54 protein-coding genes and 1 tRNA gene (1 of these 55 only partly in view) are annotated in these 56,553 nt (G+C 57.4%); 25 read left to right on the top strand and 30 right to left on the bottom strand.

Features of this window, described 5'->3' with window-relative positions; translation table 11 throughout:
* Both clpB and ACR0D6_RS21485 read right to left on the bottom strand, forming a co-directional pair.
* Positions 1-388: the 5' portion of an ATP-dependent chaperone ClpB gene (gene clpB, locus ACR0D6_RS21490; RefSeq protein WP_480767040.1), read on the bottom strand. The gene continues 2,231 nt to the left of window position 1, outside the view; 388 of the gene's 2,619 nt are visible here — the first part of the coding sequence; its start codon is at positions 386-388; its stop codon lies beyond the left edge, outside the window.
* Between the two features lie 127 nt (positions 389-515).
* Entirely contained in the window at positions 516-836 is a 321-nt protein-coding gene (locus ACR0D6_RS21485; RefSeq protein WP_480767039.1) for a hypothetical protein, read from the bottom strand.
* Between the two features lie 144 nt (positions 837-980).
* Here ACR0D6_RS21485 and pyrF point away from each other — a divergent pair, with 144 nt between their 5' ends.
* Positions 981-1,700 carry an orotidine-5'-phosphate decarboxylase gene (pyrF, locus tag ACR0D6_RS21480; RefSeq protein ID WP_170657070.1) on the top strand — a complete coding sequence of 240 codons (720 nt, stop codon included), beginning with the start codon at positions 981-983 and terminating at the stop codon, positions 1,698-1,700.
* Between the two features lie 398 nt (positions 1,701-2,098).
* Positions 2,099-3,352: a DNA polymerase IV gene (locus tag ACR0D6_RS21475; protein ID WP_480767038.1), complete on the top strand. Its 1,254-nt coding sequence runs from the start codon at positions 2,099-2,101 to the stop codon at positions 3,350-3,352.
* 40 nt (positions 3,353-3,392) lie between these two features.
* Here the strand turns inward: ACR0D6_RS21475 and ACR0D6_RS21470 are convergent, their stop codons facing one another.
* Positions 3,393-4,253 carry an N-formylglutamate amidohydrolase gene (locus ACR0D6_RS21470; protein WP_480767037.1) on the bottom strand — a complete coding sequence of 287 codons (861 nt, stop codon included), beginning with the start codon at positions 4,251-4,253 and terminating at the stop codon, positions 3,393-3,395.
* A gap of 148 nt (positions 4,254-4,401) precedes the next feature.
* On the opposite strand from ACR0D6_RS21470, the gene ACR0D6_RS21465 reads away from it, so the two are divergent.
* Together ACR0D6_RS21465 and ykgO are read left to right on the top strand one after the other, a co-directional pair.
* Positions 4,402-4,476, top strand: a tRNA-Val gene (locus ACR0D6_RS21465).
* Positions 4,477-4,554: 78 nt separating this feature from the next.
* Entirely contained in the window at positions 4,555-4,680 is a 126-nt protein-coding gene (gene ykgO / locus ACR0D6_RS21460; protein WP_005648635.1) for a type B 50S ribosomal protein L36, read from the top strand.
* A gap of 84 nt (positions 4,681-4,764) precedes the next feature.
* Here ykgO and ACR0D6_RS21455 read toward each other — a convergent pair whose 3' ends face one another.
* Entirely contained in the window at positions 4,765-5,298 is a 534-nt protein-coding gene (locus ACR0D6_RS21455; protein ID WP_480767036.1) for an extensin-like domain-containing protein, read from the bottom strand.
* Between the two features lie 438 nt (positions 5,299-5,736).
* On the opposite strand from ACR0D6_RS21455, the gene ACR0D6_RS21450 reads away from it, so the two are divergent.
* From ACR0D6_RS21450 to ACR0D6_RS21430, 5 genes are all read left to right on the top strand, one after another.
* Positions 5,737-7,338, top strand: coding sequence for an arylsulfatase (locus ACR0D6_RS21450; RefSeq protein WP_480767035.1), 1,602 nt, complete (start codon positions 5,737-5,739; stop codon positions 7,336-7,338).
* Positions 7,339-7,456: 118 nt separating this feature from the next.
* A complete protein-coding gene (locus ACR0D6_RS21445) occupies positions 7,457-8,473 on the top strand; it encodes a Fe(3+) ABC transporter substrate-binding protein (RefSeq protein ID WP_170657057.1) in 1,017 nt (338 codons plus the stop codon).
* A gap of 120 nt (positions 8,474-8,593) precedes the next feature.
* Positions 8,594-9,148 (top strand): helix-turn-helix domain-containing protein, encoded by a 555-nt coding sequence (locus tag ACR0D6_RS21440; protein ID WP_480767034.1) that lies wholly within the window; start codon positions 8,594-8,596, stop codon positions 9,146-9,148.
* Between the two features lie 44 nt (positions 9,149-9,192).
* Entirely contained in the window at positions 9,193-9,663 is a 471-nt protein-coding gene (locus ACR0D6_RS21435) for an N-acetyltransferase family protein (protein WP_480767033.1), read from the top strand.
* The gene (locus ACR0D6_RS21430) at positions 9,660-10,103 is read left to right on the top strand and encodes a DMT family transporter (RefSeq protein ID WP_480767032.1); all 444 of its coding nucleotides are present in this window, start codon (positions 9,660-9,662) and stop codon (positions 10,101-10,103) included. The genes ACR0D6_RS21435 and ACR0D6_RS21430 overlap by 4 nt, the downstream gene beginning before the upstream one ends.
* Here the strand turns inward: ACR0D6_RS21430 and ACR0D6_RS21425 are convergent.
* The 12 genes from ACR0D6_RS21425 to ACR0D6_RS21370 all read right to left on the bottom strand — a co-directional run bounded on the left by ACR0D6_RS21425 (position 10,100) and on the right by ACR0D6_RS21370 (position 24,037).
* Positions 10,100-11,767 (bottom strand): ABC transporter permease, encoded by a 1,668-nt coding sequence (locus ACR0D6_RS21425; RefSeq protein WP_480767031.1) that lies wholly within the window; start codon positions 11,765-11,767, stop codon positions 10,100-10,102. The genes ACR0D6_RS21430 and ACR0D6_RS21425 overlap by 4 nt on opposite strands.
* 128 nt (positions 11,768-11,895) lie before the next feature.
* Positions 11,896-13,113: an acyl-CoA synthetase family protein gene (locus ACR0D6_RS21420; protein WP_170657043.1), complete on the bottom strand. Its 1,218-nt coding sequence runs from the start codon at positions 13,111-13,113 to the stop codon at positions 11,896-11,898.
* Between the two features lie 19 nt (positions 13,114-13,132).
* A complete protein-coding gene (locus ACR0D6_RS21415) occupies positions 13,133-13,966 on the bottom strand; it encodes an ABC transporter ATP-binding protein (protein ID WP_480732354.1) in 834 nt (277 codons plus the stop codon).
* A gap of 116 nt (positions 13,967-14,082) precedes the next feature.
* The gene (locus tag ACR0D6_RS21410; protein ID WP_170657037.1) at positions 14,083-15,366 is read right to left on the bottom strand and encodes an ABC transporter substrate-binding protein; all 1,284 of its coding nucleotides are present in this window, start codon (positions 15,364-15,366) and stop codon (positions 14,083-14,085) included.
* Positions 15,367-15,440: 74 nt separating this feature from the next.
* Positions 15,441-16,517, bottom strand: a complete 1,077-nt coding sequence (locus ACR0D6_RS21405) for a branched-chain amino acid ABC transporter permease (RefSeq protein WP_170657034.1) — start codon at positions 16,515-16,517, stop codon at positions 15,441-15,443.
* Positions 16,518-16,520: 3 nt separating this feature from the next.
* Complete coding sequence (locus ACR0D6_RS21400) at positions 16,521-16,778, bottom strand: hypothetical protein (RefSeq protein ID WP_480767030.1); 258 nt, start codon at positions 16,776-16,778, stop codon at positions 16,521-16,523.
* A 3-nt stretch (positions 16,779-16,781) separates the two neighbouring features.
* Positions 16,782-17,768 (bottom strand): branched-chain amino acid ABC transporter permease, encoded by a 987-nt coding sequence (locus tag ACR0D6_RS21395; protein ID WP_480767029.1) that lies wholly within the window; start codon positions 17,766-17,768, stop codon positions 16,782-16,784.
* 29 nt (positions 17,769-17,797) lie between these two features.
* Complete coding sequence (locus ACR0D6_RS21390; protein WP_170657026.1) at positions 17,798-18,616, bottom strand: ABC transporter ATP-binding protein; 819 nt, start codon at positions 18,614-18,616, stop codon at positions 17,798-17,800.
* Between the two features lie 77 nt (positions 18,617-18,693).
* Positions 18,694-20,637 carry an AMP-binding protein gene (locus tag ACR0D6_RS21385; protein ID WP_480767046.1) on the bottom strand — a complete coding sequence of 648 codons (1,944 nt, stop codon included), beginning with the start codon at positions 20,635-20,637 and terminating at the stop codon, positions 18,694-18,696.
* Positions 20,638-20,996: 359 nt separating this feature from the next.
* The gene (locus ACR0D6_RS21380; protein ID WP_480767028.1) at positions 20,997-22,508 is read right to left on the bottom strand and encodes a tripartite tricarboxylate transporter permease; all 1,512 of its coding nucleotides are present in this window, start codon (positions 22,506-22,508) and stop codon (positions 20,997-20,999) included.
* A gap of 1 nt (position 22,509) precedes the next feature.
* On the bottom strand, positions 22,510-22,992 hold the full coding sequence (locus ACR0D6_RS21375; protein ID WP_170657020.1) for a tripartite tricarboxylate transporter TctB family protein: 483 nt from the start codon (positions 22,990-22,992) through the stop codon (positions 22,510-22,512).
* Positions 22,993-23,053: 61 nt separating this feature from the next.
* Entirely contained in the window at positions 23,054-24,037 is a 984-nt protein-coding gene (locus ACR0D6_RS21370; RefSeq protein ID WP_480767027.1) for a Bug family tripartite tricarboxylate transporter substrate binding protein, read from the bottom strand.
* 108 nt (positions 24,038-24,145) lie between these two features.
* Here ACR0D6_RS21370 and ACR0D6_RS21365 point away from each other — a divergent pair, with 108 nt between their 5' ends.
* Genes ACR0D6_RS21365 through ACR0D6_RS21355 form a run of 3 tightly spaced genes read left to right on the top strand, consistent with a single transcriptional unit; the run spans position 24,146 to position 27,157 of the window.
* On the top strand, positions 24,146-24,814 hold the full coding sequence (locus ACR0D6_RS21365) for a response regulator transcription factor (protein WP_170657015.1): 669 nt from the start codon (positions 24,146-24,148) through the stop codon (positions 24,812-24,814).
* On the top strand, positions 24,807-26,171 hold the full coding sequence (locus ACR0D6_RS21360) for a sensor histidine kinase (protein ID WP_480767026.1): 1,365 nt from the start codon (positions 24,807-24,809) through the stop codon (positions 26,169-26,171). Before ACR0D6_RS21365 ends, ACR0D6_RS21360 begins: the two co-directional genes overlap by 8 nt.
* On the top strand, positions 26,150-27,157 hold the full coding sequence (locus tag ACR0D6_RS21355; RefSeq protein WP_480767025.1) for an ABC transporter substrate-binding protein: 1,008 nt from the start codon (positions 26,150-26,152) through the stop codon (positions 27,155-27,157). The genes ACR0D6_RS21360 and ACR0D6_RS21355 overlap by 22 nt, the downstream gene beginning before the upstream one ends.
* Before the next feature lie 251 nt (positions 27,158-27,408).
* On the opposite strand, the gene betI is transcribed toward ACR0D6_RS21355, so the two are convergent.
* A complete protein-coding gene (gene betI, locus ACR0D6_RS21350; protein WP_480767024.1) occupies positions 27,409-28,056 on the bottom strand; it encodes a transcriptional regulator BetI in 648 nt (215 codons plus the stop codon).
* Between the two features lie 113 nt (positions 28,057-28,169).
* On the opposite strand from betI, the gene choX reads away from it, so the two are divergent.
* Genes choX through choV form a run of 4 tightly spaced genes read left to right on the top strand, consistent with a single transcriptional unit; the run spans position 28,170 to position 31,916 of the window.
* Positions 28,170-29,096, top strand: a complete 927-nt coding sequence (choX, locus tag ACR0D6_RS21345; protein ID WP_480767023.1) for a choline ABC transporter substrate-binding protein — start codon at positions 28,170-28,172, stop codon at positions 29,094-29,096.
* Positions 29,097-29,113: 17 nt separating this feature from the next.
* Positions 29,114-30,025, top strand: a complete 912-nt coding sequence (locus ACR0D6_RS21340) for an alpha/beta fold hydrolase (protein ID WP_480767022.1) — start codon at positions 29,114-29,116, stop codon at positions 30,023-30,025.
* 1 nt (position 30,026) lies between these two features.
* Positions 30,027-30,860, top strand: coding sequence for a choline ABC transporter permease subunit (gene choW / locus ACR0D6_RS21335; RefSeq protein ID WP_480732330.1), 834 nt, complete (start codon positions 30,027-30,029; stop codon positions 30,858-30,860).
* A 3-nt stretch (positions 30,861-30,863) separates the two neighbouring features.
* Positions 30,864-31,916, top strand: coding sequence for a choline ABC transporter ATP-binding protein (gene choV, locus ACR0D6_RS21330; RefSeq protein ID WP_480767021.1), 1,053 nt, complete (start codon positions 30,864-30,866; stop codon positions 31,914-31,916).
* A 221-nt stretch (positions 31,917-32,137) separates the two neighbouring features.
* Here the strand turns inward: choV and ACR0D6_RS21325 are convergent, their stop codons facing one another.
* The 4 genes from ACR0D6_RS21325 to ACR0D6_RS21310 are packed head-to-tail and all read right to left on the bottom strand — an operon-like array spanning position 32,138 to position 37,467.
* Positions 32,138-33,241 carry a dimethylsulfoniopropionate demethylase gene (locus ACR0D6_RS21325; protein ID WP_480767020.1) on the bottom strand — a complete coding sequence of 368 codons (1,104 nt, stop codon included), beginning with the start codon at positions 33,239-33,241 and terminating at the stop codon, positions 32,138-32,140.
* A gap of 1 nt (position 33,242) precedes the next feature.
* Positions 33,243-34,856 carry an AMP-binding protein gene (locus tag ACR0D6_RS21320; RefSeq protein ID WP_480767019.1) on the bottom strand — a complete coding sequence of 538 codons (1,614 nt, stop codon included), beginning with the start codon at positions 34,854-34,856 and terminating at the stop codon, positions 33,243-33,245.
* Between the two features lie 16 nt (positions 34,857-34,872).
* Entirely contained in the window at positions 34,873-35,682 is an 810-nt protein-coding gene (gene dmdD, locus ACR0D6_RS21315; RefSeq protein WP_155147812.1) for a methylthioacryloyl-CoA hydratase, read from the bottom strand.
* Between the two features lie 21 nt (positions 35,683-35,703).
* Positions 35,704-37,467: an acyl-CoA dehydrogenase family protein gene (locus tag ACR0D6_RS21310; RefSeq protein WP_480767018.1), complete on the bottom strand. Its 1,764-nt coding sequence runs from the start codon at positions 37,465-37,467 to the stop codon at positions 35,704-35,706.
* A 112-nt stretch (positions 37,468-37,579) separates the two neighbouring features.
* Between ACR0D6_RS21310 and ACR0D6_RS21305 the strand changes: the two genes are divergently transcribed.
* Together ACR0D6_RS21305 and ACR0D6_RS21300 are read left to right on the top strand one after the other, a co-directional pair.
* Complete coding sequence (locus ACR0D6_RS21305) at positions 37,580-38,593, top strand: AraC family transcriptional regulator (protein ID WP_480767017.1); 1,014 nt, start codon at positions 37,580-37,582, stop codon at positions 38,591-38,593.
* A gap of 199 nt (positions 38,594-38,792) precedes the next feature.
* Positions 38,793-39,203 (top strand): PaaI family thioesterase, encoded by a 411-nt coding sequence (locus ACR0D6_RS21300; RefSeq protein ID WP_170656979.1) that lies wholly within the window; start codon positions 38,793-38,795, stop codon positions 39,201-39,203.
* 51 nt (positions 39,204-39,254) lie between these two features.
* Here ACR0D6_RS21300 and ACR0D6_RS21295 read toward each other — a convergent pair whose 3' ends face one another.
* Complete coding sequence (locus ACR0D6_RS21295; protein WP_480767016.1) at positions 39,255-40,649, bottom strand: pyridoxal phosphate-dependent decarboxylase family protein; 1,395 nt, start codon at positions 40,647-40,649, stop codon at positions 39,255-39,257.
* Between the two features lie 374 nt (positions 40,650-41,023).
* On the opposite strand from ACR0D6_RS21295, the gene ACR0D6_RS21290 reads away from it, so the two are divergent.
* Together ACR0D6_RS21290 and ACR0D6_RS21285 are read left to right on the top strand one after the other, a co-directional pair.
* Complete coding sequence (locus ACR0D6_RS21290; RefSeq protein ID WP_480767015.1) at positions 41,024-41,776, top strand: DeoR/GlpR family DNA-binding transcription regulator; 753 nt, start codon at positions 41,024-41,026, stop codon at positions 41,774-41,776.
* A complete protein-coding gene (locus ACR0D6_RS21285) occupies positions 41,773-42,954 on the top strand; it encodes an MFS transporter (protein ID WP_480767014.1) in 1,182 nt (393 codons plus the stop codon). The genes ACR0D6_RS21290 and ACR0D6_RS21285 overlap by 4 nt, the downstream gene beginning before the upstream one ends.
* Positions 42,955-42,987: 33 nt before the next feature.
* On the opposite strand, the gene ACR0D6_RS21280 is transcribed toward ACR0D6_RS21285, so the two are convergent.
* Complete coding sequence (locus tag ACR0D6_RS21280; protein ID WP_480767013.1) at positions 42,988-44,322, bottom strand: tetratricopeptide repeat protein; 1,335 nt, start codon at positions 44,320-44,322, stop codon at positions 42,988-42,990.
* 78 nt (positions 44,323-44,400) lie between these two features.
* Between ACR0D6_RS21280 and ACR0D6_RS21275 the strand changes: the two genes are divergently transcribed.
* The 5 genes from ACR0D6_RS21275 (at position 44,401) to ACR0D6_RS21255 (ending at position 49,920) form a co-directional block, all read left to right on the top strand.
* Positions 44,401-44,655, top strand: coding sequence for a hypothetical protein (locus tag ACR0D6_RS21275; RefSeq protein WP_480767012.1), 255 nt, complete (start codon positions 44,401-44,403; stop codon positions 44,653-44,655).
* Positions 44,656-44,665: 10 nt separating this feature from the next.
* Positions 44,666-46,138 carry a guanitoxin biosynthesis MBL fold metallo-hydrolase GntH gene (gntH, locus tag ACR0D6_RS21270; protein ID WP_480767011.1) on the top strand — a complete coding sequence of 491 codons (1,473 nt, stop codon included), beginning with the start codon at positions 44,666-44,668 and terminating at the stop codon, positions 46,136-46,138.
* The gene (locus ACR0D6_RS21265) at positions 46,101-47,123 is read left to right on the top strand and encodes a CobW family GTP-binding protein (protein ID WP_480767010.1); all 1,023 of its coding nucleotides are present in this window, start codon (positions 46,101-46,103) and stop codon (positions 47,121-47,123) included. The genes gntH and ACR0D6_RS21265 overlap by 38 nt, the downstream gene beginning before the upstream one ends.
* Before the next feature lie 230 nt (positions 47,124-47,353).
* A complete protein-coding gene (locus tag ACR0D6_RS21260) occupies positions 47,354-49,219 on the top strand; it encodes a PAS-domain containing protein (RefSeq protein ID WP_480767045.1) in 1,866 nt (621 codons plus the stop codon).
* Complete coding sequence (locus ACR0D6_RS21255; protein ID WP_170656953.1) at positions 49,219-49,920, top strand: response regulator transcription factor; 702 nt, start codon at positions 49,219-49,221, stop codon at positions 49,918-49,920. Before ACR0D6_RS21260 ends, ACR0D6_RS21255 begins: the two co-directional genes overlap by 1 nt.
* Here ACR0D6_RS21255 and ACR0D6_RS21250 read toward each other — a convergent pair.
* The 7 genes from ACR0D6_RS21250 to ACR0D6_RS21220 all read right to left on the bottom strand — a co-directional run bounded on the left by ACR0D6_RS21250 (position 49,861) and on the right by ACR0D6_RS21220 (position 56,310).
* Positions 49,861-51,522: a saccharopine dehydrogenase family protein gene (locus ACR0D6_RS21250; protein ID WP_480767009.1), complete on the bottom strand. Its 1,662-nt coding sequence runs from the start codon at positions 51,520-51,522 to the stop codon at positions 49,861-49,863. The two genes, ACR0D6_RS21255 and ACR0D6_RS21250, sit on opposite strands and share 60 nt — an antisense overlap.
* The gene (locus ACR0D6_RS21245) at positions 51,519-51,968 is read right to left on the bottom strand and encodes a thiol-disulfide oxidoreductase DCC family protein (RefSeq protein WP_480767008.1); all 450 of its coding nucleotides are present in this window, start codon (positions 51,966-51,968) and stop codon (positions 51,519-51,521) included. Before ACR0D6_RS21245 ends, ACR0D6_RS21250 begins: the two co-directional genes overlap by 4 nt.
* A gap of 149 nt (positions 51,969-52,117) precedes the next feature.
* Entirely contained in the window at positions 52,118-52,633 is a 516-nt protein-coding gene (locus tag ACR0D6_RS21240; RefSeq protein WP_480767007.1) for a DUF3299 domain-containing protein, read from the bottom strand.
* The gene (locus ACR0D6_RS21235; protein WP_480767006.1) at positions 52,633-53,715 is read right to left on the bottom strand and encodes a hypothetical protein; all 1,083 of its coding nucleotides are present in this window, start codon (positions 53,713-53,715) and stop codon (positions 52,633-52,635) included. Before ACR0D6_RS21235 ends, ACR0D6_RS21240 begins: the two co-directional genes overlap by 1 nt.
* A gap of 35 nt (positions 53,716-53,750) precedes the next feature.
* Complete coding sequence (locus ACR0D6_RS21230) at positions 53,751-55,004, bottom strand: ABC transporter permease (RefSeq protein WP_480767005.1); 1,254 nt, start codon at positions 55,002-55,004, stop codon at positions 53,751-53,753.
* On the bottom strand, positions 55,001-55,732 hold the full coding sequence (locus tag ACR0D6_RS21225) for an ABC transporter ATP-binding protein (RefSeq protein ID WP_480767004.1): 732 nt from the start codon (positions 55,730-55,732) through the stop codon (positions 55,001-55,003). Before ACR0D6_RS21225 ends, ACR0D6_RS21230 begins: the two co-directional genes overlap by 4 nt.
* Positions 55,729-56,310 (bottom strand): DUF2796 domain-containing protein, encoded by a 582-nt coding sequence (locus tag ACR0D6_RS21220; protein WP_480767003.1) that lies wholly within the window; start codon positions 56,308-56,310, stop codon positions 55,729-55,731. The genes ACR0D6_RS21225 and ACR0D6_RS21220 overlap by 4 nt, the downstream gene beginning before the upstream one ends.
* Positions 56,311-56,553 lie beyond the last annotated feature (243 nt).

The following is a 56,553-nucleotide window of genomic DNA, read 5'->3' as shown; positions in this document are numbered from 1 at the left end:
CCCCAGCTTCCAGCGCCTCTTTTGCTTTGGATTTCACCATGCACAGCGCCATCAGGACGCGTTCGACCGGCACAAAGCTGTCGCCCGCCTTGGTGGCAATCTTTTCGGCCTCGTCCAGAACCTTGGCGGTCTGGCCGTCCATGTAGATCTGGCTTGCGTCACCGCTGACTTTTGGGATCTTCCCCATCGAAGCGTCCAATGCCTCGACCACGCGACCGGGCGCCCCACCCGCGCGTGTAATCAGGTTGCTTGCCAGCCCCTGATCGTCATCCATCAATGCTTTCAGAATATGTGTGGGCTCCAGCCTCTGGTGCCCCTCGCGCATCGCAATTGTCTGCGCAGCCTGCACGAATCCCCGTGCCCGCTCGGTGAACTTGTTCAAGTCCATGTTGTTCTCCTTTTCCAAGCGCCCTGAATGTGATGCGCCCGCTTGGCGGCACGCTTCGGTCTGGGCCTCGCATTCAATTTGGGAAATATCTTCGCCGCTTCAAGAGGCTAGACCGCAATATCCGGGACTATCCGCGAGGTATCGAATAGACGGTGTAGCCCCCGGTCTCGGCCATTTGTTGCGCTTCGTACATGTCCACCAACGATTGCGCCGCATCGCTGCCCGTCGGGCAGGAAACAAGATCGGCGGTGTGGTCCAGAAATTCGACCGTAAATGCAGTTTCGCCTGTCAGCTGGCACCAGTCATCTTCTGATCTGTATCCACCCACAAGGCGCAGATCGTCATTTGTAGGGGCGGGGGCTGCGGCGGGTTGCGCAGCCTCACTTTGTGGCACGTCATCACATGCGGCCAAATTCAGGATCACACCAAGCACAATCAGTTTTTTCATTTTCTGTCCCTGATAATTTAAATTTTCATTCTGAATTGGCGGCACCATAGCACAGAGTGGAATCTGCTGTGCGAACCATCGCGCATGGACAGAAGCACCTGAACCCGCTAGGACGCAGACGTTTGCCAAAAAGGAGCTTGCCCCATGTCCGATGATCGCCTGATCGTAGCCCTCGATGTCCCCAACGCCCTGCAGGGGCTGGCCATGGCCGAGCGACTGGGCGACAGCGTCTCGTTCTACAAGATCGGACTTGGCATGCTGACCGGCGGTGGGCTGGCGCTGGCCAATGAGTTGAAGCAGGATCATGGCAAGCGCATTTTTCTGGACATGAAACTGTTCGACATCGGCAACACGGTCGAGAACGCGGTGCGCGGACTGGCGCAGTTCGACCTGGATTTCCTGACCGTGCATGGCGACCCGCATGTTGTTCGCGCCGCCAAGGAAGGGGCTTCAGGCAAAGACCTGAAGATTCTTGCCGTGACCATCCTGACCTCGCTGAATCGCGACGACCTGGATGCCAGCCTGTTGAAAGAGGGCGACGTGCAGGACCTGGTCGTTGAACGCGCGGCCAAGGCGCTGGAAGCCGGAGCAGACGGCGTCATCGCCAGCCCGCAAGAAGCCGCGCTGATCCGTGCCCTGCCTCAGGCCGAAGGGCGCTTGATCGTAACCCCCGGCGTACGCCCCGCTGGCGCCGATCTGGGTGATCAGAAACGTGTTGCGACACCGGCAAATGCTATCGCGGACGGTGTCGACCATATCGTTGTTGGCCGCCCGGTTTATCAGGCAGCGGACCCACGATTGGCCGCTGAAGCAATCCTGGCAGAGATGGCATCGCCCCAGGCATTAGCACCAAATCGAAGTTAAACCCCGAATTCATACGAGGTAGATTTTTCGATGCGCGTTTCGAACTGTATCGAATGTAATGGCAAAAATCGGGTACAGTTCGCCCCTCAACCAGTTAACTTGCCATCACTTTCCGACCCTGCCGCGCCAAATTGCCTCTGTGCCCGAAAATACACATGAAAAAAGCGAGTTTCGCCGCTGGCCTCTTCGACCTATCGCGACGGCGATTTTTGAGAGATTCTAAAGACGAGACACTCCCCGACGGACCATTTCTTCCTGAGGTTCGTCACCTCCCCCCGCCCAATTGCGGGGGGTCTTCTTGAAAACCCTCTCAATCATCTGATGCACTGTCGGGCTTTGAATGGCCGCTGGAGTGCTGTAAATTCGCCCGGACCCGAAACCGCGCGTGAAAGAATTGGATGCCCGGTCTTTGCCGTGATTGCCTGCATCGCTTTGAAGATCAAAACCGATGCCCGAAATGCAACAGCCCACGGGTCAGGTTGCATCCGGAATTGTTCGATCTGACCATCGCACATATGGATTGCGATGCGTTTTATGCATCTGTTGAAAAGCGCGACAATCCGGAACTGGCCGATAAACCGGTCATCATTGGCGGCGGCAAACGAGGGGTCGTCTCGACGGCCTGTTATGTCGCGCGCATCCGTGGCGTGCGGTCAGCCATGCCCATGTTCAAGGCGCTGCAGCTATGCCCTGACGCGGTGGTCATCAAACCCCGCATGTCCATCTATGCTGATGTCTCCAGACAAATACGGGCAATGATGGACGAGTTGACACCGTCGGTTGAACCTTTGTCACTGGACGAGGCCTTCATGGATCTGTCGGGCACCGAACGCCTGCACGGTGCGCCACCTGCGGTCATGCTGGCGCGGCTGACCAAACGGATGAAAGATGAATTGGGACTGACCGGATCGATCGGCCTGTCCCACAACAAGTTTCTGGCCAAGGTCGCTTCGGATCTGGACAAGCCGCGCGGTTTCTCAGTGATCGGCAAGGCTGAAACGGCGGAATTTCTGCATGACAAGCCCGTGCGCCTGATCTGGGGCATAGGCCCGGCAGCGCAAGAGTCGCTGGACCGGGTGGGCATCCGGACATTCACGGATTTGCTGCGCTGGGATCAGGAGGCGCTGACCGCGCGCTTTGGCTCGATGGGCTACCGTCTGTGGCATCTGGCCCGCGGGCTGGACAAGCGCCGCGTCTCGGCGGATGAGCCGATGAAATCCATCAGCAACGAAACGACATTCTTCGAAGATACTGCCAGTCCAGATATATTGGACGGCCATTTGTGGCGCATGTCAGAGAAAGTCGCGGACCGGGCCAAGGCCAGGGATCTGGCCGGGCGGGTCGTGACGCTCAAGGTCAAGAAATCCAATCACAAGGTCCTGACACGGCGTGTATCGCTGCGTGATCCGACCCAAATCGCAGATCGGATTTACCGCACTGCGAGTGGTTTGTTCGAACAGGTCAGGGATGAGGGGCCCTTCCGATTGCTGGGATGCGGGATATCGGATCTCTGCAGCGCAGATCAGGCAGATATTTCAGGCGACCTGCTGGATCCGGGTGCCGAGCGGCGTTCCAAAGCAGAACGGGCTACGGATGAAATCCGAAAACGCTTTGGCACGGACGCTATCGTAAAAGGTCGGGCACTCAGATAGCCCGCCCAATCGATGCCCGAGAGATGTGAGTTGATCAGGTTTACTCGGCGGCCAGCCGGGTTTCGTCACGACCGATATTGACGATTTCGGCTATCACGTCCCGCACAAGCTTTTGGAAGGCTCTGAAATTGGCGTTCGGAACAATTTTTTGTTCGTCAATGTAAAGCGATCGGTCGATTTCAATCTGCACCGCATGCTGATTGCGCCCCGGACGGCCATAGGTCTGTGTGACATAGGCCCCCGCAAATGGCGCGTTTCGCACAACATTCAAACCCGCAGACGCAAAGGCCGCTTCGATCCGATCAACGATCTCTCCGGACGCCGCAGCGCCGAATCGATCACCCAGCACGATTTCCGGTCTGCCGGTTTGCCCGCGCCCCAACCCGGCGACGGCCTCGTGTGGCATCGAATGACAATCGATCAGAATCGCCCGACCAAACAATTGACGCGATTCGTCCAACAAGGTCCTCAACCGCGTATGGTAGGGATGCCAGAATGTATCCAGCCGGTAACGCGCCTCGGCCATCGACAATTTGCCACGATAGATCGCACGCCCATTCGCGACAACGCGGGGAATCACCCCCAACCCTGACGCGACCCGAGGATTATGCCCCTGGCGACGCGCACCTTCGATCAGGGCGGGGTCCAGTTCGTCAGAATTGCGATTCAGATCCAGATAGGCCCGTGGCATCGACGCCTTAAGCAGGGGCGCACCAAATTCTGACGCAACGTCGAACAGCTGATCCACATAAGCATCTTCCGAAGACCGAATCGTATGACGGCTCAGAACCGAGCGTTCCAGCAGCTCTGCGGGGTAGGCCCGGCTACTGTGAGGCGACGAAAAAACCACGCAGGACGTGCGATTTGCGGGTATATCCAGATGATACGCTGCGTTCTGCATGATCTCTCCTTGTTCGAAAGAATCATAGACTGGAAATTTGTTCTTCCAAACCCCTTGATCCCCCCAACGACTCCTTTTATAGAGCCCGCTACCGGCGCGGAGTTCCGCGCCCCATTTCATTATGGGGCTGGGCACGCAAAGGTTTCATGGGCGGTTAGCTCAGCGGTAGAGCACTTCGTTGACATCGAAGGGGTCACAAGTTCGATCCTTGTACCGCCCACCATGAATTCACGCCTCTGGACATCCAGAGGACCCGCTTAACCCAGGCGCTGGCCCGCGCCGCAGGAATTGGAGACAGGCCATGAAGGTCAAGAACTCGCTCCGCTCGCTGAAGAACCGGCACCGCGACTGCCGGGTCGTGCGTCGCAAAGGCCGCGTTTATGTGATCAACAAGACGCAGCGCAAGTTCAAAGCTCGCCAGGGCTAAGAACTGCACATACCGATTTGAAAGAACCGCGCCCGAGGCGCGGTTTTTTTTGTTTGGGTCATTGAACGAGTTGATACAGCACGGCTAGCGGCAGAGAGATCCATTGCGCCGGCGTGCCGTATCAAAATGGAAATGCCCTTTGTGATATCTGTCCGCATCGGGGCCAAGAACCGTGCCAAAAAGACCGCAGGCACCGCTGTGCAACTCACGCATGAGTTTTCCCGAGCTTTCGGCATTCCACCCTTCGCCAACGGTAATCAATGTGCCATCCTTCAGCACGAAGGTAGAAATATCGATCGCCCGCCCTCTTGCATGCTCGGACAGGCGCGCGCGGGGCTGATTGTTCTTTGTCTTGCAAGAATAATGACCAACCAGACGCATCCCTTTCAAACCGCCCCCCAGATCGGCAAAAGCCGGTTTGGCCGTAGTTTCAATCCAGGTTTTAAGTGTAATCGCCGTCTCGCAATCCATCAGCGCCAACTGGCTTAGCGCGATATCGGAAATTCTATAGACGCGAACCGGGTTTGCGATCCCGCAACCGCGATATTTACCCGCCATCGGCTTAAGCTTTTCGCCCAATATCGTCCAGTCGTGGCATACCGCACCACGCTTGCGCATTCGCTCGCGCCCTTGGGCAATTTTTCGAAATTTGCAGGGCCGCAATTCCGGCCTGGGTGAAATGACCACTCCGTTTTCGCGTGATGCAGCTGCCTCCTGCGGGCCGGTGTGGTCCCCGACGATCGGTTCATAAGCAATAAGTTCGGAAGGTTGAGCGCGCGGTCTATCCGAACAATCCTGCGCAGCGTTCGCCATACCGGCGCATAGCAAAAATATGGCGATCAGTACCCGCATCAGATCAACTTATTACCCTCAAAGTCTGGCACACCTACACCCCGGCTGACCTCGAAACCTGCACCAAGTGTGCTTCGGGTATGAGTTAAATATCAATGCGCAAGAAAGATTTTTCTTAGCGCTGCACATGAAAAACTTTGCTTCAAGCCCAAGAATCGCTGAGCATTCAATGGTGTCTGATAACCGGATAAGGGCAGCACGACCATGAAACCGAATGTCATTCTTATTCTTGCCGATGACATGGGATTCGCCGATCTCGGCTGCACGGGTTCGGAGATTCGCACCCCAAACATTGACGCTTTGGCGCGGGGCGGCGTTCTTATGACGGCGATGTACAATTGCGCGCGTTGTTGTCCGACACGCGCGTCACTGCTCACCGGGCTCTACCCTCACAACGCCGGGATCGGACATATGGGTGCGGACTTGGGAACCCCTGCCTATCAGGGTTTTTTGCGCAACGACGCAGCAACAATCGCCGAACATCTGCGCGCTGAAGGATATCGCACCTGCATGTCCGGCAAGTGGCATGTAGGCGGGGATTTCATGGCGCGAGAAGTGGACAGCTGGCGAGTCGGCGATGTCGATCATCCGACCCCGCGGCAACGCGGTTTTGACCGGTTCTACGGTATCGTCGACGGCGTCACCCACTTCTTCTCACCGCATTTCATGTTGGAGGACGACAGCCGCGTCGAAACCTTCCCGGACGATTTTTACTTTACCGATGCCATCACGGCAAAAGCGATCGGCATGATTGAGGAATCGGTCACATTGGGTCAGCCCTTTTTCCTGTACCTCGCCCACACCGCCCCACATTGGCCGCTGCACGCCCATCCCGAGGATATAGCCCGATACGAAGGCATCTATGACAAGGGATGGGACAAAACCCGGACGGCCCGACATGAAGAAATGAACGCAATGGGGCTGTTTCAGACGAATTGGGAAATCAGCCCGCGCGATCCTGACGTTAAGCCTTGGGAAGATGAGGCGAACCGGGATTGGGAATCCCGCAAGATGGCAACCTATGCCGCGATGGTTGATCACATGGATCAGTCGATCGGAACCCTGATCTCGGCCCTTAAACGTCTGGATCAGTTCGAGGACACTTTGATTCTGTTTCTCAGCGACAATGGCGGCTGCGCCGAGTTCATGGCCGAGGATGGATGGGCAAAGTTCTTTCCGAATGTCACCAACGATGGCCGTCCGATCACAATGGGAAACCGGTCCGATGTCATGCCCGGCGATGCACTGACCTACCAAAGCTATGACAAACCGTGGGCCAATGTCTCGAACGCACCGTTTCGGTTGTTCAAACACTATGTGCATGAAGGTGGAATTTCGACACCCCTGGTTGCGCACTGGCCCGGCGGATTTGGAGCGCAACCCCCACGGCACACTCCCTGCCATGTGGTCGATATTCTGCCGACCATTCTTGAGGTCACGGGCACCACGTACCTCAACGAGGTGGGCGGGCACGAAATACAACCCTGTCAGGGCGAGAGCTTTCTGGACCTCCTCTGCGGCAAAGACTGGTGTCGCGAACAACCCATCTATTTCGAACACGAAGGAAATTCTGCCATTCGCCTTGGTCAGTTCAAACTGGTTCGCCTGCATGGGCAAGATTGGGAGCTTTACGACATCGAAGCAGACCGTACCGAGTTGCGGGATTTGATAAGTGGGGATCAGATTCGCGCCGACAGTCTGATCCGACAGTATCAGGACTGGGCCGACAAAACCGGCGTTCTGGATTGGGACATCGCCCTACCCCGCCTTTTGGCCGCGTGGGAAATGGACAATGCAGAGGGGTAACCTGCGACCGCATGACCTAGTATTTCAGTCGGAATCTCTTGCATCCAGCGCTGAAACATATAATTGAGAAAATCAGTAGGGTAATTGCCGGCCCTGAATCCAAACGCTGGGACATGCTATGCTGAAATCCACCACCTGCATCGCCGCTGCGCTGACCGCAGTCATCGCCACTTCTGCGGTCGCCGAAGGCGAACTGAACCTGTATTCGTCGCGCCACTACGACACAGACGAGCGTCTGTATGGCGAGTTCGAAGAAGCGACCGGAATCAAGATCAATCGCATCGAAGGCAAGGCCGACGAACTGATCGCCCGGATGGAGGCAGAGGGGGCCAACTCACCTGCGGACATTCTGCTGACGGTTGACACATCACGTCTGGCCCGCGCCAAAAACGCCGGTATCCTGCAGCCGGTTGATAGCCCCATACTCGAAGAGCGAATCCCCTCAAACCTGCAGGATAGCGACAACAACTGGTTCGGTTTCTCGCAGCGCGGCCGCATCATCTTCTTCGACAAGGAAAACGTCCCGAACCCGCCAGCGACCTATCTGGATCTAGCCAAACCCGAATATAAGGGCCTGATCTGTATCCGGTCGTCGACTAACACCTACAACCAGACCCTGCTGGCGTCGATTGTCACGCATGAAGGCGCCGAGGCGGCCAAAACCTGGGCTGAAGGCGTGGTTGCAAACATGGCACGTGACCCACAAGGCGGTGATACGGACCAGTTGCGCGGTATCGTTTCGGGCGAATGTGATATCGCCGTTTCGAATACGTACTACTTCGCCCGTTCGATCCGGAAGGACGTCAAAGGCCTGTCGGCTGATCGAGAAATGATCGGATGGGTCTTTCCCAACCAGGACGGCACAGGTGCACATATGAACCTGTCTGGCGCCGGTGTAGCGGCGCATGCGCCCAACAAAGACAACGCCGTGAAGTTCCTTGAATATCTGGCAAGCGATCAGGCACAGGTGTACTTCTCGGCCGGTAATGACGAATACCCGGCAGTCGATGGTGTCGCACTGGCAGAGTCTGTTGCCACGCTGGGTGAGTTCAAGTCTGACGAAGTGAACCTCTCGGAAGTCGCGAAAAACATTCCCGAAGCTCAGAAGATCTTTAACGAGGTCGGCTGGAAGTAAACCGCACAAAAATCGGGCAGTCGGGGTGCAAGGGTCTCTCTTGCGCCCCTTTTTTCTTTTCAAATCTCATTTATTTCATCATAAATTCCCGCATCAGAGAAATTGTTCCGGAAATGATCGATGCTGGATGAGCTATCACTTCGCCTTGCAGACCGCCTGAAAGAGCTGCGACAGTCACGCGGCTGGTCTCTGGACCAACTGGCCGCGCAAAGCGGCCTAAGTCGCGCCACGCTCTCGCGTCTGGAAAAGGCCGAGGTCAGCCCAAGCGCCGAAAGCCTTGGGCGGTTATGTGCTGCTCACGACCTTCCGGTATCGCGCCTTCTGATGATGGTCGAAGAATCCTTCACGCCAAAAGTCCCCTTTGAGCGTCAGCCGGAATGGCAGGACCCCGAAACCGGCTACACCCGCCGATCCGTGTCTCCGCCTGCCCCTGGCCTCAGTGGTGAGGTCCTTGAATGCCATTTGCCGCCGGGGGCCGTCATTTCCTACGACATGCCGCCAAAACAGGGGCAGGAACATCATCTGGTTCTGCTGGACGGGGCGTTGACGCTGACGGTAGATGAGACACCGCATCACCTCAGCGCCGGGGACTGCCTGCGTTATCATCTGTCCGGACCTACCCGTTTTGAAACGGGGCAGGCGCGCGGCGCGCGTTACATTTTGGTGCTGATTTGATTACCCGGCTGTCAGCGTCCCAATTCCCTGATGCGATAGGCGATTTGACCGACATACTGCACGCCTGCGTCCACGACGGGGCCAGCATCGGCTTTGTGTTGCCGTTCTCAGGCGAGCAAGCCCGCGCATACTGGCAGGAACGCGTCTTTCCCGTGCTGCAATCCGGCGGGCTTGAGGTGTTCATCGCGCGGCAGGACGGTCATATCCTTGGCACCGTACAACTGGTTAGCGCACAGATGCCGAACCAGCAGCATCGCGCGGATGTTGCCAAGCTGTTGGTACACCCAAAGGCCCGGCGTCGCGGGCTGGGTGTTGCGCTGATGCGGGCATTGGAGGCACGGGCCCAATCGCTCGGCAAGACGCTGCTGGTTCTGGATACACGCAGTTCCGACCCGTCGCGGATTCTCTACCAGAACATCGGCTTTGAAACAGCGGGTGAAATCCCGGACTATTGCCGTAGCCCGGCTGAAGAACAGCTTGAACCCACAACTTACATGTACAAGGCGCTGACATGATTGCCGCACTTGTCCTCGCGGTGGTTGTGGGCGGGGCGCTTATCGCCGCGCAGGGGCCAATCTATGCTCGGATGGCGACGCAGCTTGGTGGACCGGTTCAGGCCGCCGCGCTGGCATTCACCGTGGGGGCGCTGGCGCTGTTCGGGCTTCTTTGGGCGATGGGTGGCACCCTGCCCCGCAGATCGGATGTGATCGCCCTTCCGATCTGGATGTGGTCTGCGGCATTGATCGGGGTTTTTGTCGTTCTGACTTCGGTCCTTGCGGTGCCCCGTTTGGGGGTCGCGTCCTACATGGTCTGCGTGATTGTCGGGCAACTGGCGGCCAGCTATGCCTATGACCGTTTCGGTGCTTTTGGCCTGACCCAGCGCGAGTTTTCGGCAGGAAATCTGATCGGACTTGGCCTTGTCGCGGTGGGCGCTGTTTTGACCGTCTGGCGTTAACGGGTTTTCCCGACCTGACGACAGATCAGAATGACAGGCAGCAAACCAACGGCGAGGATGACCAAAGAGGGTACCGCCGCACCTTCCAACCTCTCGTCCGATGCCAGCCGATAGGCCTGAACTGCCAATGTGTCAAAGTTGAACGGCCGCATGATCAGGGTCGCGGGCAGCTCTTTCATGACATCGACAAAAACGATCAGCAGCGCCGTCAGCAGCGAAGGTGTCAGGATCGGCAGATGCACGCGCCGCAATGTGCCCAGCGGAGACTGCCCCAGTGAACGGGCGGCTGCATCCATGTTGGCGTGAACCGTGCTCTGACCGCCCTCATATGCGCTGAGTGCAGCGGCCAGAAAGCGCACCATATAAGCGGCGACCAGCAACCAGATCGAACCCGTGACCAGCAACCCTGTCGAGACATCGAACGTTTCGCGCATCCACGCGTCCAGGGCATTGTCAAAGCTGGCAAATGGCACGATCAAACCAACCGCTATCACGCCACCGGGCACGGCATAACCCAACCGGGCGATATAGGCCGCTGTTGCCGAACCCCTGCCCGGCTTGAGACGCTGAAAGAACCCAACGCAGATTGCCGCGCATACGGTGACGACGGCAGCGGTTCCCGCAAGCATCAGCGAGTTCCTGACAAACCCGACATACCGGCTGGATAACAGGTTCTGTTCCGAGTCGAGGCCCATCTGAACAAGGATCACCACAGGCAGAATGAACCCGAAAAACACCGGGATGATACACAAGGTAAATGCCGCGACCGCCCGCCAGCCGCTGAGCTGTTCGGCGGGCAATGTCGTATGGCGTTTGCCCGACTGATAGTACTTTGCCTTGCCCCTTTGAATCCGCTCCATCACAGCCATGACAAGCGCGAAACCCAACAGGCAAAGGGCCAGCTGCGCCGCCGCCGCCCGGTCTGCCATTGAAAACCAGCTAGTATAGATGCCAGTCGCAAAGGTCTGGACGCCGAAATAGGCGACGGTCCCGAAATCGGCGATGGTCTCCATGACCGCCAGCAGGACACCTCCGGCGATTGCCGGGCGCGCCATGGGCAGCGAAACACGCCAGAACGCCGCCCAGGGGTTGCTGCCCAACGCACGCGCCGCCAAAAAAGCGGTGGCGCTTTGCTGCAAAAACGCGGCGCGGGCCAGCAGATAGACATAGGGATAAAGAACGAGGATCAGCATCACGGCCGCCCCCTCGGTCGACCTGATTTCGGGGAACCAATAGTCGCGCGGACCCCAGCCCGTCACCTGCCGCAATGTAGTCTGGACGATACCCGGATGATCCAGAATGAACGTGTAGGCATAGGCAAGGACATAGGCCGGAAAGGCCAGCGGCAGCACCAATGCAACCTCCAGCAACCGCACGCCGGGAAAACGCGTCATGGTTACCAGCCACGCGGCGCCCACGCCGAGTGCGAACGTTCCTGCCGACACCAGCACAACAAGAATGGCCGTCGTCACCGCATAACCGGGCAGGACGGTTTCCATGAGGTGCGATATTGTTTCCGTACCGCCCGTCACCGCAGCCAATACGACGGCAACCATCGGCAGCAGACAGGCGCAGGCCACAAGGGTGGCCACTGCGCCCAGCACCCGGGTTCCCAGCGCGCTGTGTCGGCGCGAGCCGTGTTGTGCGTATTCGATCTGAGCCATTGTTCCGGTCAAGGACAGGTTACGGTTTCACCACCTTTAATCGACCAAATGACTCGGAAACGCCAGAGCACAATTGTACGATTTGTACAGGCCTACCGGTGCCAATCTTCCGGTTTGTACGTCACCGTTCAGTCATAGACCCGCTGATCCTCGATCACCAGACCGTCCTTAGGCAGCGATCCCGGGGCTACAACTTCGATCGCACCTTTCAGCTTCAGTACCTCGGCCACCGATTTCGCATAGGCTGCATCATCACCGCCAGAGCTTTCGATCTGAACGGTCATGGTGTCCATTTCACCCTGCCGCGCCGCGATGACCCGGGCCTTTACGATCTCGACATGTTTGTCCACCAGCGCCGCGACCTGTTCGGGACGCACGAACATACCCTTGATCTTGGTCGTCTGGTCGGCCCGTCCCATCCAGCCCTTGATCCGCAAATTGGTGCGGCCGCAGGGCGACTGGCCGGGCATGACAGCAGACAGATCACCGGTGGCAAAGCGGATAAGCGGGTAATCGGGATTAAGGGAGGTCACCACGACTTCGCCCACCTCGCCCGGCGCCACCGGTGTGCCGGTGCCGGGGGTGACGATTTCGACGATCACATGCTCGTCGACGATCATCCCCTCCATGGCAGAGCTTTCATAGGCAATATTGCCCAGATCGGCAGTGGCATAGGATTGCAGACAGCTGATACCGCGATCCGCGTATTCCTGACGCAGACTGGGGAACAGCGCCCCACCGCCAACCGCAGCTTTGGAGAATTTCAGGGCCACGCCCATTTCGTCAGCCTTGTCGAGGATCACCTTCAGGTAATCCGGTGTTCCGGCATAGGCCGTGCAGCCAACGTCATGCGCTGCGCTGACCTGCAATTCCGTCTGGCCTGTCCCTGCTGGCAGAACCGCCGCACCGACGGCCCGCGCACCGTTTTCAAAGATCATGCCCGCAGGCGTCAGGTGATAGCCAAAACAGTTCTGCACGATATCGCCCTGACCGATCCCGGCTGCGTGCAGAAAACGGCCCATGCGCCACCAGTCACGATCCACCCCGCCGGGTTCATAGATCGGCCCCGGCGACTGAAAGATATGAGCAAACCCATGTGCAGGTTTGACCGTGAAACCGCCAAACGGCGGATGTTCGGCCTGTGCCCGGCTGAGTTCCGACTTGCGCAACACCGGCAACGCGGCCAGATCCTGTGCAGAGGTGACCGACCCGGCATCCACGTCGGCCAGCAGCTTTTCAAAGGCCGGTGCAGTTTTGGCCCGCGCAATCTGTTCCGGCAGAGCCCGCGCCTGATCAGCGGCACGTTCATCCCCCGAGCGCGTTTCCAGAGTGTCAAAATAGGTCATACTCAGATCCTCCATCCGCTTACAGCCACCTCTTGCGGCGGCGGTAGGAACGCACGTCGCGGAAGCTCTTGCGACCTTCATCGGACATTCCGAGATAGAATTCCTTTACATCCGGGTTCTCGCGCAGTTCCGCAGCAGGGCCGTCCATCACCACGCGGCCCGATTCCAGAATGTAGCCGTAATGGGCAAAGCGCAGCGCGACGTTGGTGTTCTGCTCGGCCAGCAGGAAGGATACGCCTTCCTTTTCGTTGAGGTCCTTTACGATCCCGAAGATCTCTTCCACCAACTGCGGTGCAAGACCCATCGAGGGCTCGTCCAGCAGAATGGTTTCCGGGCGCGACATCAATGCGCGGCCCATCGCGACCATTTGCTGTTCACCACCCGAGGTATAGCCGGCCTGACTGCGGCGGCGTTCCTTGAGGCGGGGGAAATAACTGTAAACAAGATCGAGATCCTGCTGGATATTCGATTTGCCGTCCTTGCGGGTATAGGCCCCGGTCAGCAGGTTTTCCTCGACCGTCAGGTGTTCGAAGCAGTGGCGGCCTTCCATCACCTGGATGACGCCCTTTTGCACCAAATCGGCGGGGTCGCTTTCGTGGACGCCCTGACCGCGATACTTGATCGAGCCCTTGGTGACTTCGCCCCGTTCCGAATGCAGCAGGTTCGACACCGCCTTGAGCGTCGTCGTCTTGCCCGCGCCGTTGCCACCCAGCAGAGCGGTGATGCCGCCCTTGGGCACGGTGAGGCTGACGCCCTTGAGAACGAGGATCACGTGATTGTAGATCACCTCGATATTGTTGACCTCAAGCAGGGTTTCGGCCTGCACTTCGGTATTTGTCGCCGCATCCAGCATCAGCGCGTGTCCTCATGCCTGTCCCGTTTTTCGGGACTTGTCCGGTTCGGAACGGCGGCAGGCCGCCGCTCCGGGTTTGATCAGCGCCCCGGTAATAGAACCGGGGCGGCTGCGTTTTAGCTGCAACCCTGTTCGATGTTGTTTTCGGACGCGTAGGCGCCCGAATCTTCGTCGATCAGCGCGCCGATCACTTCGCCATCGGTCGGCTTAAACTCGGAAATCAGCGACCAGGTCTTGTTCGCCGCATCCCACTGGGTCACACCAACCAGAGCGTCACCGCCGTGGTTTTCGCAGCTGACCGAGAAGGTCGGGCCGAAATTGGGAAGACCCAGTTCCGTCATTTTCGCTTCGGTCATTTCCAGTGCTTCCATACCGTCGCGCATCATCGCAGGCGTGATGTCAGCAGTGCCGTGGATTTCCTGTGCTTTCTTGGCGGCTTCCGCTGCCAGCATCGCTGCATAGAGGCCACGGTTGTACAGCACCGTGCCGACCTGATCGCCCGCGCCTGCCGCCTTGCCGGCGTCCAGAACGTGTGTTTTCAGATCGTCAAAGACGGGAAAGTCCGTGCCTACGTTGTGGAAGGTCAGCGCCTTATAGCCATTGGCCGCTTCGCCCGCGGGCAGCACGTCGTTTTCAGAACCGGACCACCAGATGCCGATAAAGTTTTCCATCGGGAAGCGGATGTTGGCAGCTTCCTGAACCGCAACCTGGTTCATGACGCCCCAGCCCCACATCAGGACATAATCCGGACGGTCGCGGCGGATCTGCAGCCATTGCGACTTCTGTTCCTGACCTGGGTGATCGACCGGCAGCGCGACCAGCTCGAACCCGTGCTTTTTGGACAGCTCCTCAAGCGTGCGGATCGGTTCCTTGCCATAGGCCGAGTTGTGATAGACCAGTGCGATCTTCTTGCCGTTCAGATCACCGCCGTTTTCGTCCAGCAGATAGTTGATCGCGCCCGAGGCGCCATCCCAGTAGTTGGCGGGATAGTTGAACGTGTGGCTGAAGATCTTGCCGTTCTTGGCCGATGTACGGCCATATCCCATCGTGTGCATCGGGATGTTGTCGGCGGTGGTCTTTGGGATCAGCTGATAGGTGATACCGGTCGACAGCGGCTGATAGACCAGTGCGCCTTCGCCCTTGGTCGATTCATAGCATTCCACACCTTTTTCGGTGTTATAGCCGGTTTCACATTCGATGACCTTGGCCGGAACGCCGCCGATGCCGCCATCCCGCTCGTTCAGCAGGGTGAAATAGTCGGCGTATCCATCCGCAAATGGAATACCACCGGCAGCATAAGGTCCGGTCCGGTAGCTGAGCGATGGGAACACGAGGTCGGCCATTGCCGGGCCTGCGGCCATCAGGGCGCTCAGCGCCACGGTTGCCAGTTTAATTTTCATCGGGTTTCTCCTCCCTTGATTAGTCCGATGCAGTGGTGGGCTTTTCGCCCGTCTTGATTTCGGTCCGCCCCCGATCAGTGGGGGAAGGGCCACAGACGCAGTTTCTCTTTGGCCAGACGCCACAGCTGCGCCAGCCCGTGCGGTTCGAGGATCAGGAACATGATGATCAGCGCGCCCACGATCACCAGCTGCAGATGCGCCACGATATCGGTGGGCCATCCCAGCATGTCGGCGCCCACAACCTTCAGCACCACCGGCAGCAGCACCAGGAATGCAGCCCCCGCGAACGACCCGAAGATCGATCCCAGACCGCCGATGATTACCATGAACAACACCAGGAACGATTTCTGGATACCAAAGACCTCTCCGACTTCAACCGCGCCCAGATAGATGGCAAAGAACAGCGCACCCGAGATGCCGACAAAGAAGGAACTGACAGCAAAGGCGGTCAGCTTGGCCTTGAGCGGGTTTACCCCGATGATCTCGGCCGCGATGTCCATGTCGCGGATCGCCATCCATGTCCGGCCCGTCGTGCCGCGCGTCAGGTTGCGCGCGATGATAGCGCTGATGGTCAGGAAAATCAGGCAGAACAGATAGGTCGCCCAGGCCGGAGCATTCGGGCCGGTGATGATGATGCCGAACACGTCGCGTTCCGGCGCGTTGATCTGACCAGAGGCGGAATAGTTGTAGAACCACGGCACCCGGTTGAACAGCCAGACAAGGAAGAACTGCGCGGCCAACGTTGCCACCGCCAGATAGAACCCCTTGATCCGCAAGGACGGCAACCCGAAAAGCACCCCGACAAGGGCGGTAATGCCACCTGCCAGAATGACGTGAATGAACATGCTGACGTCTGGAAAGGCGGTCATCAGCTTGTAGCAGGCATAGGCGCCCACAGCCATGAACCCGCCGGTGCCCAGCGAAACCTGCCCGCAATAGCCCACAAGGATGTTCAGACCAATTGCCGCGATGGCATAGATCAGAAACGGCAGCAGCAGCGCATTTGCCCAATAGTCGTTGATGATGAAGGGGATGATGCCGAACGCCACCGCCAGCACGACATAATACCGGTACCGGTCGAACCTGATCGGAAAGGTCTGGCTGTCATCCCTGTAGGAGACTTTGAAATCTCCGGCCTCACGATAGAACATGACTTACTTTCCCCATTCTTCCTGTGCCCGGTTCCGGGCTGCGGCATCCAGTTGTCCGGACGATTTTGCGTAACCGCTGGCTTCGGTTGCGCGTACCAGTTTCATGTAGGCCACGATGCCGGTCACAAGCCCGGCAAAGGCCAGTATTGCGGCAACCACCAGCTGACGATCAGTCAGACCCTCGGCGGTCACGGCGATGTAGCCGAAGGCCCAGAACCCTGCCCATGCAATCACGTTTATGATGGCAATCAGCTTGGGCACGCCCTACACCCTCTCGATGATTTTTTCGCCGAACAGACCCTGCGGCCGGAACACCAGAAAGATCAGCGCCAGCACATAGGCAAACCAGTTCTCGGTCGCGCCGCCCACCAGCGGGCCGATGGCGAATTCAAACAGTTTCTCACCCACACCGATGATCAGACCGCCGACGATGGCGCCCGGGATCGAGGTGAACCCGCCTAGCATCAGCACCGGCAGCGCCTTGAGCGCGATCAGCGACAGCGAAAACTGCACGCCCGACTTGGTGCCCCACATGATGCCCGCAACCAGCGCTACGAAACCGGCGACCGACCAGACCATGATCCAGATGAAGTTCAGCGAAATACCCACCGACAGTGCCGCCTGATGGTCATCGGCAACCGCGCGCATGGCCCGGCCCTGCTTGGTGTACTGGCTGAACGCCACCAATGCCGCCACCAGCAGTGCCGCAATGATGGTTGCCACAAGATCCAGATTGTCGATGAAGAAGCCGTAGCCGAAGATATTGAAGGTCTTTTCGTCAATCCACAGGTTGATCCCCTGCGGCAGACCCACATCCAGCGTCTTGATTTCGGACCCCCACATCAGGTCGGCCACGCCTTCAAGGAAATAGGCCAGACCGATGGTGGCCATGAACAGGATGATCGGCTCTTGCCCGACAAGGTGGCGCATGACAAAGCGCTGCACCGCCCAGGCCAGCAGAACCATCACGCCCATCGTCAGCAGGATCGCCACCAGCGCCGGGATATGCCAGCCGAAGTGGGTGACGTGCCCGCCAAAGATCGCGTTGATCAGATGGGAGAACGGCACCTGACCGTTCATGATCCCCACCAGCGTCATCGCCGCGAACAGGGCCATGACCCCCTGGGCATAGTTGAAAATACCGGACGCCTTGTAGATCAGCACAAAGCCAAGGGCCACCAGCGCATAGAGAACCCCGGCCATCAGGCCGTTCAGGATGACCTCCATCCCAAAAATCAACTGATCAGGCATGTTTGCCTCTCCTCATGTCTGTCAGGTGGTCAGTCATGCGACACACCCAGATAGGCGTCGATGACTTCCTGATTGTTGCGCACCTCGTCCGGGGTGCCGTCGCCGATCTTGCGCCCGTAATCCATCACGACCACGCGGTCGGACAGGTCCATCACCACGCCCATGTCGTGTTCGATCAGCGCGATGGTGGTGCCGAATTCGTCGTTCACGTCGAGGACAAATCGGGACATGTCCTCTTTCTCTTCCACGTTCATGCCGGCCATCGGCTCGTCCAGCAGCAGCAGCTTGGGTTCCGCTGCCAGCGCACGCGCCAGTTCCACGCGCTTTTTCAACCCGTAAGGCAAGCGCGATACCGGCGTCTTGCGGATGTGCTGGATTTCCAGAAAGTCGATGATCTTTTCGACGGCTTCGCGGTTTTCGGTCTCTTCCGCCTCGGCCTTGCCCATCCACAACGCCTGTTGCAGCACGTTGGTCTTCATATAGTTCAGGCGACCGGTCATGACGTTGTCCAGAACGCTCATGCCTTCGAAGAGGGCGATGTTCTGGAACGTCCGGGCGATGCCCTGCCGCGCCACCTCGAAGGGGCGCATCGGCGGGCGTTTGGCGCCGTGGAACCAGACCTCACCCTCCTGCGGGACATAGAACCCCGAGATCACGTTCAGCATCGAGGACTTGCCCGCGCCGTTCGGGCCGATGATGGCGCGAATTTCGCCTTCGCGAATGTCGAACGAGATATCCTTGATCGCCACCACGCCACCAAAGCGCAGGGTGATGTTTTTCATTTCCATCACCACGCCGCCGATCTTGCGGCCGTCTTCGGTGACATATCCTTCGGATGCATCCAGCATCGGTTACTCCCTAAACTGCGCGAAACGGGACGGTGGGCGGGGCGACGACCAGGGGTCGAGCGCCGTATCGCCGACCCTCATTCCGCCGCCACCTTGTGCTGTTCCACCGGAACAACCGGCGCATCGACGATATCCAGCGTGGCGCTGATCGAGCCCTTGCGGCCATCCTCATAAGTGACCTCGGTTGTGGTCGAGATGGTGTTCGATCCGTCGTAAAGCGCCGCAATGATGTCCGCGTATTTATCCTCGACAAATCCCCGGCGCACCTTGCGGGTGCGGGTGATTTCCCCGTCATCGGCATCCAGTTCCTTGTGCAGCACCACAAACCGATGGACCTGACAGCCAGACAGCATCGTGTCTGCCGCAACCGAGCGGTTCACCTCCTCGACATGGCTTTTGATGGTTTCGAGCACACGCGGATGCCCGGCCAGTTCTTGATACGAGGCATAGGCAATGTTGTTGCGCTCGGCCCAGTTGCCGACCGCCGTCAGGTCGATGTTGATGAAGGCGACGCAACGATCCTTGCCATTGCCGAACAGCACAACTTCGAGGACGTCGGGATAGAACTTCAGCTTGTTCTCGACATATTTCGGCGCGAACATCGACCCGTCGGCCATTTTGCCCACGTCCTTGGCGCGGTCGATGATCCGCAGATGTCCGCTGCTTTCCTCGATAAAGCCCGCATCGCCGGTCGCGACCCAACCTTCGGGGTCTTTGGTCGATGCCGTCGATTCAGGGTTGTTATAATATTCGACGAACACGCCGGGCGAGCGATAGTGGATTTCGCCCTTGTCATCGATCTTGATTTCCACATCCGGCGACGGAACGCCCACCGTGTCGGCGCGTACCTCGCCATCGGGCTGAGCGGTGATAAAGACCGTCGCTTCGGTCTGGCCGTAGAGTTGCTTCAGGTTGATCCCCAACGACCGGTAGAAATCGAAAATCTCCGGCCCGATCGCCTCACCTGCGGTATAACCCACGCGAAATCGGCTGTACCCCAGCGTGTCCTTCAGCGGTCCATAGACCAGCAGGTTGCCCAGCGCGTATTTCAGGCGGTCGCCAAAACCCACGTTCTTGCCGTCCAAAATCTGGCCGCCGACCTTCTTGGCATGGGCCATGAAGTGATGGAACATGTTGCGCTTTAGCTTGCCCGCATCTTCCATGCGGATCATCACGTTTGTCAGCTGCGTTTCAAATACGCGCGGCGGGGCGAAGAAATAGGTCGGCCCGATCTCGCGCAGGTCGGTCATCATCGTGTCGGCGCTTTCGGGGCAGTTCACGCAGAACCCGCACCAATAGGCCTGACCGATGGAAAAGATGAAATCGCCCACCCATGCCATCGGCAGGTAGGACAAGATATCCTCGTTCCGGGTCAGATGATCGAATTTGGCCGAATTCTTTGCGCTTTCGATGACGTTGCGGTTCGACAGAACCACGCCCTTGGGCTTGCCCGTTGTTCCGCTGGTATAGAGCATCACGCAGGTGTCGTCATAGGTGATGTCGGCGATGCGCTTGTCCAGTTCCGCATCGAACCGCTGATGACCGGCGTTGCCTTCGGCCATGATGTCATCAAGCGCGTTCATCTGGCTGTGGTCGTATTTCCGCATCCCCCGCTTGTCGGTATAGAGGATGTGCTTGACCTGATGCGCGTTCTCCTGAATCTCGATGACCTTGTCGACCTGTTCCTGATCGCCGCAGACGACGTATTTCGCCCCGCAGTGTTCCAGAACATAGGCCATTTCTTCGGCGACCGAGTCCTGATAGAGCGGCACCGGAACCGCGCCCACCATTTGCGCCGCGACCATCGACCAGTAATGCGCCGGGCGGTTGCGCCCGATAACTGCTACATGGTCGCCCTTTTCAACGCCCAGTTCCAGAAACCCCAGTGCAAGCGCGCGGACTTCGCTGGCGGTTTCAGCCCAGCTCCAGCATTGCCAGATGCCGAATTCCTTTTCCCGATAGGCCGGGGCATCCCCGAACTGAGCCGCGTTGCGATGAAGCAGCGCCGGAAGGGACTGCATCCCTTCGGCGCCCGACTGCGTCTGAGCCAATGTCTTTCTCCTCCCCATCCCGGCCGGTTACTGGCCGGAAACGATCGCGTATGCGATTCCGTCCCGATTAGGGACAGGCCAAACGTTGAGCGTCAACTTTTTCCTGATGTTTTCCCAAATGTTACGAATTGTAACAGCGTCGATGAATCACCGGTTTAAATGGTGAAAGCCACACGAACCGGACCCAACCGTCATAGTTGGGATAGGATCAACGTAAACGTTCGGCATCAGACAGTGTCCCAAGCCGAACATTCCTTTTGCGATGAAAATTGAACCAGAGCTGACGACGGTACGACGACATTAGCCGCTTTCAACGCGGCCCAAAGCGCTTAATCGCCCTCGGCAACACCTTCCGCCCGGGCCTTCGCGCGCCTTGAGCGATAACTCGGCAGCACGACCAGAATTGCAGCGATCACCAGAAGCGCCAGCGTCATCGGCCGCTCCCAAATGAACGCAACGCCATCATAGAGTTGCATGGAACGCGCAAAATTGTCCTCCATCATGCCGCCCAGGATGAAGCCGATCAACAGCGGAGCAAGCGGGTAGTCAGCGAACTTCAACGCAGTGGCACAGATTCCGAAGCCAACCAACAACAACAGTTCGGTCGCGTTGTTCTGCCCGATATACGCCCCCATCAAAGTGAAAAACAGAATGAACGGGATCAGGTAATTGCGCGGTACCGCAAGAACCTTGGCGATGTAGGGGATCAACGGAAGATTAAGGATCAGAAGTATGAGGTTGCCGATGAACATCGACATGATGACGGCCCAGAAAATCTGCGGCTCGTCGACCATCAAACGCGGCCCCGGCGTAACGTTCAGGGCGATGAGCGCACCAAGCAGGATGGCCGTGGTACCCGAACCGGGAATGCCGAGCGTCAGAAGCGGGACGAAGGAACCGGTACAGGCAGCGTTGTTGGCGGTTTCGGGTGCCGCAAGACCCTTGATCGAGCCTTTGCCGAATTCATCCTGTTCGTGTTTCGGCGCGATATTGCGTTCCACAGCATAGCCAAGGAAGCTGGCGATCGTGGCACCGGCACCAGGCAGTACCCCAATAAAGAAACCCTGCAGAGATTGCCGTCCGATCACAGGCGCGATGGCCTTCGCTTCCGGACCTGTGATGCGGAGGTCTTTGATCTCACCATCGTCACCTTGAAGGTCTTTCGGTTTCAGAACCAGAAACAGGGCTTCCGGTAAAGCAAACATTGCCATAGCGAGCGTGATAAAACCAAATCCGGACTGCAAATCCATGATGCCCATGGTGAAACGGGGAAGGTTGAACAGCGCGCCTTCACCTACGGTCGCCATGATCAGTCCAAGGATGGTCATGATCATCGCCTTGGCGACCTGACCGGTGCCCGCAAAGGCTGCAATGGCGGAAAGCCCCACCACCATCAGGGCGAAGTACTCGGCTGAGTGAAACAGAAGCGCAACAGAAGAAAGCGCGGGTGCAAATATCATGAGGAGCAATGCGCCAATCGTGCCACCTGCAAAGCTTGCTATGGCAGCGATCGTCAGTGCCTTACCCGCCTTGCCTTGTCGCGCCATCGGGTAGCCGTCAAAACTGGAGGCGACGGTGCCAGCGACGCCCGGCGCGTTCAACAGGATCGACGAAGTCGATCCACCAAAAATCGCGCCATAGTAGACACCTGCCAACAGAATGAGAGCCGCCGAGGGATCGCCCATAGAAATGGCAACGGGGATCATGATGGCGATGATCGACATTGGCCCCAAGCCCGGAAGCATTCCGATAAAGGTGCCGATGAGGCAGCCTGCGATAACCATCAGCAGATTTTGCAGGGACATGGCCGTTGTGAGGCCGATCCACAATCCTTCAAGCATGTCAGCCTCCGAAAAAGCCCGGCAGAGGGCGCATGTAGATTCCAAGGACTTCCTGAACCAGATACCAAACACAAAGCGCAGCAATCAGGGCGACAGGCAGCATGATATGCCATTTACGCTCGCCCAGAATGAATGAGCCAAGGATCAGAAACGCCGATGTCGCGGTGAGGAACCCCAATGGGCGCAGGCACAGCGCATAGACAACCATCAGACCCAGAAGCAAAAGTGCCTGCCCGAGATGGTATTCCGTCAGGCGGCGGTAATCGATGTCCGCCTCTTTCGGTTCGCCTTTCTCAAATCCCAGAAGGATGACAAGGGTGGCGAGTATTCCGAGAACCGACAGCACTTTTGGAAATGTGCTGGGCCAGATGGGATTGCGTTTCATGAAGGGGGCAAGGCTACCATCCATCGTGAACCAAGCCGTATAGCCATAGGTGAGGCAAACGCCGAGCAATACCAAAGCAATCCAACGGTCCAAAGCCATTTTGTACCCCTTCCTGAAGTAGATGGGTCAGAACGGAAGCCCGCTCTGACCGGAGCGCTTATCAGAGGAAGCCGAGCTTCTTCATCAAGTCGCCGATGGCCTTTTCCTGCGCTTCGAGGAAGATCAGGAAATCATCACCTGAATTGTGAATGTTGACCCAGCCGTTGCGGGCACGTACCGCTTCCCACTCGGGAGTGTCATACATTTTGGCGATGGCATCCTGGTACATGACCAGCTTGTCATCCGGCAGTCCGGGCGCCGCAAAGAACCCGCGCCAATTGACAAATGTGGTGTCGATACCTTGCTCTTTCATCGTCATCGCGTCAGGAGCGGCATCGACGCGCGCGTCGGAGGTTACGCCGATGATTTTCACTTCACCCGCTTCGGCCAGATCGACAGCTTCCGAGAAACCGGTCGACAGGGCAGCGATTTCACCCGACAGCAAGGCGGCCATTGCCTTGCCGCCCGCATCATAGGGGATGTATTTCAATGCCAGCGCATCCTTGCCAGCCGCTTCCATCACCATGGCAGCAACCAGATGGTCCATGCCTCCCGGCACCGAGCCGCCGCCGATGGCGGTCGTGCGTGGGTCCGCGTCATATGCAGCAATCAGATCAGCCATCGAGTTAATCGGGCTGTCCTTGCCTACGACTATTGCCGCGTAGTCGCCTATTGTGCCCGAGACCAACGTCAGGTCGCGGAAGTTATGCGGGAATACACCCGTCAGTGACCGGATCACGATGGGGGTCGAGTTGACCATCAACGTGCCATGGTTGCTGTCAGCATTTTCGATTAGGTAACCGATGGCCTTACCGCCGCCGCCACCTGACATGTTCTCGTAAGACGCCGTTCCGACGAGCCCGGATTCGGTCAGAGCCTCGCCCGTGCCCCGGGCGGTGCCATCCCAGCCACCACCCGCGCCACCGGGGATCAAGAAGTGGATGCTGTCAAGAACCTGGCTGTCATCAGCCACAACGGGCCCTGACATACCAAAGGCGGCAGCAGCCGCAATAAAAGCCCGACGGCCCAGTTTGAATTTCAACATTTCGTCCTCCCATTTGACAATTGTCCGCGTGGCGGTTCAGTTGATGAGGAAGAAATCACAACAACCTGACACTAACCTGTCACACAGAGAAATTCGTCCGGAGAGGCGATGAAGTTCCTTCTGATTGAAGACAACCAGGATCTCGCCAATGCTATCGCGTCGCGGATGCGACTGGATGGTCATGTCATTGATCACGCAGATAAATTGGAAGACGCTTCGGCTTTTGTTGCGACCGGAGAATACGATCTTATCCTGTTGGATATCATGCTTCCGGATGGCGACGGTCGCACGTTTCTGCAAAAGCATCGTGCCAGTGATTTCGATACGCCAGTGATTGTTCTGACCGCCCGCAGTCAGATTTCAGATCGAATCGGTTCGCTCGATCTTGGCGCAGATGACTATGTCACCAAGCCCTTCGACCACGCCGAACTGGAGGCACGCTGCCGGGCCGTATTGCGCCGAAGATCCGGCAATGCGAAGACAACAATAGAGGTCGGTGGCATTGTGTTCGACCCGGTTGCAGGCCACCTGACTGTCGGGGGTGAGGCCGTCACCTTACGCAACCGCGAACTGCGTCTTCTGGAATTGTTCCTTAATGCTCCGGGGCGAATCTTTTCGAAGCACAAACTGGCCGACCGATTGTTTTCCTTTGACGAAGATGTTTCGGAGAACGCGATAGAGGTTTACATCGGGCGTCTGCGCAAACATCTGAAACCCTCGGATCTGAGGATCACCACATTACGCGGGCTGGGCTATCGGTTGGATCAAGATGAATAGCCCTATTGTTTCCGGATCGCTCAGAAACCGGTTGATGCTGACGCTGATCGGGGGGGCGGCAGTTCTTGCGTTGCTTTTGTTCTTCGCCGTTCGAAACTTTGCCGTACAGGTCGCCCAACAGGGACAGGACAACATCCTCGACGCATCGCTAACATCGATGCTTGATGCAGCCGCCATCCGCGATGGCGTGGTTGAACTTGATCTACCTTATTCCGCGTTTTCGATGCTGAGCACGCCAGCGGATGACCGCGTTTTCTATGCCATCCTGCAGGACGGAAAATTCCTGTCGGGCTACGAGGATTTGACGTTTTCCGAAAGCTCCTCGGATAAAAGTCCGACCTTCCAGTCCAGCCAGATACGCGGGGCGGATGTTCGAAAAATCAGCGCAAGTCGCACCTTGATCGGTGCGGACAAGCGGACGGAAATCCAGATCATTCTCGCTCAAACGCAGGACGCCCTGTCTGATACACTTAACCAGATATCGCGCAACGCTGCTCTGTTGGGCGTGGGATTTTTTGCCCTCGCCGCAGCGCTTTCGTACTGGGCCACCTCGGCAACTATTGGTCAATTGGGCAGGCTTACAAACTCAGTTACACGTCGAGGGCCACAGGACCTGAGCCCTTTCGGGCAACCGGTCCCCCAGGAAATGGCGCCATTGGTAACGTCTCTAAACTCTCTGATGGGACGTCTTGATCATTCCTTGCGCCAATCGGAAGACTTCATTGCCGAGGCGGCGCATCGCGTTCGCACACCGCTTGCGACCGTTCGGTCTTATGCTGAAGCGACGTTACAGCGCGTCGACAAGGAGGAAAACCGCGAAGCCATGCGGTCCATGGTAAAAGCCATCGATGAAAGCTCTCGCGCCGCGGGTCAGCTTCTGGATCATGCGATGATCACGTTCCGGGCAGATCATCTGGTGCGGGAAAATATCGACCTTCTTGAGTTGGTACGCGATCTGGTTGTGCGAATGATGCCGATCGCAGAAATGAAAGATCTTTCGATCTCGTTGCAGGGAGACCCGGACGTTCCTTATTCAGGGGATCCCATCCTGATCCAGAATGCCGTACGGAACCTGATCGACAACGCGATGAAATACGGACCCGCTGAAAGCTCCATCGAGATCATGGTTTCCGCAAAGCCAAGGCCTCAGATAGCTGTCTGCGATAATGGTCCCGGCTTTCCATCGCACGAGATCGAAACCTTGACCACGCGGTTCCAACGTGGGGAAAATTCGAAGGACACAATTGGATCCGGCCTGGGATTGACCATCGCGCAGGATGTTGCCACGGCCCATGGTGGCAGGCTTGATCTTTCGAACCGACCGGAGGGTGGCGCATGCGTAACCTTGTTGCTTTAGTCCTGATTTTCTTGTGCCATGCAGGTTGGGCGCAGGAGTGGGAAGATCGGCAAGTTTTCAACGAAGCTGGGGCAACGACCTCGCTGCGCATAATCTCGAGTACGGACACAGAACTGTTTGCACCGCTGATCGAGACATTTGTTGCCGCAAATCAGGATGTCGCCATCAAGTATCTGGTGACCGGAACAGCGGATATCGACAGACGCATCAGAAAGACACCCGAGGCGTTCGACATCGCGATCTCCAGCGCCATGGATTTGCAGTTGAAACTCGCAAATGACGGGTTTGCCCTGGCATTGGAAGGCGTCTCTCATCCGTCATGGGCGGAATGGCGGCAAAGCCTGTTCGCCTTCACCTCCGAGCCCGCTGGCATTGTCATCAACCGAGCCGCTTTCGTCGGGATGCCGATCCCGCAGTCTCGGCAAGAGCTGATCGAGGCGCTGCGCGCCCGACCGGAGGTGTTTCGAAACCGGGTCGGTACCTACGACGTGCGCGAATCGGGGCTAGGCTATCTTTTTGCGACACAGGACGCGCGGGCTTCTGAGACTTTCTGGAGACTCATGGAAGTGATGGGCAGCCTTAATGTGCGCCTTTATTGCTGCTCGGGCGAGATGATCGACGATCTCACCGATGGGACAATTGCCGTCGCGTACAATGTTCTAGGCAGTTATGCCGAAGCTCGCGCCGAACACCAGAATACACTTGAGATCGTGTTACCTTCCGATTTTCCAACGACGATGATGCGGACAGCATTTGTCGTAAGGACCACCCGGGAACCGGAAGCCGCCGAAAGTTTCATCCGACATCTGGTCGCGTATCAATCTAATCCAAGCGATAGCAGACCATCGTTGCCGCCGCTCCAGGGAAGGGGGCAAGGTAGTGAACGTGCAACCATTGCATTGGAACCAGCTCTGATGACGTTTCTTGATACGCTGAAGCGAAACAAATTCCTTACCGAATGGGAAAACGCGCTTATCCAGAATTAGGGCGGCATTGCGCGTTGGGAATTTCGATTTCAGTCATTGTGTGATCCTGCAGCGTCACACAAGATCGGCTCTGAGCGGAAATCGGATGCTTTGCGGCATCAGAAGGCAAGTGGGTCTGAAAAAACTCAGAGCGACCCAAAGCTGCCGCTCGCAATACCTATGCAATGCTGCACCGCAGGTCGCCAAAGTGGACGACAATAGGCGGGTCTACATCTGCTTAATACAGTGGTTGTTAAACCGATTTTTATTGTTCACATTTTTGCAGTGACTGCAGCGGCGATAGTCCTCATCTTCTCTTTTGCCGCCCGCCTATTTTCATCATCCGAAAAGCTCTGTTCAATGACAGTTTCGATCTGATTCATTGCTTCGTCTCGGTTGAGCCCTCCAATTTGCAAACCGCAGCGCATCCATAGCCCGTCAATCAACAGACTAACCGTATGTGCGCTGATTTGAGCCTTTGCCACATCGGCTCCTGTCTCCTTTAGCGCCGAAAAGAGGTTGCTGTGCAGGCGGTGATAAATCGCGTTTTGCAGGCGTTGGAATTGAGGGTTGTGCGGAACCTCAGCGCACATGGCGATCCATCCATGGGCAACTTCAGGTCTGAATGTGGTCGGAGAGAAGTTCGCCTCGACAATGGCATAGAAGCGTTCCCAGGGCGTTGAGGCCAAAGACAGGAAGGCAACCGCCTCTTTGCGCAGCGTGGCATTGGCACGGCGCATGGCGGTTTCGATCAGGGCCTGTTTGTTCGAAAAATAGTGCAGCACGCTGGCCTTGGAGGCGCCGGTATGCTCGGCGACACGCTGCAATGTCGTCCCTTGCATACCGTGTAAGGACAGCACCTCGAACGCGGCGGCGGCAAATTCTTCGCGGCGAATTTCCGCAATGCTCTTTCGTCCCATCAGGCCCTCTTTTTGACCGCAGGATAGATTTTGTTGACTCTACGGTCAATTTAAACATACGGTCCGTTTATTGACCCTAGGGTCAGTATTTAGACCATCGGGAGGATTTACGAATGAAAACGGCACTCCGCAGCGCAACCATGGCCTCCGTACTGGCCGTTTGCGCCCATCAAGCCGCCGCCAATTGTGACACCGTGCGTATGGCCGAGCCGGGCTGGACCGATCTGGCCCTGACAACCGGTGTCGCGAGTACTGTTCTGGAGGGGTTGGGATATACCCCGGAAAGCGATGTTCTGGGCATTCCGGTCATCTATGAATCGATGGTCGGCAACGATCTGGATATATTCCTGGGCTACTGGGACCCGGCGATGGAAACCTATTATCAGGCCTATCGCAATACCGGCGACATCGAGACGGTGCACCAGAATCTGGAAGGCGCGAAATTCACCTTTGCGGTGCCGAAATATGTCTACGAAGCGGGCGTGACCGATTTTTCGCATCTGGTGGAAAACGCCGACAAGTTCGACAGCCAGATGTATGGGATCGAGCCGGGGTCGAACGACATCATGCTGGACATCATCGCCAAGGACGCCTTTGGTCTTGGTGGCTGGAAAGTCGTGGAAAGTTCCGAGCAGGGAATGCTGTCGCAGGTAAAGAAGAACCAGCGCAAAGAAGACTGGATCGTCTTCCTGGCCTGGGCGCCGCACCCGATGAATACTCAATTCGATCTCGAATACCTGACCGGCGGTGACGATTTCTATGGCCCAAACTTTGGTGGCGCGACGGTGCACACACAGGTGCGCAAGGGCTATTTGGACGAATGCCCGAATATCGGCAGGCTGATTACCCAGATGACCTTTGACATTCCGATGGAAAGCGAAGGCATGGGTTACATCCTCGAAGAAGGTCTGGATCCCAACGAGGCAGGGGCCAAGCTGTTAAAAGCTCATCCGGAGTATCTGGACACTTGGCTTGATGGCGTAACCACCAAGGACGGTGGGAACGGTCTGGACGCCGTGCGTGCGCATCTGGGTCTGTGATGACGATGGGGCGAAAGATGCCGGTGACAAAAACCATCGCCGGAAAGTGCCCCATCCATATTGAGATACACGGCCACATGTTCGCGCCGTGCATCGTCATGATCTTGGGGCTTGGAATGCGTGTCGCGGAATGGCCCCGAGAGCTTCTGGACCGGCTGTCGCGTGATTTCCATCTCATCTGTATCGAGAACCGCGACATGGGCCAATCGGGCCGATGTGGGCCGGATGTCGATGAAGCAGCTGTCGAGGCATTGTTTGATCCGGACACAAAAACTGTTCCTTACACGCTCTTCGATATGCGCGATGATGTTCTGCGCTGTATCGACGATTTGGGAATCGACCGGTTTGCCGTGGTTGGCTTCTCCATGGGCGGTATGATCGCTCAAGTGGTTGCTGCAAAAACTGGCGACCGGGTAAGTGGGCTAGTGCAGATTTGCTGCAGCGCGGGTGAGGCAAGAATTCCGACCCAAGACAAATCCTGGGATCGGTTTCTGCGTACCGTGAAACCCTTTGACACCGAACAGGAACTCGCAGACTGGCTGGCCGAGGACCTGATCTGGTGGTCAGCTCCGACACCCTTGTCTCAATCCGATGCCCGCACGGCGGCATTGGGCATGGTCACCGGTGGGTTCTCTTCTGGCGGCTACGCCCGGCAACTTCTGGCGTTGAATGGCTCTGGCAACCGGCAAGAAGAACTGAGCAAAATCAAAGCCCCGGCGCTGGTGATCGGAGCCGCGCAGGATCGTTGTATCGATCCGGACAGCTCGCGGCGTGCACATGCATTGATCACCGGGTCCGAGCTTTTCTTGTGCGAAGGGATGGGTCACGCGCTGGACCCAAAGGCGATGCAGAAGCTGGAAGGTTGGTTGAGGGCAACGCTCCTCCCGCAACTTGAGGTCACCGTGAAACATGCAGAAGGGAGGACCTGATATGGAATGGCTTGAATCCTACAAAATTCCGATCGGCCAGTGGGCAAAGGTGTTTGTCGACTGGCTGACCGACAACTTTTTCTGGCTCTTTGATGGTCTTTCGGCAGTGCTGGAGGCTATCATTCTGGCCCTTCTGTGGCTGCTTCAGGCGCCGAATGCCTTTGTCGTCATAGCGGTCATCACAGTGCTGTCCTGGGTTGTGCGCAAATCGGTCGGATTTACAGTATTCACTGCGCTTGGCCTGCTGTTGATCGTCAATCAGGGCTATTGGGTAGAAACCACCGAGACGCTGGCGCTGGTCCTTGCCGCGGCCGTTGTCTGCATGGGTGTTGGTGTACCGCTAGGCATAGCCGCTGCACGCAAGCCGTGGCTGTATCGGGTGATGGAGCCCATTCTGGACTTGATGCAGACAATCCCGACGTTCGTCTATTTGATCCCTGCTCTCATTCTGTTTGGCCTCGGTATGGTGCCTGGCTTGATCGCCACGGTGATCTTCGCAATCCCGGCACCAATCAGGTTGACCCATCTCGGCATCACCTCAACCCCCACCGCGCTGATTGAGGCGGGCAAAGCCTTTGGCTCGACCCCGCTGCAACTGATGTGGAAGATTGAACTGCCCTATGCGCTGCCGCAGATTATGGCCGGTTTGACCCAGACCATCATGCTGTCGCTGTCCATGGTGGTGATCGCGGCCCTTGTCGGCGCGGACGGCTTAGGTGTTCCGACGCTTCGGGCGCTGAACTCGGTGAACATTGCCAAAGGCTTTGAAGTCGGCATCGCCATCGTTCTGGTCGCTATCATCTTCGACCGGATGTTCAAAAGAAGGAGCGCGTAACTGATGACAGACACAATGGTACGTTTTGACAATGTGAACATCGTCTTCGGCAACGATCCCAAGACAGCACTACCGATGATGGATCGGGGGATGTCCCGCGCCGAGATTCAGGAAAAGACTGGGCAGGTTCTGGGCGTTCATGACTGCTCGATTGACATCAAGAACGGCGAGATATTGGTGCTGATGGGCTTGTCCGGGTCCGGCAAGTCCACCCTGCTGCGCGCCGTAAACGGGCTGAACCCAGTTGTGCGCGGCAAAGTCGAAGTTAATACCGGCAATGGACTGGTTGACGTGGTTCAGGCCAATGCGCGTGACCTGCGCGCCATCCGCCGAGACCGTATCGCCATGGTGTTCCAACAATTCGGCCTTTTGCCCTGGCGCACCGTAATCGACAATGTGGCCTATGGGCTGGAGGTGGCCGGAGTCGACAAGGAAGAACGCTATCGGCGTGCCCGCGAGCAGCTGGACCTGGTGCATCTTGACGACTGGGCCGACCGCAAGGTTCAGGAACTCTCAGGTGGCATGCAACAAAGGGTAGGTTTGGCCCGCGCCTTCGCGACCGAGGCCCCGATCCTGCTGATGGATGAGCCGTTCTCAGCTCTGGATCCATTGATCCGCAACAAGCTGCAGGATGAGCTGCTGGAGTTCCAGCAAAAGCTGGGCCGGACCATCGTCTTCGTCAGCCACGATCTGGATGAAGCGCTCAAGATCGGATCGCGCATCGCCATCATGGAAGGTGGTCGGATCGTGCAATGCGCCGAACCGCAGGATATCGTTCTGAACCCGGCGACGTCCTACGTGGCCGAATTCGTGGCGCATATGAACCCGCTAAACGTACTACGCGCTATGGAAATCATGGTCGAGAACACCGGTTCCATCCCCGCCGACGCTCGCACGATCACGGACAAGACACCGCTGAAGGATATCATCTCGATGCTGATCGAAGAACAGAGCGATATTGTTGTAACAGATGCAGATGGTGTGGTCGGCAAAATCGATATCAAGGCGGCGCTGACTTGCCTGCTGCGCACTCAACAAATCGATGTGGCCGCTTAACTGGATTGCGACTGATATCTGACTGGCGTGTTTTTCTCTGGTCCTGAGATTTCGGCAATGATCGCTCTTGCCCACTGCGACCAGTTATCAATGGCATCTTCGCACCGGAAGGCCGCAGCCAGCTTCAAACGGACATTCAAAACTGGGCTTTGCAGCTTCCAAGGATCGCAAAAAACAGCCACTAAACAACGAGAATGTATGTTGGCTTTTAGAAGCCCCGGCTATTTCCAGAACGAACTTTGCACCTCGGCCACCCGATTACCGGTTGGAGTCCGCACTTCAAGTTTCGTACCAGCGTCCCAGTGACCAGTATCGACCATGCCAATAGCAACATTGGTTTCAAAATCCGGTGACCAGGCAGCGGAAGTGACTTGGCCTACCTGCTTTCCACCGTCGAACAGAGGCCAAGCCGAACGAGCCGGGGGAACGGGATCTCCTGGAATGGAAATCGCGCGAATCTGACGGGTCGGGCCAGTTTCAACTTCGCGAGCAAGTGCTTGCTTGCCTATGTGGTCACTGTCCTCGCCCGGTTTGCAGAATTTGCCCAAACCACACTCCAGTGGTGAGTTTTCCATTGTCATGTCGTTGCCATAGCTCAACAGCCCGCCTTCGATCCTTTCGATCAGGTTTGGACATCCCGGGCGCACATTCAGATCAGCTCCGGCTTCGAAAAGGGCATTCCACAGTGGCATACCGTAGGCACCGTTCTCGACATAGATCTCATAGCCGCCCTGTTTCGAGTAGCCAGAGCGTGCCACCACAAAGGACGTATCCTGAAATGCCAGCCGCTTGTAACGGAAGAAGCGGATATCCAGAACCTCTTTGCCAAAGATCCGCGCCATCAGGTCATCCGACTTTGGTCCCTGAACAGCCAATGGCGAGACGTCTGGTTCGAACACCCGCACATCCATGCCTGCACCGACGGCCAAACCCTTAATCCACAACAGCAGATCGCTATCGGCGATTGAGATCCACCAGCGATCTTCACTATGTTTAATCGCGACCGGATCGTTCAGCATGCCGCCGTTTTCATCGACGATTGGTACGTAATAGCACTGGTCGTCCTGCATTTTCTCCAAATTGCGAGGGGTCAACCGCCGCATCAGGCGACCAGCATCCGGGCCATTCAGTTCGATCTGGCGTTCACAAGACACATCCCAAACCTGAACATGAGATTTGAGATGCCGGTAGTCGGCCTCGACACTCTCGAAAACCGTCGGCAGCAGCATCCGGTTGTAAACGGTGTAGGCGATAACGCCTTTGTCTTCGACGCCCTCGGAAAAAGGTGTCTGGCGCAGGCGGCGGGATTGGGACAGCAGGCGCATTTCAAAGGTCCATTGCTTTGGCGCGATCCCGAAGCTGGAACTTCTGAATCTTACCGGTGGAGGTTTTGGGAAGAGTTTCGAAGACGACGGCTTTGGGTGCCTTGAACCCGGCCAGATGCTCGCGGCAGAAGGCTATGATCTCGTCAGATGCTGTTTCGGCACCTTCGCGCAATTCGACAAAGGCGCAGGGGACTTCGCCCCATTTTTCGTGCGGCATCGCAACCACGGCGGCGGCCTGTACGGCCTCATGCCGGTAGAGTACTGCTTCGACCTCGACCGAAGAGATGTTTTCTCCGCCGGAAATGATTACGTCTTTCAGGCGGTCACGTATCTGGATGTAGCCGTTTTCATGTAAGACAGCGCCGTCGCCGGACCAGAACCAACCGTCCTCAAAAGCTTTCGACGTGGCCTCAGCGTCCTTGTAATACCCCGCCATCACCGTGTTGCCCCGAATGGCGATTTCGCCCTGTGTAACACCATCGCGTGTTACGGGTGTGTCGCTGTTACGGTCGATCACCGTGACCTCTTCGACCATCGGAAAGGCGATGCCTTGCTGCGCTTGCAATTCAGCTTGCTCCGCTGGACTGAGTTGGTCCCAGTCATCCTGCCAAAGACACTGTGAGATATGGCCGTAGGTCTCTGTCAGGCCGTAGACCTGCATGACATCCAGCCCCATCGAGCGGGTTTTTTCCAGTACCGAAGGTGGCGGCGGGGCACCCGCCGTCAAAACGCGGATTGCAGGATCGAATGGGGCCGCGTCACTCTCGGCTTCGGCCAGCATTTGCAACACGATGGGCGCCGCGCCAAAATGAGTTACGCCATGGGCGCGGATCGCGCCTAGAATACGGTCTGCCGCTGGATTACGGGTAAAGACGACCGTTGCGCCAAGCATGGCCATCAACCACGGGTGCCCCCAGCCGTTGCAGTGGAACATCGGCACCACTGACAGATAGACCGGGTAAGGCGGCATCTGCCAAGCCGTCCCTGTGCCGAGCGCCATCAGATAGGCCCCACGATGGTGATAGACAACGCCTTTCGGGCGACCGGACGTACCGGACGTATAGTTCAACGCAATGGCATCCCATTCATCATCGGGCAGTTCTATTGGTAACGGTGTGGCTTCGGTCAACGCATCGTAGGTTTGACCGCCAAGGCTCACACCCTTAACCGCAGGATCGACGATCTCGACCACTGGCAAGGATCGACCGAGCAGATCAAAAGCTTTGGACAGAAGCGGTACAAGCTCCTGATCCACGATCACCAATTTCGTGTCCGCGTGATTCAGAATGTAGGCGATAGTTTCCGGTTCCAGCCGTGTGTTCAGCGTGTTTAGAACCCCACCCGTCAGTGGTAGGGCAAAGTGCAACTCAAAGAGTTCCGGGACATTCGGGCTCAGCACCGAAACAGTATCGCCCTTCTGCACTCCAAGTTCGACCAGACCACCGGCCACAGCACGAATGCGGGTTGCAGTTTCGGCCCAGGTTCTTTGAATGTCGCCATAGATCACCGCCGTACGCGCGCCGTGCAGGTTTTCGGCGCGGCGCAGGAAGGATATCGGCGACAAGGGCACATGGTTGGCCCGCGTCTTCTGAAGAGCTTCGAATTGCTGACGCATCCCGGTTCCGCCTGATTTAGCTGTTGGGCCGCACGCGAGCGGCGGTTTTGTTTGCAAAGGCTTCCAGGCGCTCACGGGCTGCAGGTTGGGTGTTGACCACTCCGCCCACCACAGCTTCGGCATAGGCTGCATCCATGCCGGACATGTTGTTCAGGTGGCTGATCGCAGAGCAGATGGCAAAGTTGGTCAGCGGCAGGTTCTGTGCAATTTGTTCTGCCAGCTCCATCGCCTTGGCCATGCTGCCGCCATCTTCCGTGATGTATTGCGCCAATCCCAGATCAACGGCCTCTTGCCCCTGATAGACGCGGCCAGTCAGGATCATGTCGATCATGCGGTACTTGCCGATCATGTCTGAAACACGGATTGTCGCTCCGCCACCGGTGAAAATCCCGCGCTGGCCTTCGGGCAGCGCGAAATAGGTGCCCGGGTCGATAACCCGGATATGAGCCGCGCTGGCCAGTTCCAGACCCCCGCCCACAACCGCACCGTTGAGTGCAGCGATGATCGGCACACCGCCGTACTCCATCTTGTTGAACGCCTCATGCCAGCGCAGGCAGACATGCATGAAGTCATCAGGGCTGCGGTCAGCTTTCCAATGCTCAACCAGATCAAGACCCGCGCAGAAATGGTTGCCTTCACCGGCAAGAACCACAGCTTTGACACCGGCCATACGGGCACCGCTGAAAAAGCGGATCAGTTCCTCGATTGTGGCCACATCCAGCGCGTTGCGCTTTGAAGGGCGGTTCAAAGTTACGACGTACAGGCCGTTCTCACGCTCTGAAATCGCGAGGCTTTCGTAAGTGTCAGGGTTCACGACATCATTCATGGGTCAGGTCCTTTCGAGGGATTATTCGGCAAAAGCCGCATCAAGCAGGCTGCGCGAGCCGTACAAAATGCGAGTGTGTTCGGTCATGCATTCAGGCAAAATGTGCTGCGCAAAGAAAAGGGCGGTGGCAATTTTCTGGGACATGAATTGCGTATTCTGTCCAGCATCCAGCGCAGCCTGCGCGGCTAACGCACCCTTCGCCAGCTTCCATCCCGCCGCCAGCGTACCCGCCAACATCAGGAACGGGACCGAGCCCGCAAAGGCTGCATCGATGTCCTTTCGGCTGTTTTCCAACAACCAATCCAATGCGGTTTCAAACGCGCCGCGCGCCTGTGCAAGACTAGTGCTGATAGCTTGCGCTGTTGCGTCACCTTCGGCCAGTTCCGCTTCGGTTGCCTTTATCCGCGCTGCAAAGCGGCGGGCAGTTTCGCCGCCGTCGCGCATTACCTTGCGTCCCAGAAGGTCGTTGGCCTGAATGGCGGTGGTGCCTTCGTAAATCGGCAGAATGCGTGCGTCGCGGTAATGCTGCGCGGCACCGGTTTCCTCGATAAAGCCCATGCCGCCATGGATTTGTACGCCCAGCGAGGCGACCTCAACTGCACGTTCCGAGCAGAAACCTTTGACCAACGGAACCATGAATTCGGCCAGAGCGGCCATCTCCGGATTGTCTTGATGATGTGCGATGTCCAGCAACCCTGCGGTCGCCGCCGCCATGGCCCGACCGCCTTCTGTCAGGCTGCGCATCCGCATGAGCATACGGCGGACATCCGGGTGTTCGATGATGGCGACTGCATCTTTGGCCTGACCATTCACCGGACGGCTTTGTACCCGCTCGCGTGCATAGGCCAGAGCACGTTGGTAGGCCCGCTCAGACGTTGCAATACCTTGCACTCCAACGGAGAACCGCGCTGCGTTCATCATGATGAACATGTATTCCAACCCGCGATTTTCATCGCCGATCAAGAATCCCGTGGCATCTGTGTATTCCAGCACTGCCGTCGGGCTGGCGCGAACACCCAGCTTGTGTTCGATGCTCACGCAGTTGACCGTATTTTCGGATCCTACCGTCCCATCCGCTTCCACAAGCTTCTGGGGCACGATGAACAGGCTAAGCCCCTTGGGCCCGGCAGGTGCGTCGGGTGTACGGGCCAATACCAAATGGATGATGTTCTCGGTCAGATCATGAGCGCCATATGTGATGAAAATCTTCGTACCTGAGATGCCATAGCTGCCATCCGCACGTTGCACCGCCTTGGTCGCCACGCGCCCCAGATCGCTGCCCGCTTGTGGCTCCGTCAGGTTCATCGTGCCGGACCAGCGCCCGGCAATAAGCGGTTCAAGGTACATGGCTTTCTGATCGTCCGAACCCGTCAGCAGTAGTGCCTCGATGGCCCCATCGGTCAGAAGTGGGCAGAGACCAAAGCTCATGTCGGCAGCATTCAGCATCTCTACTGCCGCAGCACCGACAGTTCGCGGCAATCCCATGCCACCGTATTCCACCGGGTGGGTCAGGGCCTGCCAACCCATCTCGACGAACTGTTCATAGGCGTGCGCGTCACCCTCGGGCATCGTCACGCGCCCGTTGTCAAACCGAGCCCCCAACGTGTCTCCTATATGGGACAAAGGCGCGATCTGCTCACCGCAGAACCTGGCATAGCCTTCCAGCACGGCGCCAATATCCGCCAGGTCGTAGTCTGAATACACTGGCAACGATGACACCTGCTCCCAATGAGACAGGTGTTCGACACAAAACATCAAATCTTGAACGGGCGGCTGATAGGACATCCGGGGCTCCCTCGCGGAAACTATGGTTTTGCGTCATCTATCTGCCGATTGGATTGCCGTTAAGCTCATCTTTTGCCAAAATACTATCCGATTACGCCAAACAGAGGCCTTAATGACCAGCCAAGATCCTATCTCTCTGACGACCGTATCAGCCGCATTCATTCAGGATTGGCTGGGTGCGCTTAGGTCTCGCTGCACCCCGGAAGAGATGGCTTCGCTGCTGGAACGCTCTGGTCTTCAAACCACTCCGATGACACCAACCCAACGTGTCACGCTCAATGAAATTACACGGCTTTATCAGCTTGCCGCGCCTGAGACCGGGGACGAAATGATGGGGCTCTGGAGCCGCCCGATCCGACCCCGCGCCTTGCAGCATCTCGTGACGGTGCAGCGCGGGGCAAGCAGCCTGACCTCGGCTCTCTATCGGTTCTCGACGTTCTGGAACCTTATTCTGGATGACTTCTATTTTGACTTGCGGAACGATCCGGAAGAGGTGGAGCTGGCCTTGGTGCCTTATTCTGGTGACACCCAACCACAGCGTTTCGGTCACATGCTGATCCTGAAACTGGCGCACGGGCTACTATCGTGGCTCAGTGGTTCAGAGACACCGGTGCAAACGGTTTGCTTTTCCTTTTCCCGTCCGGAATTTGCTGCGGACTATTCGGTCGTCTTCCCGTGCCCAGTCGAGTTTGGCGCCCGACAAACCAGTATTCGCTTTGCCCCACGCCAATTCACCCGCCCGATCACCCGCAGCCCCGCCGAGGCATCCGTATTCCTTGAACGCGCACCGCTCGATTGGATATTTACCGGCTCGCGCGCCCATACAAACAGTCTTCGCGTCCGGGCCTTTCTTTACGGAGCGACGTGGCAGACTTGCCAGCTTCCAGATGCTGCCCGGGCTCTAAAAATGACGCCTCGGACCCTGAACAGGCGCTTGAAAGACGAAGGAACATCCTTTCAGGACATTAAAGATGCCCTACGCCGTGACATTGCGATCCGGTCACTTCAGCAAAGCACGGACAGTATAGATCAAATCGCGTTTGACACAGGCTTCTCGGCCCCAGCGAACTTTCACAGAGCCTTTCGAAAATGGACAAACCGGACGCCGGGATCATACCGGATGTGAGCTCGAGTTACGGACACACAGTGTACGTTAACAGGCTACCTACGAAAGACGCCACAAACTGATGCTTTGCATTCTGCGTCGCAGTGTCTGCAGCCAGCGCTTTTCATCACCACGCCCCGGTAAGGCCAAATGCGCAAGTTCTGGGTCGAATTCAGGTTTTTCAGATGCGAGCATGCTCTTGCCACTGAAAGTTGAGAGTATGGAAACGAACATCAGACAAAAACTGGCTGAGAACAAGTGGAAGGGCGAAATCGGCTTTACCATCGAAAGCCGCGAGCCGGAACGCGTGGTTGCCAGAATGCCGGTAACCGAAGCCGCAAAGAATCCGTTTGGGACGATGCACGCTGGCGCCCTGATCTGGTTTGCCGATATCGCAGCAACCTTGTGTGCCATCGGCGACCTGGACAGCATTGGTGAAGACGGGTCGGGTTTCCCGCTCGCCGTTGATCTTCATACGGTCTTGTCGGGTAACGAAAAGGCGGGCGATCTGATTGCAACCTCCACAACGGTCAAACGCGGCGGCACGCTCATTGTCATTCGCACCGATGTTCGCGGCGACACGGGGCGGCTGTTGATCGACATGACAACTACGCATCTGCGCGCCGGTTGACCAATTGGATAGGCGCCCGCGGTACTTGCGGCGGGCCCGCATTTCCTTGCCTCAAAGTGTCGTCAGGAAAGCCGTCAACTGATCAATGGTCGCTTCATCCGTGCGTCCATTGGTAACGCAGGCCCGCAAAACCGGTTTTCCCTCGAACATCGCCTTGGAAATCCAGAACCGGCCATCTTCATGAACTGCATCGACATAACGTTGTACAGCGTTGTCCCCTTCCGGCGGAACCATGCAACTCACCCCCATGAGAGACCGGTTTGCCTCCGTCCAACCTGCCTTTCTAAGGTTTTCCGTGAACCGGTTGGTCAGGCGAATTGAGCGTTCAACATGGTCTCCGTAGCCGTCCCATCCGGCAGCACCAAGGGCGAGGAACAGGCGCAACCCCACGAAGCGGCGCGACCACTGGTTGGAATTCACATAGAAATCCTTGGCCGCCTCGCTTTCCGGCATGTAGCTGGCCGAAATCCGGAAAACTTGGGCCGGTATGTCGGGGCGTGAGGTCAGGAACATGCCAGCCCCCATCGTGGTGGCGAACCATTTATGGGCGTCAATCGTGATTGAATCCGCCTGTTCAATGCCATTCAACGCCGACCGTCCTGCCGTGCTGGCAATCATCGCGCCACCCCAGGCCGCATCGACGTGAAACCACATGTCATGCTCTTGCGCCAGAGTGCTGCAATCCTTGAGTGGGTCGATCATCCCGGCATTCGTAGTGCCAGCCGTGGCCACGATCAGGACCGGGACGCATCCGCTTTTCAGATCCTCATCAATGGCGGCCGCCAGACAACCCGCGTCCATCTGCCCTTGACCGTCGGTCGCGATCAATCGAACGGCGTTGCGTCCAATGCCCGCTGAATGCGCCATCTTCAACCATGCAAGGTGGCTTTCCTTCGAGACGTAAATCGTCGGCTGACCACCGAACACATAGATGCCCTTGTCGCTGTACTCCGGGCATTTGGCCTGCAAGGCACATAAAACAGCCGTTGAATTGGCCTCGGCCCCACCACTGGTGAAATGCCCCCCGGCCCCCTTGGTAAGCCCGGCGCGCCGGGCCAGTTCATTGATGACATGTTGTTCGATTTCGACAGCAGCAGGCGCATGAGAATACACACAGATTTGCGGATTGAAGGCTGATGCAATCCGATCCGCACATTCTGCGGCAAACGTAGGTGCCGGATTGAACAGGCCGAGATACCCCGGATGCGTCATCTGCACGCTGCCAGTGTCGAGCGCATCAATCACCCAGTCCATCAGCGGTTCAAGGTCTTCTGCTTGGTCAAACCGTTTGGACTGCAGCTCTTCCAACCAGTCAGGCGTCAACTCAGCCGAGGTGGCCTTGCGACTGGTATAGTTGCGGCGTGCCTGGCTCAAACGTTCAGTCAACGCGTTTTCCGCATCCGTTAACTGATCAAAATCCGGGAAGAGTGCGTCGCGTCCGTGCATCGGGAAATCCTGTGATTGTTCAGTGTGAAACTACCCACACTGAATTGGCACTTCGACCCGAAACATGCGGTATTCACGGGGCTATCATTCCAAGGTTTCTATCCAGATGTGAAGCAAAGACGGCTTTCGGCTCATTGCTGCCATTCGGGCAACGCGGCGAAGCGGGAGGCACAGCCGGGGCGATTCACACTCTTATACCTGTCACTGAGTTCCGCTTCGAAAAACTCTCACCAAAATTTCGTGGACCGCTCCAAGTAGTTGTCCATAGAGCAACGTGGTTCAATTTCATCCCGATCTTGTCCGCATCCATTCAGTATTGACGGACGTCGCATAACCGCCTATGCGGTTTTTTGCAACATTCTGAAAGTTTCTGCATGAATCTGAATGTCCCAGACACACGACAACTCGAACTGGCTCGGCGCTTGCAGGAAGGTCAGCAAGTCGTTGCGGTTGAAGCTGCTCAAGAATTTGACGTGTCAGTTGATACGATCCGACGGGACATTCTCGCCCTCGAAGCAGAGGGTAAGGCCCAACGCGTTCGCGGTGGTGCAGTGCCTTTGTCCACTCCGGCACCGCCGTTGCATAAAAGACTGTCGGGAGATGTCGCGCCTGACGTGAAGCTGGTATCGGCCGCTATCCGAGAGATCGGGAGTGCGGCGACCCTCCTGATCGATGGAGGCACGACAACACTTGCCATAGTCGAAAACCTGCCCCACGAAGAGGGGCGCCTTGTGATCACACCGTCGCCCTGGATTGCGATTGCCTGCCAGCAAAAGAACGTTCCGGTTTATGTTTTGGGTGGTAGCCTAAGGCCGCAAGGCGGCATTGCGACAGGAGACACCGCAATCGAACGGGTCGCGGATGTCGCGGTAGATGTTGCCATTCTGGGAGCGTGCGGATTGGAAGCGGAGTTTGGTCTCAGCTCGGACGACGCAGAAGAAGCCATGATGAAGAAGGCAATGCACCGCGCCGCAAGCCGAACCATTGTTGTGGCTGGTCACGCAAAGATCGGCCTTAGAGCCCGTCATCGAACAGTAGCACTTTCAGAGATCGATGCTGTTGTCACAGATTCACAGAACGCGACAACAGAATTGATCGCGTCACATACGCGTGTGGTGACTGAATGAGCGATAGTTCTCGTGTAAGTGAACTGCCCCCGAGAATTGGCCAGCCGACTGATTATTCGGCTACAAGCTCAGCACGCTTGGCCACACGTTTGGCCTTTTTTACGGCGGGTTTTTCCCTAGCCTGTTGTGCGCCCCTATTCCCCTTTTTCAAAGAATCCGTTGGCGTTGATAAAACGCAATTTGGGTTTCTCCTTCTTTGTCTTGGTTTTGGATCCATCGTCGCCATGCCGGTTACCGGTGTTTTGGCAGCGCGTCGTGGCACTCGTCCGCTTATTTTGCTTGGAGGCTATGGTTTGATCGCGATGCTTCCCCTTCTGTCTCTATCGCAAACGCCATTGGTTTTGGGTGCAGCTTTATTCGTTTTCGGAGCATCACTTGGAACCATCGACGTCGCAGTGAATGTTCATGGCGCGGAAATTGAAGCCATCGAAAATCGCCCCCTTATGTCGAACTTTCACGCCCAGTTCAGTATTGGTGGTTTTTTCGGAGCTGGTTTGGTCACACTGTTGCTGTCGCTGTCCATCTCAGTGCTGGCTTGTGCCATCGTGGGGGCTACTGTGGCGTTGGCTTCGATGCTGGTGGCCCGAACTCGATTTTTGGAGGTCAGTGGTAAGGATCCGGAACCCATTGTCGTTCCGCGTGGGATTGTTCTGGTTTTAGCCATTTTGGCCGCAATCACGTTTTTAGTCGAAGGTGCCCTGCTGGATTGGGGCGCACTTCTGATCATTGATCTTGAGCTCGCTGAACCTGAAAGCGCTGGCGTCGGTTATATCCTGTTCTCAATCGCAATGGTTCTGGCCCGCCTGACTGGTGACCATATTGTTGAGCGGTGCGGCGAATATCTCGTACTGATGGTTGGCGGATTACTCGCAATCATTGGGATCGCAAGCATTCTGCTGTCGACCAATTCGGTTGTAGCCCTGCTTGGGTTTGTCTTGATTGGGCTCGGAGCCGCGAATTTGGTGCCGATCCTGTTCAGCGCTGCTGGACGACAAAACTTGATGCCACCCGGGATTGCTATCGCATCGGTTACTACAACGGGATATGCAGGCATCCTTATGGGGCCAGCGTTGATTGGTTTCATATCTGGGGCATCGACACTGGCGACGGCATTCTGGATTCTTGCGCTGCTAATGGTGTTAGTTCCGATTTTCGCAAGACCGGTGGCAAAAATCTGAACCCAACATATGCAGTAGCCGCGATGCGTTTCGTCAGTATCTACTCAGTGTTTCCAGTATCACATTCCGCGTATTGCGGTCATTGTGGAAGATCCTGTCGGCGAGAAACTCGGACGGAAACTCGGGCCATGTCTTTTTCATTTCAGTGACAAGAAGTTGTGCTTCTTCTGAATTTCCCAACTGATCATGCGCTACGGCTTGGAATAGTAGCGAAGGAGCACTGACAGGTGCCCCGGCGGCTGGTGCGCCCTGAAAGGCTTTAACAACGTTTTCGTAGTTCCCGAGCATAAGTTGCGAAACACCCCAGATGTTTCTTGCACCAAACCTACCAGATCCTGATCTGGCTCTCTCCGGATCACTAACCTCGGCTGCGAGTTCCGGGGCGTTAGCCATGATGGCAGCGATACCTGCAAGGTCGAGAATATGGCCATCATTCGGTGCCAGTTCGACTGACATTCTTGCGTATTTCAATGCCTCGTTTGGCTGGTTTTTGACAGCCAGAACCCAACCATTTGCGCCGTTTGCCCATGCATCGGCTGGGGACAATTCAAGCGCTTTTCCAGACATTTTTGAGGCTCGACTGAAGAGATCGTCCCTTTGCGCTTCGTCCGGGGACAGCAATGCCAGAGTCGCCAAAACCTGTGCTGTCCCGGCAAAACCGTCAGAAAGAGCCGGGTCGAGTTCCACGGCGTGCTGGAACATTCCCAGTGCTATTTGCTGACGTTTGACATCAAAAACGGGAAAAAACATGCCTCGGGCTTGATCCGCAAGGTTGGCCGCCTGAAGTCTTGTCAAAGATTGCTCACCAAGTGCTGCACGTTCAGCTTGTTCGATGGATTGCGTCGTTGGCACAACATTTCTGTTTTCCTGACTCAACCAGATGCCAAACATTGCAATTACTGCAAGGACACCCAATCCAGCTGGCAGCAGTTGCAGCGACCGCCGACGCCCACCAGGTTCATCGCTGTTCCAAGCATTGGATGTGTGGTCTTCAATCGTAGGCTCGTACGAAAATCGCGGCTTGTATCCGCCGGGATCAACAAAAATTCGAACACCTTGGCCGTCCCATTGATCTTCGTAAAACTCGCGTAGCAGTCGACGCAGCCGCCTGGCTTCGACGCGGACGAGATTTTGACCGCCAGAGCCATCAATGCGTCGCCCATAGACCTCCACAGCGATGGCTTTGCCCCGAATCTGGGGACCGCGACCCGCGATAGCTTCCTCGACTATGTATGTAAGAAACTGCTGGAGACGGGGCGAAGCCTGAAACTCACCGCTTGATACAACGCGCTCGAGTGCTTCCCGGACAAGATCCGGTGACGGCTGCCCAACATGTTGATCTATCGGCAAATCATTGGCTTTGTTCAAGGCAAACTCACCCCCAACTCACGGTGACTCACTTGGCTGGTGCGGTCAACCACACTCATCTCGATGTGAGAATAGATAGTGGGAGCCGGGATTTATCCAGTGGCGGTGGACCTGATTGAAGAGATTCCAGAACTTTCCGAGGCGCTGTCAGGGCGTATCGAAACGGATGCGTTACTCAAAGAGGTTATCGAAGACCTAAAGAAAGTTTCCGAGCGGATGGATGACGTATCGATCACAGCCTCGGAACGCGCGGAATGGGCCCACATCCGATCTGAACTCGTGAACGAGCTTCGCCGGATGGTGAAGCGCAATCCTCGCAGCATTTCCAATTGAGGGCATAGCCATGACAAAAGAAGACAACGGCAAAGATCTTAAGAACGAACCGAACCAGCAATCTGACGAGATCGAAAACCCTTCCCGGCGCCACGTTATGCAAGGACTTGCAGCGGGCGCGGTCGCAACAGGCGCCGTTAGTTACGGCACAGGCGCAGCGCAAGCGCACCAGGGCGATGGACCATTGGGCGAAAGCCTAAAGAACCCTTACGGCGGCAGGCCCGCGGGCGGTATCACGCTACCGGAGTATTTCCGGCCCACAAAATACATGACAGGTTCGAATGCGAACTACTTCCCGCTGTCCGAGGATCTCGGACCCGACGAAATGCGGATTTCATTCTGTGGTTCCACCCCATTTCCTCCCCGTGAAGATCAGGCTGGCACTTGTATTATGGTCGAACTGGGTAACGGAAAGAGGTTCTTCTTCGACTTCGGGTCAGGCTGTGTCCGCAACATTATCGGGATGCAGGTCCCGGGTCAGTTAATCAACGACATCTTCATCACGCACCTACATGTCGATCACTACGCCGACATCCCTTACATCTATCCATTCCGGGCTTGGTCCGGAGGATACACACCGCTGCGCATTCACGGCCCCTCTGGTCGGACCCCCGAGCTTGGCACAGCCGGAATGGTCAAAGGGATGCAACAGATGCTCAAGTGGCATCTCGAAGCTTTCGACGTCTTCCCAATCGGGGACGGGTACGAGATCGAAGTCAATGAATTCGATTTCCGTCAGGAAGGCGGCATTGTTTATGACGAAGATGGCGTCACAGTGCGCTCCTGGCCGCGCAGCCATGCCAAGGACGGTGCCGTCGGGTATCGGCTGGACTGGAACGGCCTGAGCTTTGTTTGGACCGGCGACGGCCGTCCCGATGAATTGAGTCTTGAATACGGAAAAGGCGTCGATGTGTTTGTGACCGAAATGTCCGGACAGGATATCGGGCAATTGATGACCTACAAATACGGTCTGCCGCAAGAGCTGTTCAACTACACAATCGATACGCACCATACATCGCACTACGCGGTTGGTAAGATGATGGCTGAAGCACGCCCACGGCTTGCAATGGTGACCCACTATACGCAAGACGAGGATATCGATGCCGAGATGTTGGCAGGAATTCGAGCCCATTATGATGGGCTGTTCGCCTGGGGTTTGGACGTCGCGGTCGTCAACGTAACCAAGGATGCAATCTGGTATCGGAAGGCGACGCTTCCCGGAAAATCTGGTTCGGTTGCCCCCTTCCGCGAATTGGGCAAGATGGAAGCAGAAGGCAAGATCACGTTGCCAGATGAAATCAAGCCTCCCGCGCCGCGGTCGTCACGTGCCGAACAGCAGGACCAGAAGTACCGCGATATGGAGATCGACCCCAAGGAATACTATCCAGCTGACGTATTCCGAGCCCCCGACCCTGAGTGGCCCAGTGATTTCGTAATCAAGGTCGATGACGTCATCCCGAACCGCAAGAAGAAAGCGGAGTAACAACATGATCGAGTTCGGTTCGACATCCGCAATCCCCGTCACGATCCTTACCGGCTTTCTCGGAACCGGTAAGACAACACTTCTGAACCGCATCCTGGCAGGCAATCACGGGTTGCGGGTTGCGGTTCTTGTTAATGACTTTGGATCCATCAACGTCGATGCCGACTTGGTGGTCGGCCTCGAAGATGATGTGATGAGTTTGGCGAATGGCTGCGTTTGCTGCTCGATCCGAGATGACTTGATCGAAACAGTGGAAGCCGTTCTCGCCCGGCCTGAGAAACCGGAATACATCGTCCTTGAAGCAAGTGGCGTGTCGGACCCGTCCTCGATCGCAATGACATTTACCGATCAGAAGTTTCGGGACATGATCCGCTTGGACAGCCTTATGTGTCTGGTCGATGCGGAACAGCTTTTTGCTGCGCCGGAACAAATGGAACTGAAGCTCCGTCAAATCGCGTTCTCAGATATGGTTATTTTGAACAAGGTCGATCTTGTCGACAGGGCCGCTGTTCAGAGGGTGCACGATTGGCTCGGGTCTCGCTTCCGTCGATATCGTCTGGTCGAAGCTGTCAACGCCGACGTTCCACTGGACATACTTCTTTCCGTTGGTCGCTTTGCTGCCGAACAGCTCGAAACAGAAATACCCGATCATCATGAACATGGGCCCGGCTGTGGTTGCCATCACTCTGATCATTCGGACAGCTTTTCAACAACTATGATAAAAGCTGAACGCCCAATAAGCCTATCTTCTCTTAAAAGTGCAATTCGGCAGCTTCCTGGCGACGTCTATCGCCTAAAGGGCTTTGTCTTCAGCAAGGAGGATCCGGATCATCGCATTCTTGTACAGGTCGTCGGAAAACGCATGGACATCGCGCGGGATGAAGCCTGGGGTGAACGCAAACCAGAGACAAGGATTGTCGCAATTGGTGCGCCGGGAGCCCTTTCAGAACATGGGCTTGCCGAAGCTTTGATGGAGACAGCATAGCGGCCATCGGGTCAGAATAGCCTGAAGTTTGGGCCAACAATGCGTGACCAGGCGTACGGATTGCTTCAGTAAGTTTCGTATCGTGGGTCAGGAATTCGCGACGATTCACACATCCTGCCACTTTGCGACCATTCGGGTCTGCAAGGCCCCTACCCTATGGTCACATAGGGTGTTAGGCATATGTCCGGCGGAGGGTGGAATTGGATTTATCAGAGCAACGTATCAAGGCGATGACCACGGCGGGCCTGAATCTGATCGGGCAGGCCCTGTCGATCTATGACAGCGAACTGCGGCTGGTCCTCAGCAATCGCCGGTTTCAGGAGATGTTCAACCTGCCGGATCATCTAGTGCAGCCAAATGCGGCCTTTGCCGACACCATCCGGTTTCTGGCCGAGAGTGGTGAATACGCGCCCGAAGAAGATATTGACGAGATCGTTGCCCACCGGGTCGAACAGGCGCTTGCATTCGAGCCGCATTATATCGAGCGCATTCGCCCCAACGGTCAGGTCATCTCGGTCGAGGGCGCGCCCTTGCCGCAAGGCGGATGGGTTGCGGTTTATACCGACATAACCCGCACCAAGCGCGTCGAAGAACTTTTGCGGTCGCATTCCGAGGAGTTGTCCGATCAGCTTCTGACCCATGCCGAAGAACTGTCGGCCACCAACCGCGAACTGGCCGCGACGAACTCGGCCCTGGCAGAGGCCAAAAGGCAACTTACGGAAATTGAAGCGCGCACGCGCATGACGACCGAAATGATGCCCGCCCATATCGCGCATGTGGATGCCGAGGGTCATTATACCTATTCCAACCGCCGGTTAAGCTCGGTCATGCCCGGGCGTCCCTCGGACATTCTGGGGCTGCATATCTCGGACGCGTTGGGAACAACGGCTTTTGCCAAGGTCGCCCCCCATCTTCAGAAGGCCTATGGCGGGAGAACCTCGATCTTTGAGTTTACCGAAGATCACGATCAGCGGCGGATCAGGGCGTCGTTCACACCGGACAATCTGGGCGGCGTCTACATCCTGTCGATGGATGTGACCGAGGAAACGCAGGCGCGCGTCGCGCTGCAGCAGACGCGCCGCAGGGCGATGGCCGCACAGATGACAAGCGGTCTGGCGCATGACTTTTCAAACCTTCTGACGATCATTCTTGGGATGCAGGGCAAGCTAAAAAAGATGCCGCTGCCGGAGGAAGCGCGCGAGCTGGTCACCGCCACCCAGCAAACCGCCCGGCGCGGCGGGCAGTTGCTGAACCGGATTTCGGATATGACCGGCAACAGGACGCTTCACCCACGGGCGGCAGATCTGCGCGGCCTGCTGGAAGACATGAAGATTCTGGCCTCGCCTTCTCTGCCCCGAGGAATGGGACTGTCGGTGGTCAACAACCTGCCGGACAAGCCGATGATGCTGGACCCCGGTATGTTGCAGGATGCCCTGCTTAATCTGGTGCTGAATGCCCGGGACGCCTGCGGAGCCACGGGGCAGATCACCATCAGTGCGCATACGATCGGGTCGATCTGGATCGAAATCACCGTCACCGATACCGGCCCCGGATTTTCCGCCGAAGCGCTGGACAAGGCGTTGAACCCGTTCTTCACTACCAAAGGTAACGAAGGATCGGGGCTGGGCCTGCCCATGGTTTACGACATGGTAAAGCTTGCGGGCGGCGATCTGCAGCTGCGCAATACCGCATCCGGCGCCGCCGTCATCCTGCGCCTACCCTATCGTCCGGCACCGGATTCGCGGGGCGGGCTGGCCCTGCTTGTCGAAGACAATGACGAGCTTCGCAGCCAGTTCAGGGACCTTCTGATGGATCTGGGCCTGTCGGTAATCGAAGCAACATCGGTTGACGAAGCCTGCGCCCTGACCGCCGATGTCGAGGATATCAGTTTCGTGCTGTCGGACATCAAACTGGAAGGATCCGGCACCGGCATCGACCTGATCGGCAGACTGAGGCCCGGCTTACCCTGCATCCTTATGACTTCGCTTCCGGTTTCGGACCCGCTGCATCGAAAGGCCCTTGAACTGGGGCCGGTTCTGCGCAAACCGTTCTCTCGCCAGCAGCTTGCCGCACTCATTCAGACCAAGGCCGCGTGATGACCAAACCTCTGGTAACCATTCTCGACGATGAACCGGAAATCCGCCAGATTCTGACGGATGTTCTGGAGGATGCGGGCTTTCAGACCCAGAGTTTTTCGCGCGCCCGTGAATTCGAAGCCTCGTTGAAAAGGGTCACGCCGGATGTCTGTCTGGTGGACCTGTCATTGCCGGATACGGACGGGCTGGCGCTGGTGCACCGTCTGGCGCTGGAGCAGGGTGCGGCGGTCATCATCATTTCCGGCCGCGCGCAGGTGCAGGACCGGGTGACTGGGCTGGAACTGGGGGCTGACGACTATATCACCAAACCTTTCGATCCGGCCGAGGTGGTGGCCCGCATCCGGGCACGGCTGAGAACGCAGCGCACATCGGCACCCGCAGGCAACACGGCGCATTTCAGCGGCTGGACGGCGCATTTCGACCGCTACATTCTGGAAGATGAAAACGGGCAGGAGACCACCTTCAGCCATGCCGAAGGCGAAGTGCTGCGTCTATTTCTGGAAAGCCCCAAACGCCTAATCAGCCGCGCCCAGATGCAGGAGACACTGGGCGGGGCTGCGGGTGCAAGTTTCGACCGTGCGATGGATGTGCGGATATCGCGCCTGCGCACCAAACTTGGTGAAGACCCCAAGAATCCGCGCTTAATCAAGACGATCTACGGCGCAGGCTATATTTTCGTGGGCGACGTGAACTGGCATTGAGAGGGTTGGCCTGTCCCCTGCCATTGGGGTCAGGTGACCCTGATACCGGATGATCAGGCGCTTTGTGATCGGTGCGTAAATCGCTACGTCAAAGTTGAATCGCCCCTCGGCCTCAAATTCGCGTGCCACGGATTTCGGCAGCAACCACCCCGGCAGCCTGACCGGCCCCATCCGTCCGGCAACCACGGGATAGATCAGCGCACCGTCCTGTACCTCAAGCCCCAACAGGAAGGTGAACGGGCCGAACCGTTCGGTCATGCCCCGATCCGTTGCGGCCAGATACGATCGGAACCTGCGTCCGCCGATCATGCGATCCCATGTCTCGCCTGCAGGAGTTGCGGTTTTGGTGACTTCTACCGTCACATCCCCGCCCGCCGCAGGAAAGCCGAACAACGCACAAAGAAAACCGGACCAGACGCCCCGCTCACGCTGGACCTCGCATCTTCCCTGCCAGTGGCTTTTGTCGACGGTCAGGTGCGTCTCTCGGACCGAGTCCGGCAGCCTGTCGAAGCTGTCTTTGAGGACGCGCGGGAATATCCGGCTGAGCGGTTCAGAGCAGCGCTCGGTAACGACGCTCAGGTCCGACATTGCGGCCTCTGCCTCGGTCAATGTGATGGCCTCAAGCGCGGGACCGGCACCAATCGGCAGGTCCGGGCGGCGCAGCAGGGCGCGTGCAGGCACCGCCGGAATGAAGGGGCCATCGCCGTCCTCTGCCAACAGCCGCCATGTTTGCCGCCCGGCCTGTGTGGTGACGGTTACCGACATACCGCCACGCCCGGTGCCGAAAGGTGCCAACATATCCGCCATCGCTTTGAACGCCCGCACAACCGGCCGTGTCACCGGCAATGGCAGCACCCGGCGCAGGGTCGCAAAACCTGCCAGCCCATAGCGCATCACCGCCAGTTCCAGACCGGCCCGGAAACGGACCGTCCCGGCACCGAAATGCGCGGGAAACAACTGCAGGTCCGGAACCTCAATCTGCCAGCCCTGCCGGATCACGCCGTCTGGCAGGTCATAGTTTGCCGGGTCGGACCAGCCAAACCCGCGCTCCCACCGGTTGCCGCGCCAGACGGGTATCGGCCGCCCCGCCTGTGCCAGAATCGAATGCATGACCGACAACCCGCGCGGCGCCCGGTTTCCGGGCAGAATCGCGGTGTCGATCACAAGGGGCCTGTTCTTTCCGGCAAGGGCTCGGACCGCGGCGGAAGACAGGGCCGGAACCGAGGAAAGGCCGGACAGCACGCATACGCCCGCTTTGGTTGCCTGAGCATCCAGCGCCGAAATTCCGGCACAGAATGCTGCATTGTCAGACAGATCCAGGTAATGCACACCTGCCGCAATCGCAGCTTTTGCCAGCCGGTACGGATCGTTTCCGTAATCGTGAAACGGACCGGCGGCGTCGATTACCACATCATAATCGCGCAACCCGCCGAGGCTGCCATTGCGATCCATCGTCAATGACCGGCAGCTCAGTTCGTCAGCCAGAGCCTGCGCCGAGCCTGCGTTACGCCCGGCGATACAGACATCGTTACCGTCCCGGACCAGAAGCCTGGCAAGCCGTTCGCCAAAGACGCCGTATCCGCCAAGCAGAAGGATTTTCATCGCATCAGACGTCTCTGGAACGATGCGTCAGGTAATGCGCACATGTCGGATTGGCCGAAAAGCGCATAGCGGTTGCGCGCAACGCGGCGATAACACCAGTTCCTTGCGGGTTTGGGCAGGATCAGCAACACCGCGGTCAGCCGACCCCATCCGCCAAACCGCCGACCGGCATGTACGACCGCGTCGAAATCAATATGGGCAATACCAGCATCTAGGAACAACCAGGTCGAAGGATCGTCCGGCTGCACCCCATAGTGACGCATCAGCGCTGCCCCCAGCGGGGTCTGTACGGGACAGATGCGCACGGTCTCCGATCGGTCCAATCGATGGATCATGCGCGCGCCCCAACTGCACAGCGCGCAGTTCGCGTCCATGACCGCCAAAGGGCTACTGTCGTCAAACGCGGGCACTTCGGGATCATGGCGGAAAGAATATGGTTCATGCATGTCGCAGGCACTATCCGCCAATCACCGGGCCGGTTCAAGCTGCCGTGCCCAACGTCACAGGGCGGGGCGTTCGACAATGTGCAAAACGAATTCTGCGCCCTGGTTTCCTCGCCGGATCGGGAGCTGGTCGGTAGGGGCCACCTGATAAATCAGGAATAGGGATCGATCTTTTCGGCCACCAGCATATAGCCGACTTCGGCAAGTTGCGTGCTGGCTGCGGCAGTTCCGAATGTCCCGACCACCCAAACCGGTTCAAACAGGGACTGATACTCATATGGGGTTTCCGTGGTGATGTATATCAACTGGTTCGGCGGTGGAGGCGGCACGTGAATACATGCCCCGACATATGGCACCAACAGCGCGGATGTGACGTAGTGATCCTGAAATTCCAATGGAACAAGGTAGCCGGGGATGCGGACAAGCTTGCCGTTGTATTCCGTGGTCACTTCGGCGGCCGTGTCCTGATCGAAGGGGGTGCTCAGTTCACCATGCTGAATGATGCCCTGTTTTCGAAGCCTTTCCATGGTGGTTCCATCAGCAGTTGGTACAAGGTCATCCCACCCCAACTCGATCGGTGCGGTGTCGGCCCGTAGCGGCGCGGACAAGGCCGTCAGAACCCCTGCGGCTGCGGTCGCCCGGCTCAGGAAATGCCTTCGTGTCTGCATCAGTCAAAACCTCGGCTCTGGGAATTGCCGCTTTCGGCTGGGCGTGACGGGTCCGCGAGACCATCTGCCATAGCGACATATTGGCTTACTGCGAGAACATCCAGCGGTGACGCCAACGCCCCATCCCGGACAAGGTCCGAAAGGGCATCACGTTGCGACCAAACCCGACGGGCGCCGAACTGTCGTGCAACGGCAGGCGCAAGCGTAGCAGATCCGCGCAATGCCTGCGTTACGGCCTCGGCAACGGAGTTCTGCATCCGCTGATCGCCATACTGGCCATGCAGGGCCAATGCTTCGACCAGCGCTTCTCTGGATGCCTCGGGCAATTCCGGGTTGGTCAGGTATGTCTGGGCCAGTGTGTTTGCAGCGGCCGGGCCATCCAATTCGATCAGCGCGGTTGCGTAGGCGCCTGTCAGGCTGCTTGCGAATTGTGCGGCACGGTCCAGTCCCAGCGCCAGCTGCCCGCGAACATCGTCTCTGCCACCCAGACCCAACAGAAGAATACGGATGGCACGAAGATCCCGCTGTGCGGGATTGTTGTATCCGGCCAGTACCCGGGCCATGTCGATCCGAAGGTCATGGGACACCAGAAACCCGTAGTCCGCCCGGTCAAGCTCTCGCAACGCGAGCAGCCGGATATCTTCGTCCGGATGGTCGAGATAGGCCGCAAAGGTTCGGAACCGGCTCAGGTCCTCGCCCAGTCGCCAATCGGGCAACTGCGACATGACGGTGTTGAGAACGGGGCGCATATCCTCATCGACAAAAGCGACCCGCTGCCACGGGCCATAGGCGCTCTGGCGGGCAAACAGGACCTGCGCGGCCGGATCGGTTCCCAGCCTTTGTCGGGTTACGCTGTCCACCAGATGCGGTAACTCAACATCTTCGGCGCCACCTTCCAAGGCCGACGTGACCTGATATCGAAAGGGATTGTCCGGATTCTGGCGCGCAAGCACGACATGCTCGCTGTCGATCAGCCGGTCAACCAATGTGGGTTGCGGGGTGTAGTTGTGAAATCCACAGGCACCCGCATTCGAGGCGGCCCCGGCCACTATCGCCACGATCATTCCGGCCAAGCGAGACATGCATGCAGTCTAACTGTTTTGAGTTCCGAACAAAATCACATTTTGATGGTCATGCCATCCGCCAGAGACATCTGATACGCGCGTATTGCTGGCAGCAGGCTTACCAGCGCAGAGGCCACGACAACCGCGCACAGGATCAGCATCTCGCGAGGGGACAGAAAGGTAATTGGTATGTAAAGGCCAAACGCGCTGTCCAGCCAGGGCTGCAAGGCGAAAAGCCCAAGATAAAGCAGCAGCACACCCAGCAGGGTTCCCAGAACGGTCATCAGTACGGCCTCGATCATCAGCAGGCCCATCACCGTCGCAGGACCCGCACCCATTGCCCGCAGGATTGCCATTTCCCGGCGGCGGGCATTCAGCCCCGACAGGATCATTGCCGACAGTCCCAGCAACGCGGTGACGACAACCATCGCCGACACGCCGATCAACGCGCGTTCGGCTATTCCAACGATGCCCCAAAGTTCCTGAAGGGCCACTCCGGGCAGGATGGCCAGCAGGGGTTCTTCGGGGTACTCGTTGATGGCGCGCTGAATGGTGAAAATCTGAAGCTTCGAGTTCACCCCCAGCATCGCCGCCGTGATGGCCTTTGGCTGCAGGTCCATTGCCCGAATTTCTTCGACCGGAGTGGGCTCGCCGGGTTTTTGCCCGCCACCCTGCCAGTCGACATGGATTGCTTCGATGGCTTCCAGGCTTACGATCACGGTACGATCTACCGGTGTACCGGTCTTTGCCAGAACACCCGATATCCGAAACGGTGTATCGTCGTGTTCGCTGAATGACGCGAGGCCATGGGCCAAGATGATCGGATCCCCGACCTCATAGTTCAGCTGCGCTGCCACATCCGCACCAACGACCGCGTCGAACAGATCGTGCATCTGTTCGCCCTGCTCAAATGTCAGGGCACGATCACCGCGATACCTGTAGCGCTGGAAATATTCGGGCGTCGTTCCCATGACGCGAAACTGCCGGTGACTGTCACCCAACGAGATCGGCACCGCCCACGCGATTTCAGGCCGCGAAGCAATGTCCTGATAGCTTTCCCACGTAACATTGTTGGTCGCGTTGCCAATGCGAAAAACCGAATAGAGAAGCAATTGAACGCCACCCGAACGCGCGCCCATGATCAGGTCGGTACCCGAAATCGTATCCGCAAAACTAGACCGCGCACCGGTGCGCAGCTTTTCCACCCCTAGAAACAGCACGACGGACAGGGCGATGGCAAAGCTGGTCAACCCCACAGTCAGGGCCCGGCTTTTCAGAGACAGACAAGCCAACCTGATCAATGTCATGAAGCAACCAGTCCAGCGGTCATCGCCACATCTTCCAGCCGAACCACCCGATCAAACCGCTTGGCCAGCCGCTCGTCGTGACTGACCATGATCAGGGTGCTGCCGGACTCCGACACCTGATCGAAAAGCAAATTCATAAACTCGTCCTGCGACCCCGCGTCCAATGCCGAAGTTGGCTCATCCGCGACGATGATCTCGGGATGGCCGATCATCGCCCGCGCCACGGCGACACGCTGCTGCTGGCCCACCGACAATGTGGATGCCGACCCATGAGTCACCAGTGCATCCGGAAGCCCCAGAGAGGCGCACAATCCCAGAGCATCCTCGCGCGGATGCAAACAGCGTTTCCGTCGCTCGGGGGAGAACCGGAGCGGGACTAGAATGTTGTCCACGGCGCTTGCATAGGGCAGCAGGTTGAACATCTGAAAGATGACGCCCATCTTGTCTGCCCGTACGCGGTCGCGTTGAGACGAGGTCATCGACGTCAACTCATGACCGGCAATCCGAATGAGCCCCCTTTGCGGCAGCGCTACCCCGCAGATCAGGTTGAGTAAAGTGGATTTCCCCGCCCCGCTTTTCCCAAGCAGCAGGACCTTTTCAGCCGTCCCGACGCGAAATTCCCCAACCACCATGGAAAAATCTGTCTGCGGCCAATTGAACTCCACATCCTTCAGATAAACGGCACAGTTGTCAGGCTGTTCGGCAACCCTGCCATTGTCGGGGATCAAAACACGCCCTTCAGATCGAGAACGGGGGCATCCCGTTCAACCTCATGGCCGGTTGCGCCGCTGTCGGTGACGATCTGAACATCCATTTCACGGGCGTTCGGAAACCGTTCAAAATAGGCAAATTCGATACGGTCAATATTTTGCGGATTCTCGCATTGCAGAATGTACTCCGCCCTGAACTCGGTGTGTTCCGTGCCATGCTCGTCGGTCTGTTCCTCGGCATGGTCGTCTTCGTCGGCATGCTCGTCGTCGTGCGCATGCTCCGGATCGTCACCTTCCAGAAAAACCTTGGCCCCTTTCACCAAGCAGCCTGCACTTTCAGGCAGAACGAACAAATCCATGGGACGCGCCAAATCCGAAACAGCGGTTTCCACCGACGCACGATCTTCGGCGCTGGTGGCGCTGTGTTCAAATCCGACGATATCCATCCCCGGCGCTTCCAGAGACATGGCAACCTCGGATGCCGAAATCGCGATTCCCAAAGTACCGGCACCGTGTTCATGGGCGTCCAGAGAACGCGATTGTTCAGCGGCTGCAGATAGAGGCAAGCAAACAGTTACAAAAAGCAGGTATTTCATCGACTGAACTCCAACATGTAAACGTTTTGGAAGCAACGGTTCCAGACAAGCCGCCTGTCTGCTGCGAGTCAATGACAAAGGGCCATGCTTGCTATCGCGCGGGCATCTGAGCGGATCGCCATCGCCCCGCAACAATTTTGCCGCCAGAAAGAGCCCATAAAAAAAGGGCGCCCCTGGAGACGCCCTTTCTGTCTGATCATTCGCTGGCGCGAATTATTCGACGATTTTCGACACAACGCCGGC

Source organism: Ruegeria sp. BJ6 (assembly GCF_056537885.1).
The sequence above is the reverse complement of the archived record's forward strand: the minus strand, read 5'-3'. Positions and strand labels throughout refer to the sequence as shown.

What these genes read in the sequence shown, in the direction of transcription:
- ACR0D6_RS21485 (WP_480767039.1), bottom strand. Translation starts at nt 836, where the DNA reads ATGAAAAAACTGATTGTGCTTGGTGTGATCCTGAATTTGGCCGCATGT.
- pyrF (WP_170657070.1), top strand. Translation starts at nt 981, where the DNA reads ATGTCCGATGATCGCCTGATCGTAGCCCTCGATGTCCCCAACGCCCTG.
- ACR0D6_RS21475 (WP_480767038.1), top strand. Translation starts at nt 2,099, where the DNA reads ATGCCCGGTCTTTGCCGTGATTGCCTGCATCGCTTTGAAGATCAAAAC.
- ACR0D6_RS21470 (WP_480767037.1), bottom strand. Translation starts at nt 4,253, where the DNA reads ATGCAGAACGCAGCGTATCATCTGGATATACCCGCAAATCGCACGTCC.
- ykgO (WP_005648635.1), top strand. Translation starts at nt 4,555, where the DNA reads ATGAAGGTCAAGAACTCGCTCCGCTCGCTGAAGAACCGGCACCGCGAC.
- ACR0D6_RS21455 (WP_480767036.1), bottom strand. Translation starts at nt 5,298, where the DNA reads ATGCGCAAGCGTGGTGCGGTATGCCACGACTGGACGATATTGGGCGAA.
- ACR0D6_RS21450 (WP_480767035.1), top strand. Translation starts at nt 5,737, where the DNA reads ATGAAACCGAATGTCATTCTTATTCTTGCCGATGACATGGGATTCGCC.
- ACR0D6_RS21445 (WP_170657057.1), top strand. Translation starts at nt 7,457, where the DNA reads ATGCTGAAATCCACCACCTGCATCGCCGCTGCGCTGACCGCAGTCATC.
- ACR0D6_RS21440 (WP_480767034.1), top strand. Translation starts at nt 8,594, where the DNA reads ATGCTGGATGAGCTATCACTTCGCCTTGCAGACCGCCTGAAAGAGCTG.
- ACR0D6_RS21430 (WP_480767032.1), top strand. Translation starts at nt 9,660, where the DNA reads ATGATTGCCGCACTTGTCCTCGCGGTGGTTGTGGGCGGGGCGCTTATC.
- ACR0D6_RS21425 (WP_480767031.1), bottom strand. Translation starts at nt 11,767, where the DNA reads ATGGCTCAGATCGAATACGCACAACACGGCTCGCGCCGACACAGCGCG.
- ACR0D6_RS21420 (WP_170657043.1), bottom strand. Translation starts at nt 13,113, where the DNA reads ATGACCTATTTTGACACTCTGGAAACGCGCTCGGGGGATGAACGTGCC.
- ACR0D6_RS21415 (WP_480732354.1), bottom strand. Translation starts at nt 13,966, where the DNA reads ATGCTGGATGCGGCGACAAATACCGAAGTGCAGGCCGAAACCCTGCTT.
- ACR0D6_RS21410 (WP_170657037.1), bottom strand. Translation starts at nt 15,366, where the DNA reads ATGAAAATTAAACTGGCAACCGTGGCGCTGAGCGCCCTGATGGCCGCA.
- ACR0D6_RS21405 (WP_170657034.1), bottom strand. Translation starts at nt 16,517, where the DNA reads ATGTTCTATCGTGAGGCCGGAGATTTCAAAGTCTCCTACAGGGATGAC.
- ACR0D6_RS21395 (WP_480767029.1), bottom strand. Translation starts at nt 17,768, where the DNA reads ATGCCTGATCAGTTGATTTTTGGGATGGAGGTCATCCTGAACGGCCTG.
- ACR0D6_RS21390 (WP_170657026.1), bottom strand. Translation starts at nt 18,616, where the DNA reads ATGCTGGATGCATCCGAAGGATATGTCACCGAAGACGGCCGCAAGATC.
- ACR0D6_RS21385 (WP_480767046.1), bottom strand. Translation starts at nt 20,637, where the DNA reads ATGCAGTCCCTTCCGGCGCTGCTTCATCGCAACGCGGCTCAGTTCGGG.
- ACR0D6_RS21380 (WP_480767028.1), bottom strand. Translation starts at nt 22,508, where the DNA reads ATGCTTGAAGGATTGTGGATCGGCCTCACAACGGCCATGTCCCTGCAA.
- ACR0D6_RS21375 (WP_170657020.1), bottom strand. Translation starts at nt 22,992, where the DNA reads ATGGCTTTGGACCGTTGGATTGCTTTGGTATTGCTCGGCGTTTGCCTC.
- ACR0D6_RS21370 (WP_480767027.1), bottom strand. Translation starts at nt 24,037, where the DNA reads ATGTTGAAATTCAAACTGGGCCGTCGGGCTTTTATTGCGGCTGCTGCC.
- ACR0D6_RS21365 (WP_170657015.1), top strand. Translation starts at nt 24,146, where the DNA reads ATGAAGTTCCTTCTGATTGAAGACAACCAGGATCTCGCCAATGCTATC.
- ACR0D6_RS21360 (WP_480767026.1), top strand. Translation starts at nt 24,807, where the DNA reads ATGAATAGCCCTATTGTTTCCGGATCGCTCAGAAACCGGTTGATGCTG.
- ACR0D6_RS21355 (WP_480767025.1), top strand. Translation starts at nt 26,150, where the DNA reads ATGCGTAACCTTGTTGCTTTAGTCCTGATTTTCTTGTGCCATGCAGGT.
- betI (WP_480767024.1), bottom strand. Translation starts at nt 28,056, where the DNA reads ATGGGACGAAAGAGCATTGCGGAAATTCGCCGCGAAGAATTTGCCGCC.
- choX (WP_480767023.1), top strand. Translation starts at nt 28,170, where the DNA reads ATGAAAACGGCACTCCGCAGCGCAACCATGGCCTCCGTACTGGCCGTT.
- ACR0D6_RS21340 (WP_480767022.1), top strand. Translation starts at nt 29,114, where the DNA reads ATGCCGGTGACAAAAACCATCGCCGGAAAGTGCCCCATCCATATTGAG.
- choW (WP_480732330.1), top strand. Translation starts at nt 30,027, where the DNA reads ATGGAATGGCTTGAATCCTACAAAATTCCGATCGGCCAGTGGGCAAAG.
- choV (WP_480767021.1), top strand. Translation starts at nt 30,864, where the DNA reads ATGACAGACACAATGGTACGTTTTGACAATGTGAACATCGTCTTCGGC.
- ACR0D6_RS21325 (WP_480767020.1), bottom strand. Translation starts at nt 33,241, where the DNA reads ATGCGCCTGCTGTCCCAATCCCGCCGCCTGCGCCAGACACCTTTTTCC.
- ACR0D6_RS21320 (WP_480767019.1), bottom strand. Translation starts at nt 34,856, where the DNA reads ATGCGTCAGCAATTCGAAGCTCTTCAGAAGACGCGGGCCAACCATGTG.
- dmdD (WP_155147812.1), bottom strand. Translation starts at nt 35,682, where the DNA reads ATGAATGATGTCGTGAACCCTGACACTTACGAAAGCCTCGCGATTTCA.
- ACR0D6_RS21310 (WP_480767018.1), bottom strand. Translation starts at nt 37,467, where the DNA reads ATGTCCTATCAGCCGCCCGTTCAAGATTTGATGTTTTGTGTCGAACAC.
- ACR0D6_RS21305 (WP_480767017.1), top strand. Translation starts at nt 37,580, where the DNA reads ATGACCAGCCAAGATCCTATCTCTCTGACGACCGTATCAGCCGCATTC.
- ACR0D6_RS21300 (WP_170656979.1), top strand. Translation starts at nt 38,793, where the DNA reads ATGGAAACGAACATCAGACAAAAACTGGCTGAGAACAAGTGGAAGGGC.
- ACR0D6_RS21295 (WP_480767016.1), bottom strand. Translation starts at nt 40,649, where the DNA reads ATGCACGGACGCGACGCACTCTTCCCGGATTTTGATCAGTTAACGGAT.
- ACR0D6_RS21290 (WP_480767015.1), top strand. Translation starts at nt 41,024, where the DNA reads ATGAATCTGAATGTCCCAGACACACGACAACTCGAACTGGCTCGGCGC.
- ACR0D6_RS21285 (WP_480767014.1), top strand. Translation starts at nt 41,773, where the DNA reads ATGAGCGATAGTTCTCGTGTAAGTGAACTGCCCCCGAGAATTGGCCAG.
- gntH (WP_480767011.1), top strand. Translation starts at nt 44,666, where the DNA reads ATGACAAAAGAAGACAACGGCAAAGATCTTAAGAACGAACCGAACCAG.
- ACR0D6_RS21265 (WP_480767010.1), top strand. Translation starts at nt 46,101, where the DNA reads ATGACGTCATCCCGAACCGCAAGAAGAAAGCGGAGTAACAACATGATC.
- ACR0D6_RS21260 (WP_480767045.1), top strand. Translation starts at nt 47,354, where the DNA reads ATGACCACGGCGGGCCTGAATCTGATCGGGCAGGCCCTGTCGATCTAT.
- ACR0D6_RS21255 (WP_170656953.1), top strand. Translation starts at nt 49,219, where the DNA reads ATGACCAAACCTCTGGTAACCATTCTCGACGATGAACCGGAAATCCGC.
- ACR0D6_RS21250 (WP_480767009.1), bottom strand. Translation starts at nt 51,522, where the DNA reads ATGAAAATCCTTCTGCTTGGCGGATACGGCGTCTTTGGCGAACGGCTT.
- ACR0D6_RS21245 (WP_480767008.1), bottom strand. Translation starts at nt 51,968, where the DNA reads ATGCATGAACCATATTCTTTCCGCCATGATCCCGAAGTGCCCGCGTTT.
- ACR0D6_RS21240 (WP_480767007.1), bottom strand. Translation starts at nt 52,633, where the DNA reads ATGCAGACACGAAGGCATTTCCTGAGCCGGGCGACCGCAGCCGCAGGG.
- ACR0D6_RS21235 (WP_480767006.1), bottom strand. Translation starts at nt 53,715, where the DNA reads ATGTCTCGCTTGGCCGGAATGATCGTGGCGATAGTGGCCGGGGCCGCC.
- ACR0D6_RS21230 (WP_480767005.1), bottom strand. Translation starts at nt 55,004, where the DNA reads ATGACATTGATCAGGTTGGCTTGTCTGTCTCTGAAAAGCCGGGCCCTG.
- ACR0D6_RS21220 (WP_480767003.1), bottom strand. Translation starts at nt 56,310, where the DNA reads ATGAAATACCTGCTTTTTGTAACTGTTTGCTTGCCTCTATCTGCAGCC.